This window comes from Streptomyces sp. BPTC-684, assembly GCF_030028635.1.
Taxonomy (GTDB): Bacteria; Actinomycetota; Actinomycetes; order Streptomycetales; family Streptomycetaceae; genus Streptomyces; species Streptomyces noboritoensis.
In genome coordinates this window covers 6,135,600-6,191,191 of sequence record NZ_CP124863.1, presented here as the reverse complement: position 1 = coordinate 6,191,191, position 55,592 = coordinate 6,135,600, and the positions used below count along the sequence as shown (strand labels likewise).

At 72.1% G+C, this 55,592-nt stretch carries 54 protein-coding genes and 3 pseudogenes (1 of these 57 only partly in view); 32 read left to right on the top strand and 25 right to left on the bottom strand.

The annotated features are described in order from the left end of the window. Together QIY60_RS27550 and QIY60_RS27545 are read left to right on the top strand one after the other, a co-directional pair. A protein-coding gene (locus tag QIY60_RS27550) for a ketopantoate reductase family protein (RefSeq protein ID WP_283144869.1) crosses the window boundary here: on the top strand, positions 1–199 show its 3' portion. 725 nt of this gene lie to the left of the window's left edge; only the last 199 of its 924 coding nucleotides appear in the window; its start codon lies beyond the left edge, outside the window; the stop codon is at positions 197–199. A 2-nt stretch (positions 200–201) separates the two neighbouring features. Further along, complete coding sequence (locus tag QIY60_RS27545; protein WP_283144868.1) at positions 202–945, top strand: alpha/beta fold hydrolase; 744 nt, start codon at positions 202–204, stop codon at positions 943–945. Between the two features lie 43 nt (positions 946–988). Here QIY60_RS27545 and QIY60_RS27540 read toward each other — a convergent pair whose 3' ends face one another. Together QIY60_RS27540 and QIY60_RS27535 are read right to left on the bottom strand one after the other, a co-directional pair. Further along, positions 989–1,705: a 4'-phosphopantetheinyl transferase superfamily protein gene (locus QIY60_RS27540; protein ID WP_283144867.1), complete on the bottom strand. Its 717-nt coding sequence runs from the start codon at positions 1,703–1,705 to the stop codon at positions 989–991. Then, positions 1,699–2,541 carry a metallophosphoesterase gene (locus QIY60_RS27535; protein WP_283144866.1) on the bottom strand — a complete coding sequence of 281 codons (843 nt, stop codon included), beginning with the start codon at positions 2,539–2,541 and terminating at the stop codon, positions 1,699–1,701. The genes QIY60_RS27540 and QIY60_RS27535 overlap by 7 nt, the downstream gene beginning before the upstream one ends. Positions 2,542–2,683: 142 nt before the next feature. On the opposite strand from QIY60_RS27535, the gene QIY60_RS27530 reads away from it, so the two are divergent. Then, the gene (locus QIY60_RS27530; RefSeq protein WP_283144865.1) at positions 2,684–3,505 is read left to right on the top strand and encodes a hypothetical protein; all 822 of its coding nucleotides are present in this window, start codon (positions 2,684–2,686) and stop codon (positions 3,503–3,505) included. Here the strand turns inward: QIY60_RS27530 and QIY60_RS27525 are convergent. Continuing rightward, entirely contained in the window at positions 3,487–5,607 is a 2,121-nt protein-coding gene (locus QIY60_RS27525; protein WP_283144864.1) for a BTAD domain-containing putative transcriptional regulator, read from the bottom strand. The two genes, QIY60_RS27530 and QIY60_RS27525, sit on opposite strands and share 19 nt — an antisense overlap. Before the next feature lie 258 nt (positions 5,608–5,865). Between QIY60_RS27525 and QIY60_RS27520 the strand changes: the two genes are divergently transcribed. Both QIY60_RS27520 and QIY60_RS27515 read left to right on the top strand, forming a co-directional pair. Then, positions 5,866–7,920: a GAF domain-containing sensor histidine kinase gene (locus QIY60_RS27520; protein ID WP_283144863.1), complete on the top strand. Its 2,055-nt coding sequence runs from the start codon at positions 5,866–5,868 to the stop codon at positions 7,918–7,920. After that, entirely contained in the window at positions 7,913–8,605 is a 693-nt protein-coding gene (locus tag QIY60_RS27515; protein WP_283144862.1) for a response regulator transcription factor, read from the top strand. Before QIY60_RS27520 ends, QIY60_RS27515 begins: the two co-directional genes overlap by 8 nt. 73 nt (positions 8,606–8,678) lie before the next feature. Here QIY60_RS27515 and QIY60_RS27510 read toward each other — a convergent pair whose 3' ends face one another. Together QIY60_RS27510 and lanL are read right to left on the bottom strand one after the other, a co-directional pair. Then, the gene (locus tag QIY60_RS27510; protein ID WP_257582137.1) at positions 8,679–8,786 is read right to left on the bottom strand and encodes an ALQxL family class IV lanthipeptide; all 108 of its coding nucleotides are present in this window, start codon (positions 8,784–8,786) and stop codon (positions 8,679–8,681) included. A gap of 5 nt (positions 8,787–8,791) precedes the next feature. Continuing rightward, complete coding sequence (gene lanL, locus QIY60_RS27505) at positions 8,792–11,587, bottom strand: class IV lanthionine synthetase LanL (RefSeq protein ID WP_283144861.1); 2,796 nt, start codon at positions 11,585–11,587, stop codon at positions 8,792–8,794. Between the two features lie 143 nt (positions 11,588–11,730). Here lanL and QIY60_RS27500 point away from each other — a divergent pair, with 143 nt between their 5' ends. Then, positions 11,731–12,573, top strand: coding sequence for a helix-turn-helix transcriptional regulator (locus QIY60_RS27500; protein WP_283146096.1), 843 nt, complete (start codon positions 11,731–11,733; stop codon positions 12,571–12,573). 30 nt (positions 12,574–12,603) lie between these two features. Here QIY60_RS27500 and QIY60_RS27495 read toward each other — a convergent pair whose 3' ends face one another. From QIY60_RS27495 to QIY60_RS27485, 3 genes are all read right to left on the bottom strand, one after another. After that, positions 12,604–12,996, bottom strand: coding sequence for an SsgA family sporulation/cell division regulator (locus QIY60_RS27495; RefSeq protein WP_283144860.1), 393 nt, complete (start codon positions 12,994–12,996; stop codon positions 12,604–12,606). A gap of 494 nt (positions 12,997–13,490) precedes the next feature. Further along, positions 13,491–13,739, bottom strand: a complete 249-nt coding sequence (locus QIY60_RS27490) for a DUF397 domain-containing protein (RefSeq protein ID WP_283144859.1) — start codon at positions 13,737–13,739, stop codon at positions 13,491–13,493. 249 nt (positions 13,740–13,988) lie between these two features. Then, a complete protein-coding gene (locus QIY60_RS27485; RefSeq protein ID WP_283144858.1) occupies positions 13,989–14,447 on the bottom strand; it encodes a nuclear transport factor 2 family protein in 459 nt (152 codons plus the stop codon). A gap of 121 nt (positions 14,448–14,568) precedes the next feature. Here QIY60_RS27485 and QIY60_RS27480 point away from each other — a divergent pair, with 121 nt between their 5' ends. The 3 genes and pseudogenes from QIY60_RS27480 to QIY60_RS27470 form a co-directional block, all read left to right on the top strand. After that, positions 14,569–15,126 (top strand): TetR/AcrR family transcriptional regulator, encoded by a 558-nt coding sequence (locus QIY60_RS27480; protein WP_283144857.1) that lies wholly within the window; start codon positions 14,569–14,571, stop codon positions 15,124–15,126. Between the two features lie 60 nt (positions 15,127–15,186). Continuing rightward, positions 15,187–15,601, top strand: a pseudogene (locus tag QIY60_RS27475) (glycoside hydrolase family 16 protein); the annotation flags it as partial. 213 nt (positions 15,602–15,814) lie between these two features. Continuing rightward, positions 15,815–15,981 (top strand): annotated as a pseudogene (locus tag QIY60_RS27470) (phospholipase); the annotation flags it as partial. A gap of 115 nt (positions 15,982–16,096) precedes the next feature. Here the strand turns inward: QIY60_RS27470 and QIY60_RS27465 are convergent. The 3 genes from QIY60_RS27465 to QIY60_RS27455 all read right to left on the bottom strand — a co-directional run bounded on the left by QIY60_RS27465 (position 16,097) and on the right by QIY60_RS27455 (position 17,916). Continuing rightward, positions 16,097–17,278 (bottom strand): methyltransferase domain-containing protein, encoded by a 1,182-nt coding sequence (locus QIY60_RS27465; RefSeq protein ID WP_283146095.1) that lies wholly within the window; start codon positions 17,276–17,278, stop codon positions 16,097–16,099. After that, positions 17,278–17,415 (bottom strand): hypothetical protein, encoded by a 138-nt coding sequence (locus QIY60_RS27460; RefSeq protein WP_283144856.1) that lies wholly within the window; start codon positions 17,413–17,415, stop codon positions 17,278–17,280. Before QIY60_RS27460 ends, QIY60_RS27465 begins: the two co-directional genes overlap by 1 nt. 351 nt (positions 17,416–17,766) lie before the next feature. Further along, a complete protein-coding gene (locus tag QIY60_RS27455) occupies positions 17,767–17,916 on the bottom strand; it encodes a hypothetical protein (RefSeq protein ID WP_283144855.1) in 150 nt (49 codons plus the stop codon). Between the two features lie 626 nt (positions 17,917–18,542). Between QIY60_RS27455 and QIY60_RS27450 the strand changes: the two genes are divergently transcribed. The 3 genes from QIY60_RS27450 to QIY60_RS27440 are packed head-to-tail and all read left to right on the top strand — an operon-like array spanning position 18,543 to position 19,605. After that, on the top strand, positions 18,543–19,004 hold the full coding sequence (locus QIY60_RS27450; protein WP_283144854.1) for a Scr1 family TA system antitoxin-like transcriptional regulator: 462 nt from the start codon (positions 18,543–18,545) through the stop codon (positions 19,002–19,004). Next, a complete protein-coding gene (locus tag QIY60_RS27445; RefSeq protein WP_283146094.1) occupies positions 18,977–19,393 on the top strand; it encodes a DUF5753 domain-containing protein in 417 nt (138 codons plus the stop codon). Before QIY60_RS27450 ends, QIY60_RS27445 begins: the two co-directional genes overlap by 28 nt. After that, positions 19,390–19,605 carry a DUF397 domain-containing protein gene (locus QIY60_RS27440; RefSeq protein ID WP_283144853.1) on the top strand — a complete coding sequence of 72 codons (216 nt, stop codon included), beginning with the start codon at positions 19,390–19,392 and terminating at the stop codon, positions 19,603–19,605. Before QIY60_RS27445 ends, QIY60_RS27440 begins: the two co-directional genes overlap by 4 nt. Positions 19,606–20,687: 1,082 nt before the next feature. On the opposite strand, the gene QIY60_RS27435 is transcribed toward QIY60_RS27440, so the two are convergent. Continuing rightward, the gene (locus QIY60_RS27435; protein ID WP_283144852.1) at positions 20,688–20,957 is read right to left on the bottom strand and encodes a phage major capsid protein; all 270 of its coding nucleotides are present in this window, start codon (positions 20,955–20,957) and stop codon (positions 20,688–20,690) included. 27 nt (positions 20,958–20,984) lie between these two features. Here QIY60_RS27435 and QIY60_RS27430 point away from each other — a divergent pair. The 5 genes and pseudogenes from QIY60_RS27430 to QIY60_RS27410 all read left to right on the top strand — a co-directional run. After that, positions 20,985–21,663, top strand: a pseudogene (locus tag QIY60_RS27430) (alkaline phosphatase family protein); the annotation flags it as partial. Positions 21,664–21,826: 163 nt separating this feature from the next. After that, a complete protein-coding gene (locus tag QIY60_RS27425; RefSeq protein ID WP_283144851.1) occupies positions 21,827–25,273 on the top strand; it encodes a sialidase family protein in 3,447 nt (1,148 codons plus the stop codon). Positions 25,274–25,357: 84 nt separating this feature from the next. Beyond that, positions 25,358–26,512, top strand: coding sequence for a serine hydrolase domain-containing protein (locus QIY60_RS27420; protein WP_283144850.1), 1,155 nt, complete (start codon positions 25,358–25,360; stop codon positions 26,510–26,512). A gap of 48 nt (positions 26,513–26,560) precedes the next feature. Next, positions 26,561–27,001 (top strand): DUF6234 family protein, encoded by a 441-nt coding sequence (locus QIY60_RS27415; protein WP_283144849.1) that lies wholly within the window; start codon positions 26,561–26,563, stop codon positions 26,999–27,001. Between the two features lie 142 nt (positions 27,002–27,143). Continuing rightward, entirely contained in the window at positions 27,144–27,758 is a 615-nt protein-coding gene (locus tag QIY60_RS27410; protein ID WP_283144848.1) for a class I SAM-dependent methyltransferase, read from the top strand. 534 nt (positions 27,759–28,292) lie between these two features. Here the strand turns inward: QIY60_RS27410 and QIY60_RS27405 are convergent. The 4 genes from QIY60_RS27405 to QIY60_RS27390 form a co-directional block, all read right to left on the bottom strand. Beyond that, the gene (locus QIY60_RS27405) at positions 28,293–28,730 is read right to left on the bottom strand and encodes a hypothetical protein (protein ID WP_283144847.1); all 438 of its coding nucleotides are present in this window, start codon (positions 28,728–28,730) and stop codon (positions 28,293–28,295) included. After that, entirely contained in the window at positions 28,720–29,424 is a 705-nt protein-coding gene (locus QIY60_RS27400) for a tetratricopeptide repeat protein (protein ID WP_283144846.1), read from the bottom strand. Before QIY60_RS27400 ends, QIY60_RS27405 begins: the two co-directional genes overlap by 11 nt. Further along, on the bottom strand, positions 29,387–29,599 hold the full coding sequence (locus tag QIY60_RS27395) for a hypothetical protein (RefSeq protein ID WP_283144845.1): 213 nt from the start codon (positions 29,597–29,599) through the stop codon (positions 29,387–29,389). Before QIY60_RS27395 ends, QIY60_RS27400 begins: the two co-directional genes overlap by 38 nt. A gap of 132 nt (positions 29,600–29,731) precedes the next feature. Further along, on the bottom strand, positions 29,732–30,478 hold the full coding sequence (locus tag QIY60_RS27390) for a TNT domain-containing protein (RefSeq protein WP_283144844.1): 747 nt from the start codon (positions 30,476–30,478) through the stop codon (positions 29,732–29,734). 364 nt (positions 30,479–30,842) lie between these two features. Here QIY60_RS27390 and QIY60_RS27385 point away from each other — a divergent pair, with 364 nt between their 5' ends. The 5 genes from QIY60_RS27385 (at position 30,843) to QIY60_RS27365 (ending at position 36,549) form a co-directional block, all read left to right on the top strand. Beyond that, complete coding sequence (locus QIY60_RS27385) at positions 30,843–32,195, top strand: ABC transporter substrate-binding protein (protein ID WP_283144843.1); 1,353 nt, start codon at positions 30,843–30,845, stop codon at positions 32,193–32,195. 53 nt (positions 32,196–32,248) lie between these two features. Then, complete coding sequence (locus QIY60_RS27380) at positions 32,249–33,211, top strand: sugar ABC transporter permease (protein WP_283146093.1); 963 nt, start codon at positions 32,249–32,251, stop codon at positions 33,209–33,211. Between the two features lie 11 nt (positions 33,212–33,222). After that, the gene (locus QIY60_RS27375; protein ID WP_283146092.1) at positions 33,223–34,095 is read left to right on the top strand and encodes a carbohydrate ABC transporter permease; all 873 of its coding nucleotides are present in this window, start codon (positions 33,223–33,225) and stop codon (positions 34,093–34,095) included. Between the two features lie 127 nt (positions 34,096–34,222). Further along, complete coding sequence (locus tag QIY60_RS27370) at positions 34,223–35,194, top strand: carbohydrate kinase family protein (protein ID WP_283144842.1); 972 nt, start codon at positions 34,223–34,225, stop codon at positions 35,192–35,194. Then, positions 35,191–36,549, top strand: a complete 1,359-nt coding sequence (locus tag QIY60_RS27365) for an alpha-glucosidase/alpha-galactosidase (protein WP_283144841.1) — start codon at positions 35,191–35,193, stop codon at positions 36,547–36,549. The genes QIY60_RS27370 and QIY60_RS27365 overlap by 4 nt, the downstream gene beginning before the upstream one ends. Positions 36,550–36,560: 11 nt before the next feature. Here QIY60_RS27365 and QIY60_RS27360 read toward each other — a convergent pair whose 3' ends face one another. Further along, positions 36,561–37,199: an NAD(P)H-binding protein gene (locus QIY60_RS27360; RefSeq protein ID WP_283144840.1), complete on the bottom strand. Its 639-nt coding sequence runs from the start codon at positions 37,197–37,199 to the stop codon at positions 36,561–36,563. A gap of 100 nt (positions 37,200–37,299) precedes the next feature. Between QIY60_RS27360 and QIY60_RS27355 the strand changes: the two genes are divergently transcribed. After that, a complete protein-coding gene (locus QIY60_RS27355; protein ID WP_283144839.1) occupies positions 37,300–37,797 on the top strand; it encodes a MarR family transcriptional regulator in 498 nt (165 codons plus the stop codon). 410 nt (positions 37,798–38,207) lie between these two features. Here QIY60_RS27355 and QIY60_RS27350 read toward each other — a convergent pair whose 3' ends face one another. Beyond that, positions 38,208–38,939 carry an SDR family oxidoreductase gene (locus tag QIY60_RS27350; RefSeq protein ID WP_283144838.1) on the bottom strand — a complete coding sequence of 244 codons (732 nt, stop codon included), beginning with the start codon at positions 38,937–38,939 and terminating at the stop codon, positions 38,208–38,210. A gap of 250 nt (positions 38,940–39,189) precedes the next feature. On the opposite strand from QIY60_RS27350, the gene QIY60_RS27345 reads away from it, so the two are divergent. Then, positions 39,190–39,681, top strand: coding sequence for a DUF2269 family protein (locus QIY60_RS27345; protein ID WP_283144837.1), 492 nt, complete (start codon positions 39,190–39,192; stop codon positions 39,679–39,681). 113 nt (positions 39,682–39,794) lie between these two features. Beyond that, a complete protein-coding gene (locus tag QIY60_RS27340) occupies positions 39,795–40,247 on the top strand; it encodes a nitroreductase family deazaflavin-dependent oxidoreductase (protein WP_283144836.1) in 453 nt (150 codons plus the stop codon). A 57-nt stretch (positions 40,248–40,304) separates the two neighbouring features. On the opposite strand, the gene QIY60_RS27335 is transcribed toward QIY60_RS27340, so the two are convergent. Together QIY60_RS27335 and QIY60_RS27330 are read right to left on the bottom strand one after the other, a co-directional pair. Continuing rightward, on the bottom strand, positions 40,305–40,496 hold the full coding sequence (locus QIY60_RS27335; RefSeq protein WP_283144835.1) for a ferredoxin: 192 nt from the start codon (positions 40,494–40,496) through the stop codon (positions 40,305–40,307). 12 nt (positions 40,497–40,508) lie between these two features. Then, positions 40,509–41,696, bottom strand: a complete 1,188-nt coding sequence (locus QIY60_RS27330; protein WP_283144834.1) for a cytochrome P450 — start codon at positions 41,694–41,696, stop codon at positions 40,509–40,511. Between the two features lie 202 nt (positions 41,697–41,898). Here QIY60_RS27330 and QIY60_RS27325 point away from each other — a divergent pair, with 202 nt between their 5' ends. The 4 genes from QIY60_RS27325 to QIY60_RS27310 all read left to right on the top strand — a co-directional run bounded on the left by QIY60_RS27325 (position 41,899) and on the right by QIY60_RS27310 (position 45,814). After that, a complete protein-coding gene (locus QIY60_RS27325) occupies positions 41,899–42,561 on the top strand; it encodes a transcriptional regulator (RefSeq protein ID WP_283144833.1) in 663 nt (220 codons plus the stop codon). A gap of 115 nt (positions 42,562–42,676) precedes the next feature. Next, positions 42,677–44,257, top strand: coding sequence for an alpha/beta hydrolase (locus QIY60_RS27320; protein ID WP_283144832.1), 1,581 nt, complete (start codon positions 42,677–42,679; stop codon positions 44,255–44,257). A gap of 132 nt (positions 44,258–44,389) precedes the next feature. Beyond that, entirely contained in the window at positions 44,390–45,073 is a 684-nt protein-coding gene (locus QIY60_RS27315; protein WP_283144831.1) for a triacylglycerol lipase, read from the top strand. A 120-nt stretch (positions 45,074–45,193) separates the two neighbouring features. Next, on the top strand, positions 45,194–45,814 hold the full coding sequence (locus QIY60_RS27310) for a histidine phosphatase family protein (protein WP_283144830.1): 621 nt from the start codon (positions 45,194–45,196) through the stop codon (positions 45,812–45,814). On the opposite strand, the gene QIY60_RS27305 is transcribed toward QIY60_RS27310, so the two are convergent. Together QIY60_RS27305 and QIY60_RS27300 are read right to left on the bottom strand one after the other, a co-directional pair. After that, positions 45,762–46,598: an alpha-L-glutamate ligase gene (locus QIY60_RS27305; RefSeq protein ID WP_283144829.1), complete on the bottom strand. Its 837-nt coding sequence runs from the start codon at positions 46,596–46,598 to the stop codon at positions 45,762–45,764. The two genes, QIY60_RS27310 and QIY60_RS27305, sit on opposite strands and share 53 nt — an antisense overlap. Next, on the bottom strand, positions 46,595–47,473 hold the full coding sequence (locus QIY60_RS27300; RefSeq protein ID WP_283144828.1) for a hypothetical protein: 879 nt from the start codon (positions 47,471–47,473) through the stop codon (positions 46,595–46,597). The genes QIY60_RS27305 and QIY60_RS27300 overlap by 4 nt, the downstream gene beginning before the upstream one ends. Positions 47,474–47,658: 185 nt before the next feature. Here QIY60_RS27300 and QIY60_RS27295 point away from each other — a divergent pair, with 185 nt between their 5' ends. Both QIY60_RS27295 and QIY60_RS27290 read left to right on the top strand, forming a co-directional pair. Further along, entirely contained in the window at positions 47,659–48,870 is a 1,212-nt protein-coding gene (locus tag QIY60_RS27295) for an MFS transporter (RefSeq protein WP_283144827.1), read from the top strand. A 146-nt stretch (positions 48,871–49,016) separates the two neighbouring features. Continuing rightward, the gene (locus QIY60_RS27290) at positions 49,017–50,456 is read left to right on the top strand and encodes a SpoIIE family protein phosphatase (RefSeq protein ID WP_283144826.1); all 1,440 of its coding nucleotides are present in this window, start codon (positions 49,017–49,019) and stop codon (positions 50,454–50,456) included. Between the two features lie 110 nt (positions 50,457–50,566). Here QIY60_RS27290 and QIY60_RS27285 read toward each other — a convergent pair whose 3' ends face one another. Further along, positions 50,567–52,060: a hypothetical protein gene (locus QIY60_RS27285; RefSeq protein WP_283144825.1), complete on the bottom strand. Its 1,494-nt coding sequence runs from the start codon at positions 52,058–52,060 to the stop codon at positions 50,567–50,569. A gap of 234 nt (positions 52,061–52,294) precedes the next feature. On the opposite strand from QIY60_RS27285, the gene QIY60_RS27280 reads away from it, so the two are divergent. Beyond that, positions 52,295–53,434 carry an aminoglycoside phosphotransferase family protein gene (locus tag QIY60_RS27280; protein ID WP_283144824.1) on the top strand — a complete coding sequence of 380 codons (1,140 nt, stop codon included), beginning with the start codon at positions 52,295–52,297 and terminating at the stop codon, positions 53,432–53,434. Between the two features lie 123 nt (positions 53,435–53,557). Here QIY60_RS27280 and QIY60_RS27275 read toward each other — a convergent pair whose 3' ends face one another. Then, positions 53,558–54,889: a peptidoglycan recognition family protein gene (locus QIY60_RS27275; protein ID WP_283144823.1), complete on the bottom strand. Its 1,332-nt coding sequence runs from the start codon at positions 54,887–54,889 to the stop codon at positions 53,558–53,560. 148 nt (positions 54,890–55,037) lie between these two features. Continuing rightward, positions 55,038–55,538, bottom strand: a complete 501-nt coding sequence (locus QIY60_RS27270; RefSeq protein WP_283144822.1) for a hypothetical protein — start codon at positions 55,536–55,538, stop codon at positions 55,038–55,040. Between the last annotated feature and the right edge of the window lie 54 nt (positions 55,539–55,592).

The window sequence follows — 55,592 nt, the reverse complement described above, 5'->3', positions numbered from 1 at the left end:
CACGTCCCTGGTCACCCAGACCCCCTCCACCTTCGCGTCCTCCATGTACCGCGACGTGGTCTCCGGCTTCCCGACCGAGGTGGAGCACATCTTCGGCGACCTGACCGAGCGCGCCCGCGCGCTGTCGGTGCCCACGCCGCTGCTCGACCTGGCCACCCTGCACCTGCGGGTGCACCAGCACCGGGTGGGGGCGAAGTAGTAGTGGACAGCCCCTGGATCAAGCGGTACCACCCCGCCCCACAGGCCCCGACCCGCGCCGTCTTCTTCCCGCACGCGGGCGGCTCGGCCACGTCCTTCTTCGCCGCCGCCAAGGCGCTGTCGCCGGACGTGGACGTGCTGGCGATGCAGTACCCCGGACGGCAGGACCGGCTGGCCGAGCGTCCCATCGAGGACATGGGCACCCTCGTCGACCGCATCACCGACGAGCTGATGCCGTGGACCGACCGCCCGCTCACCCTCTTCGGCCACAGCATGGGCTCCTCCGTGGCCTACGAGGTCGCGCTGCGGCTGGAGGAGAAGGGCGTCCGGCCGCTCGGCCTGTTCGCGTCCGGCCGCGCGGCGCCCTCCGTCCCCATCTCCCGCCGGCTCCACCTGGCGGACGACGGCGCACTGGTCCGCCACCTCATGGAGCTCTCCGGGACGGACGCCCAACTGCTCGCGGAGGAGGGCCTGTTGCGCATGGTGCTGCCCGCGCTGCGCGGCGACTACCGCGCGCTTGAGACGCACTTCCCCGAGCCCGGCCGGTCGCTTACCTGTCCGGTCGTGGCCCTGTGCGGGGACGCCGACCCGGTGGTCGACCCCGACGACGTGGCCCTCTGGGAGCGGCACACCTCGGCGGCGTTCCGGATGCGGGTCTTCACCGGCGGCCACTTCTTCCTGGACGCCCATCTGCCCGCCGTGACACAGGAGATCCGCGACCACATCGAGGCGATGACCGGAGACTAAGGGGCGAGCGCGCGGGGCGTACGCGCACGGCCCGCCCCCGCGCTCATCCCCCGGTGCCCTCGCGCCCCACCACCACACCGGTGGCAACAAGCCCCCCGTTCTCCCCCTCCACCGCACGCCACCGCCCCCTGAACACGTCCACCCGGACGCCGTCCACCACCGGGCCGGGCACCTGCAGCGCACCCGTGAAGGTGCCGCTCTCGGGGTCGGGGGTGATCACGCAGTCGCCGAAGTCCAGCCAGCGGCCGGTCAGCGGGAACCACGCCTTGAAGACGCTCTCCTTGGCGCTGAACAGCATGCGGTCCCAGGCCACGGCCGGATGCGAGGCGGCGAGCCGGTCCAGCATGGCGCGCTCCTCGGGCAGGGTGACCATCTCCCGTACCCCGTCGGGCACCGGCGCGTTGGGCTCGGCGTCCACGCCGACCGAGGCGATGGCCGAGGTGGGGGCGACGGCCGCCGCGCGGTAGCCGTCGCAGTGCGTCATGCTGCCGACGACGCCGTCCGGCCAGCGCGGGGCGCGCTGGGCCCAGGCCGGGCCCTCCCGCGAGGGCAGGATCGGGCCGGGCGCGTGCCCGAGCTGGGCGAGCGCGGTGCGCGCGCACAGCCGTACGGTGGCGAACTCGCGCCGCCGCTTGTCGACGGCCTTGGCCACCACCTCGGCCTCCTGCGGGAACAGCTCGACCGACGGCGGGTCCGCGAACAGCTCCGCCACCACCACCTGTGCCGGGAGCAGCCCTTCGAGCAGCGCGCGGGTCACCATCGGGGCACCGAGTGCGGTCCGGGCAGGATGCGGCGGAGCCCCTGCGGCGGCGCCGACCGTTTGCTCCACTCCCGTGGATAGCCGAGCGACACCTCCAGGTGCGGCACCCCGTCGACGTCGATGGCACGCGGGATGTGCAGATGCCCGTAGACGACCGCGGCGGCCCGGTGACGCACGTGCCAGTCGGCGGTGGCCTCGGTGCCGCACCACTGGGCGAACTCCGGATGGCGCAGGACCCGGGTGGGTTGGCGCACCAGCGGGAAGTGGTTGACCAGCACGGTCGGCAGCGCCGGGTCGACGGCGTCAAGCCGCGAGCGGGTGTACGCCAGCCGCGCCCGGCACCACGCGTCGCGGGTGGGGTACGGGTCGGGGTGCAGCAGGTACTCGTCCATGCACACCACGCCGGTGTCATGGGCGACGGCCAGCGCCTCCTCCTTGGTGTGCGTGCCCTCGGGGCGGAACGTGTAGTCGTACAGCACGAACAGGGGCGCGACGACGACCGGCCCGTCCGGGCCCGGCCACTGGAGGTAGGGGTCCTCGGGCGTGGCCACGCCGAAGTCGCGCAGCCGCTCGACCAGATACGTGTAGCGGGCCTCGCCGCGCAGTTGCACGGGATCGGCGGGCGGTGTCCACAGCTCGTGGTTGCCGGGCGCCCAGACGACGGTGGAGAACCGGCCCGCGAGCTGCTCCATCGCCCGGAGCACGTCGTCCGCCTTCTCCCCCACGTCCCCGGCGACGATCAGCCAGTCCTCGGACGATTCCGGCCGCAACGCGTCCACGATCGCGCGGTTCTCCGCATGGCCGACGTGCAGGTCACTGATGGCAAAGAGACTCATGGTGATCACAGCCTACGTCGGCCCTCTCATCGCCCGGTCACCGATGGCCGGTTCGGGTCGGGCGGCCTACCGGCGTACTCCAGGAGTCCGATAGAGGTTCATCCGCGCAACACCCGCCCCCCTGCCCGCGGAGGTACGCCCCATGAGCCGAGGACTGACCCATGCGTCGCCGGGCAAGACCCGCTTCGACGAGATCTACGACGCACCCGACCCCCGCGCCTACTTCCGCCGGCTCGCCCCTCTGGAGTACGAGATTCCGCATCATGCGCAGGAGGTCTTCCGGCATGATCGGGCCGCCCGGGCCGCGGCCTGCGGCCCGGGCGGCCCGGTCACGGTGCTCGACCTGTGCTGCTCGTACGGGATCAACGCGGCGCTCCTCAACCACCACCTCACCCTCGCCGAGCTGTACGCGCACTACACCGGCCCCGCGGTGGCCGACCTCTCGACGGCCGAGCTCATCGCGTACGACCGGGCGTTCTACGCCTCCCGGCGCCGGGCCGACGCGAGCCCGGTCGTCGGTCTGGACGCGGCGCGGCGCGCCGTCGGCTACGCGCTGGCGGTCGGGCTGCTCGACGAGGCGTACGCCGAGAACCTGGAGCACGCCCCGCCGAGCGAACCGCTGCGCCGGGCCGTCGCGCGCACCGGCCTGATCACGGTCACCGGAGGCATCGGCTACATCACCCACCGCACCTTCGAGGCGCTGCTCGGGTGTGCGCGGCTGCCGGTGTGGGTGAGCGCGTTCGCCCTGCGCACCGTCTCGTACGCGCCGGTGGGTGCGGCGCTCGCCGCGCACGGCCTGGTCACCGTGTCGGACGCCTCGCGGGCCTATCGGCAGCGGCTGTTCACCGGCCCGGCCGAGCGCGACTCCGCGATCGGGCAGGTCCTGCTCGCGGGCCACGACCCGGCCGGTCTGGAGGGCGCGGGCCGCTACCACGCCCGGCTGTATCAGTCCCGGCCGCGCTGAGCCGGGTGGGCCGGGCCCCGGGCGTGCCGGTCCGGGCGCGGGAACGGGGAGGGCTCCACGTCGATCTCCAGCATCCGCTCGACATAGAGGACATGGCGGCGCCGGGCCTCGCCGTGCCGGCCCGCCGCCGCGAGGAGGGCGATCAGGGCGAGATGGGTCTCCTCGTCGTACGGGTCGCGCTCCAGCAGGCGCAGCCGGAAGTGGACCTCGGCGTGGTGGTCCCCCCGCTCGGCCGCCGCCGTGGCGAGCCGGGCCAGCAGCTCCGCGTGGACCGCCTGGGCCTCCTCGCGCAGGGCGACCGCCCACTCCGCGTACGGCTCGTCCTCCAGCACGTCGCCCCGGTAGAGCCGTTCGGCGTCCGCCAGCGCCGCGTAGGCGTGGCCGCCGGAGCGGGCGGCGAGCGCCAGGGCGTGCCGGGCGGCGGCCAGGAAGTCGCGGACGTCGACGCGGAGCCGGGCGATGCCGATGACGTGCTTGTCCGCCGCGATGAAGTGGTCCTGCGCGAGGCGGCGTTCCGGGTCGAGCACCAGGCGCAGGATCGACAGCGCCACCGAGAGCCGGTTGGCGCACCGGGCCGGGTCCTCCTCGGGCCACAGCGCCTCCACCACGACCTCCCTCGGCGTGGGCAACCCGCGCCGGGCGACCAGGAGTTTGAGCAGGTCGCGGGCCTTCTTGGACTGCCACTCCTCGGGTCCCACCGGGACGCCGTCGCGCAGCACCTGGAAGCCGCCGAGGACCCGTACGGCCGCCGAGGGCCGCAGCGGCGCGGTCGCCCGGTTGAGCAGCCCCGCCGCGTCCGCCGCGCGCTCGCGCACGCCCGACCGCCGCAGCCTGCCGACCGCTTCGCGCAGTTCCGGACCGCCCGCTCCGGACAGCAGCGCGCGGGCGGCGGCCACCCGGGCCACCGCCACGGGCCGGCGCGCGGCGGTCCACATCGCCTGGGCGTCCTCCAGGAGCCGCTCCCGTACGCGGGGTTCGCGGGTGCACATCGCCTCCAGCTCCAGGAGCTCGGCGAAGACCGGGCGGCAGGCCTGGGCGCCGGGTTCGCCCGCCGCCTGGCGGGCCGCCTCGGCCGCGATTTCCGGCCGTTCGTCCGCGAGCGCCACCCAGCCCGCCGCGACCAGCGCCCGGATCCGGGTCCGGCCCGCGCACTGGCCGACCGCGCGCCGGGCCAGCAGGGCCGCGGCGCGCGGCTCCTCCGCGCCGCGTGCCAGGGCGAGCCCGGTGAGCGCCGCCGCGAGGACCTGGCGGTCGCCGCACTGCTCGCTGCGCACCACCGCCTCCTGGTAGGCGGCCCGCGCGGGGCCGAGCGCCCCGCGCTCGCGGTGGACGTCGCCGAGCCCGAGCAGCGCCCGGGCGCCGAGCGCCGCGTGCCCGGTGGCCTCGCCGAGGCGCTGGTAGCCCGCCAGCACCCGGCCGAACTCGGCGGCCGCGTAGTCGAGTTCACCGAGCGCCAGATGGGCGCAGCCGCGCAGACACCCGGCGGCCAGCAGGAGCTCCGGCAGCTCGGCCCCTTCGTCGTCCGGGCCGAGCGCGGTGAGCGCCGTGTCGAGCCCGGCGAGGACGCGGCGGGCCTCGCCCTGCTCGATCCGCTCCTGCGCCGCGCACGTGCGCACCAGCAGGACGAGCGCGGGGTCCCCCGCCCCGCACGCCGCCTCCCCCGCCAGCTCCCGGTGGTGCTCGGCCACCGCCCCCCGTCCGTCGCAGGCCGCCACCACGGCGGCCACCGCGTGGGTGACCGCCTGCGCGCCCGGGTCGCCGCAGTGGGTGAGCGCCGCGACCGCGCGGCGCACCGACGCCTGTGCCCGGCGGAGTTCACCGTGCGCGCAGTACGCGGCGGCGGCCCACGCCAGGGCCGTGATCTCGTCCGGGGTCGCGGCGCCGGTGAGCTCGGTGCGCCGGTGGACCTCCAGCGCCCGCGCGGGCTCCCCGAGGAGCTGGTGCGCCATCGTCAGACGCCGCCCCTCGGCCGCGTCCAGGATGCCGGTGCGCGGCTCCCCGACCGCCGCGCCGGCCGGACCCGGCAGATGGGCGGAGCGGGCCGGCTCGCCCCGCACCGCGAGGGACTCCCGCTTGTGGTCCTCCAGTTGAGCCGTACTCATCGTTCCCCCCTTGCCCGTCCCGTCGGACGGGTCGCATCCGTTCGTACGCTCACGGGTGGGTCCGCCGGGCCGCGCTGGTCAGACGCGGTGAGCGGGAGTGTCCGCCTCCCGCGCCGCCGGACTCCACCGCTTCAGTGTGCGCACTCGCGCCGATTCGCAGAATCCGGGCCGCCTCGCTCCCTTATGGAGGCTGTCCGCCATACGGGCGGTGAGGCAGGCTTTCTGTACAGCGCTCGCGCGGCCCGGGAAAATGGGGGAATGGCGGAGCCTGAGGGACGGCCGATGCGCGTTCTCGCGATCGGCGGCGGGGTGGCATTGCTCTACGGGGTACCGACAGGTGTGGGGATCTCCGCGGCCCAGACGCTTCCGTGGACCATGGCCTGCATCCTGCCCTGCTATGTGGCCGGGCTCTCGCTGTCCTGGCACAGCCCGCAGCACCCGGTCGCCCGACGGCTGCTCGCGGCCGGGTCGTTCGCCGCGATCGGCATGGCCGTACGGCTCTCCATGGGCAAGCCCCCGGCGACCGGATGGCACGCCGACACGCCCCGCGCCTGGGCGTTCCTGGGCGTCGCCCGGACCTTCGACGTCCTCGCCGCGATCACGCTCTGCCGACTGGTGGCGCTGCTGCCCGACGGGCTCGTGCGCCGCGGCTACGAGCGGGTCGTGCTGCGGGCACTCTGGCTCCTTGCGCCCTATCCCGTACTGCTGATGGCGCTGCCCCTCTCGGACCGGACCCGGCCGTGGCTGCTCGTCGTGCCGGAGTCGTGGGCGCCGGGACTCGGCGCGGGGCTGCTCCTGGTCCGCTCGCTCCTGGACGCGCGCGAGCGGCGGGCCGGGCCGGCGGCACGGACGGACCGGCTGTGGATGATCGCCCTGATCGCCTTCGTGGTGTTCGCCGGACGCGGCTCGGCCCGGCTGTTCCGGCTCTGGCTGGCCGGCAAGGGCCTCGACTACTTCATCGGCTCCGCCCTGGGGGCGCTGCCGTACATCACGATCTCGGCCGGTCTGGTGTACGCCGCGTTCCGCCACCGGCTGCCCGGCATGGACTTCGCGATCCGGCGCTCGCTGGTCTACGGCGTGCTGTGGACCATCATCGGCGCCTGGTACCTGGGCATGACCACGGCGCTCGGGCTGACCGCGGGCCAGTACCTGCCGATCGGTCTCGCGGTCCTGGTGGCGGTGAGCGCGACCATGCTGTTCCAGCCGGTGCACCGCCAGCTCAACCGGCTCGCCGCGCGGCGCGTGTTCGGGGCCCGGCCGACCAACTTCGAGCTCCTGGTGCAGTGCGGCACCACCCTGGAGCACGCCTACGACCTGAAACGGCTCGGCCCGCAGCTGGCGGTCACCCTGCGCGAGGGGCTCGATCTGCGCTGGGTGCGCGTACGGCTCGGACCCGCGGGGCCGGGGCGGGCGCCGTTCGGGTCCGGCTCCGCCGGGGCCGAGGCGGACACCGGGCAGAGCCCGTGGGGCGAGGTGCGGTTGCGGTACGGGGACGAGGTGCTCGGCTCCATCGAGTACGGGCCCAAGGAGGAGGGCCGGTTCACCCCCGAGGACCAGGACGTGATCGAGACGCTGGCCCGGCAGGCCGCGCTCGCCGTCCACAACGCGCTGCTGACCGCCGAGTTGTCCACCCGGGTCGACGAGGTGCAGCGGCAGGCGTGCGAGCTCAACGCGTCGCGCACCCGGATCGTGCAGGCCCAGGACACCGAACGGCGGCGCATCGAGCGGCAGTTGCACGACGGGATCCAGCAGGAGATGGTCGCCCTGGTGGCCAAACTGGCGCTCGCCCGCAACCAGCTGTGCCGCAACGGCGACACCGTGCACACCACGCTCACCGAGCTCCAGGACGACGCCTGCCGGGTCATCGACGAGCTGCGCGAGGTCGCCCACGGCATCCATCCGCCCGTCCTCACCGACCAGGGGCTCGCGGCCGCCGTGCTGTCCAAGGCCCGCCGGCTGCCCCTTCCCGTCGTCGTCGAGGTCGACCCCTCGGTGTCCTCGGCGCGGTTCGCGCCGGAGATCGAGGAGGCGGCGTTCTTCCTGGTCTCCGAAGCACTGACCAATGTGCTCAAACACGCCCGGGCCGACGGGGTGACCATCCGGATCGGCCGCGCCGACGGCTCGCTCCTCCTCGACGTCAGCGACGACGGCGTGGGCCTGCCCGCGGCCTCCCGGCTGGGGTCGGGACTCACCGGGATGCGCGACCGTATCGAGGCGGTCGGCGGCCGGCTGTCCATCGCCAGCCGGCCCGGCGGCGGCACCACGCTCTGTGCCCAGCTCACCGAACGCTCAAGAGAGACGGCCCATGCCTGACGCCTCGGACCGGATGCGCATCGTGATAGCGGAGGACCACTATCTCGTACGGGAAGGAACACGACGGCTCCTGGAGGACACCGGCGAGGTCGACGTGATCGCGGCGGTGGGCACGGCGGAGGAGCTCCTGGACGCGGTCGAGCGGTTCCGCCCGGACGCGGTGATCGCGGACATCAGGATGCCGCCGAACCACCACACCGAGGGCATCACCGCCGCGCACACCATCCGGGCCGCGCATCCGGGCATCGGCGTGGTGGTGCTGTCCCAGCACGCCAACGAGCAGTACGCCTTCGACCTGTTCCAGCAGGGCACCAACGGCCTGGCCTATCTGCTCAAGGAGCGCATCGGGGAGCTGGAGGAGCTGCTGCGCGCCCTGCGCGAGGTGGCGGCCGGGCGGTCGGTGATCGACCCGCGCATCGTGGAGGTGCTGGTCGGCAGCCACATCCGTACCGTCGACGCACCCCTGGCCCAGCTGACCCGCCGGGAGCTGGACGTGCTGCGGCAGATGGCCCAGGGCAAGAACAACCGCAACATCGCCGATTCGCTCTCGCTCTCCGAGTCGACCATCGAGAAGCACGTCAACTCGACCTTCGCCAAGCTCGGCCTGGTCGAGGAGTCCCAGCTGCACCGGAGGGTCACGGCGGTGCTCACGTATCTGCGGTACGGGCCCAACAGAGCGCCCTGACAGGCGGATTGAAGCAGCGGGGTCACCGTCGCCGCGCGGGGAGGCGGTGGCGACGGTGACCGGGGACGGCGGGTCAGAACGTGCTGCAGCAGGAGCCGGCGGTGGGCGGCGGCCAGGACTCGGAGTCGGGCGTCTCCTCCTCTTCGAGCATCTGGAGAGCGGTCACATCGGATTCCCTCACGGTGTTCACCCCCTCTGCGCGATGTCAGGGTCGGTGAGCGAGCGCGGGAGCCAGAGGCGCGGGCCCCCGCGGGCGGACCTCAGCAGGAAGGCGATCACTCCGGACAGGCCCGTGCCGTAGTCGGCCCACACCTGGGTGCCGGTGTCGTCGGGGACCAGGGTGCGGCCGTCGCGGACGACGTTGCGGGCGTACAGGCCCGCCGCGAGTTCCGCCGCCCAGCCCCGGTACGCCGGTTCGCCGCAGACGTCCGCCAGGTCGAGCAGGAACTCCCCGTCCCCGGCGAGGCCGTGGCACTGGGACGTGCCGATGTGCCGGCGGGAGCGGCGCACGGCCACGGCCGCCCGGCGCGCGGCCACCAGGAAGTCGTCCTCGCCGGTCTCCCGCCGGACCCGCAGCAGGAACGTGCCGACCCCCGACGAGCCACTGCACCAGTGCGTCTTGCGCGGGCCGCCCCGCTCGCCGGAGCGCCAGTACGCGGCCCCGTCCGCCACTTCGGCGACGGCGAGCAGCGTCCGGGCGCCCTCGACGGCAAGGTCGGCGGGCGCGGTGTCGCCGGTGGTGCGGGCGAGGGCGAGCAGGAACGCGCCGATGCCCGCGACGCCGTGGGCGAAGCCGTAGTGGACGACGTCGGCGGGGGTGGACAGGATCGCGCGCGGCACCGGCCACAGCAGCCGCCCGTCGCGCCGCCGGGCCATGGCGGCGAGCTCGGCGCCCGCTTCCTCGGCCCGGTCGAGGTAGCGCCGCTCCCCGGTGGCCTCCCAGAACCGCAGCTGGGTCAGCCCGGCACCGGCCACCCCGTGGCAGACGTCGGGGCCGTGCCAGCGGACCGGGACGCGGGCCGCCAGCTCCATGGCGTGCCCCAGCAGCCTTTCGTCGCCCAGGAGTTGGGCGGCGTCGAGCAGCGCCCAGGCGGTGCCGGAGCGCCCGTAGTAGAGGCCTGGCAGGGTGCGGGGCTCGCGGCCGACGCGGTCGGCGATCCAGGTGGCCGTGTTCCGTACGGCGTCGAGCACCGCCGGGTGCTCACCCACCTCGTAGGCACGCACCAGCACTCCGAGGACACCGGCCGCGCCGTGCTGGACGTTGAACGCGTCGGTGGCGCTGCCCACCGGCCCCGACGGCCAGAGCCGGTCCGCCGCCTCCGGGTCGGCGGTGGCCAGCAGATGGTCGATCCCGTCGGCCACCAGCTCCTTGAGCTCGGGCTCGGCCAGACCGCGCGGCCCGGCGGCCGGGGCGGGATCGGCCTCGGTGACGGCGAGGCCGATCACCCCCGCCGCCGTGGCGGCGGCACTGGGCCCGGCGGTGGCGCGGGCTGTCTCGGCCAGCCGGTCGAGCACCTCGTCGAGGCCGGGGCGCCGGGCCGGGTCGTCGTCGAGCAGGGCCACGATCAGCGGGGCGAGCAGGCGGGCGGCCTCGTTGCCGTGGGCGATCCGGCCGAGCCAGGCGGCGAGCCGCCCGGCGTTGCCGCGTATGCCGGGGTCGTCGGCGGCGAGCAGCGGGTCGACCCCGGTGACGAGGTGGAAGAAGGTCGCGCCGAGGCTGTAGAGATCGGCGGCCGAGCCGGGGGCGGGGCCGTAGCGCGGCGCGTTGACCTGTTCCGGCGCCGCGTATCCGGGGGTGTGGATGCGGATGGCGGGCTCGCCCGGGCGGGCCAGCATCTCCAGGTCGATCAGGCACACTTCGCCGTCGTCGGTGACCATGACGTTGTTGGGGTTGAAGTCCCGCAGGACCCATCCCTCGTCGTGGACGAGCCGCATCAGACAGGCCAGGGAGCGCGCCCGGCGCAGGGCGTCGACGGCGGGTACGCCCCACTGCTCGCCCAACTCCGTTCTGTCCAGCGCCCATTGACGGAGCGTCACCCCGTCGACGGCCTCCTGGACCAGGAACAGATCGCCCTGCTGCTCGAAGAGGGCGACCGGGGCCGGGGTGAAGCCGCTCCCGGCGAACGCCTCCAGCATCGCCGCCTCGTGGCGCCGCAGGTCCCGCGCGTCCCGGCCGGTCAGGGTGGCGGCGGTGTGCGGGCGCGCCTGCTTGATGATCACGGGCGTGCCGGTGGACTCGTCGACACCCCGGAAGACGCCGCCCCCGAAGGCGTGCCGGATCACCCCCCGTACCAGGAAGCGCCCGTCGAGCAGCACCTCGGCCGGGGCGGCCCGGCCCCCCGCTGCGCTGGACCCGCCCTGGGCGAACGGGTCGCGCGGGGCCCACTCGGGCGGCGCGAACCAGGCCCGGCGCCGGTCGGGGACCAGCCGACCGTCGGGCGCGACCAGCATGGCGGCGCGGATGCCGTCGTCGCCGAGCGCGGGCACTCCGCTGAACACCCCGTACCGGTAGTGGACCAGGCTGCCGGGAAAGCAGGGCCGGTCGGAGAGGATCGCGGGGCCGGGCAGGCCCAGGGTCGCGCGGTGCAGCTCGGCGGCCAGCTCCCGCAGCCGGGCGTCGTCCAACTCCGGGTAGGCGGTGAGGAACTTCCCGCCGCCGCCCCGGTCGTAGCGGTGCGAGACGAGGTCGCCGGCCCGGCCGATCGTCCCGGCGAACTTGAAGCGGCACCCGTGGCGCACCAGGATCTCCGCGGCCCGCGCCAGGACCAGGGGCGCGGCCAGCGGGGTCGCGGCGACGTGCAGCTTCCAGCCCTGCGGGCGCCCGGCCTCGCCCGGCGGCGAGACGTGGCACCAGAAGTCCCCCTCGCGCAGCCGCCACGGCCCGCCGGTGACTGGCCCGACCCCCGTGCGGGCCAGCACCGCTTCCACGATCTCCACGAGCAGCCGTTCGGCCGGTTCGCGGATCCCCCTCGCAGACTCCATGCCCCCATCGTGGCCGCGGCTCTGTCGGTTGCCTTACACCAGCCTTGCGGGCCGGGAAGTAACGCTCTCGCGCCGGGTCGAGCGCGGGTCCAGCGGACCCTGGTACCGACGGTCCCTGGTTCCGGCGGCCCACTTCCGCCATGATGATGATCATGACGACTGACCGCCGCCAGCTCGCTGATTTCCTGCGCCGCTGCCGTGACCGGGTCACCCCGCAGGACGCCGGACTGCCCGCGGGGCCGCGCCGCCGCACCCCGGGCCTGCGGCGCGAGGAGGTCGCGCAGCTCGCCGGGATGTCCGCCGACTACTACATCCGGCTGGAACAGGCCCGGGGACCGCAGCCCTCGCCCCAGATGCTGACCGCGCTGGCCCGCGCCCTGCGGCTGAACGACGACGAGCGCGACCATCTGTATCTGCTCGCCGGGCACCGGCCGCCCGTCGCGCACTCGTCCGACGGCGAGGTGAGCCCGGGTCTGCTGCATCTGCTCGAACAACTCACCAACACCCCGGCCGTGGTGCTGAGCGACCTCGGTGACGTGCTCGTCCAGAACCCCATGGCGCGGGAGCTCCTGGGTGAGGTGTGCACGGTCACCGAGCACGGCCGCAACGTCGTCTGGCGCTGGTTCACCGAACCGTCCGCCCGTGCCCCCTACCCGGAGGAGGAGCACAGCTACTACAGCCACCTGCACGTGGCGGATCTGCGCGCGGCCGCGGCGCGCCGCTTCGGCGACGCGGAGTCGGCACGGCTGATCTCCCGGCTGCAGAGCGTCAGTCCCGAGTTCACGGCGCTGTGGGAGCTGCACGAGGTCGCCGTGCGCCGACGCGACCGGGTCCGGGTGCTCCACCCGGAGCTCGGCCCGTTCGACCTGTTCTGCCAGGTGCTGCTCGCCCCCGAGGGCGACCACCGCCTGGTGCTCTTCACCCCTCCGCCGGGGAGCACGACCGCGGACCGGCTGGCGCGGTTCGGCGCCTCGCAGCTGGGCTGAGGCGCTGTCGGGCGGCGGGGGCGGCGGGGCTCACTCGGCGCCGTGGTCCAGACACGGGTACTCGTGGCCGCACCAGCAGCGCCCCTGCACCGGTGTGGTGGCGAGCAGCAGCCGGATCACCTCGTCGACGTCGAAGCCCTCCAACTCGCTGCCTTCGGGGACGAGTTGATACGTACGGGACAGGAAGTCGGCGACGTCCTCGATCTCGGCGAGGAGGTCCGCGCTGCCCTCGTCCGAGTGCAGCCGGATCCGCAGTCCGTCCTCGCCGTACTGCCAGACCCGCACGTCACCGAGGCCGACCGGGCAGCGGGACGTCAGCCCCTCCGCGACGAGATCGCGACCCATGGTCCATGTCGTATGCATGCCATTGCCGCAGACGAATTCCACCGAAACGGCGAGCGGGTCGGCGGGGTCGTAAGCCATCAAGGCCTCCACGGGGGTCATGGCATCACCCTCGTGCAGTAGTTCGACATACAACGGAACGCAGATCTCTTCCATGTCGCCCCCCTCGTCGGGACAGTCACCGGCGGCCGGTCGCCGGGCGTTGTTCGGCATACGCATCTATGACGTACTCAACGGCCGCGATAGTGACCGACTTCGCGAACAAATTCGCCCGGGGATGTGGAAACTGTGCGTACGGTGTCGCAAATTCGTATGCCCGCACGGATCACTTACCCCGTACGGCGACGGCCGATCCTCCTTCGAACGGCCTGGCAACCCTGCTCCTACCGCCGACAACAGCGGTGGGACGGCCTCCGGGGCTGGTCGTGCGGCTTGTGTCGAAGGCTTCACAATCCCCGTCGCGGCGGCGCCGATTCGGCCGGAACATTGCGTTCACCTGAACGTCGTGATCACGACAGCGCGCCGCCCGCGGCCGCGTCGGTGGCGGCCGCGGGCGGCTGGGGGAAGGCACGGGCTCAGCAGAACTTGTCCAGCTGTCCCGCTTTCGCCGCGCGGACCATGGCGGCGATCTCGGACCGGGTGTACCGGAGCACCGGTGCTTCGGCGTCCTTCGTATGCGTCACGGCGATCCGCTCGCCGTCCACGGCGAATCCGACGCAATCCTTGGAGTAGTCGAGGTCGCTGAAAGACGACTTCTCGAATGCGAGGTGAGGGGCATTGCGGTTGACGTATTCGGTGACCTCGACAAGGCGCGAGTGGTCCACGGAAGAGCTCCTTCGTGCAGCAGGGGGACTGTTCAGCACGCTACGAGCCCGAGTCCGCGCATTTCTAGTGCCCTTGACAGATGGATGCGTGATGCGCTAGCGACTCCTGGGAGGCGGGCCGGGGGGCGCCCGGCACGGAAGGCCTTACAGGAGGCCGAGGTCGGCGGCGGGCGAGCAGTCCGGCCCGGGGCTCGCCGAGCGTCCAGACCTGCCGGCGGAACCGCGACGGGTACGGACGCATTCCCCTGTTCAGCGGAGCGGAAAGGGAACTCCCCGCTCGGAATCGGGGCGTGTTCCGAAGATCCGGCGTTCCGATTCGTCGATCGGAACATCGTTGATGCTCGCTTCACGGCGGGCCATCAGACCGTTCCCGTCGAACTCCCAGAGCTCGTTCCCGTAACTGCGCCACCACTGCCCCGCGGCGTCCCGGCTCTCGTACTGGAAGCGCACCGCGATGCGGTTGCCGTCGAAGGCCCACAACTCCTTGCGCAGCGCGTAGTCGAGCTCACGCGCCCACTTGGCGGTGAGCAGTTCGACGATCTCGGCGCGCCCGGTGACGAAGGTGTCCCGATTGCGCCAGCGGGAGTCCTCGGTGTACGCGAGCGAGACCTTCTCGGGGTCGCGGGTGTTCCAGGCGTCCTCGGCGGCCTGGACCTTCTGCCGGGCGGTGTGCAGGCCGAAGGGGGGCAGGGGCGGGCGAGCGGTCATGGCTGGGACCTCCGGTCGGACAACGGGAACGGACATGACGAGCAAAGGAGAACGAGCGTTCTCCCCGTCGTGCCGCTACTCTAGAGAACGATCGTTCTCAGTTCAAGGAGTGGTGAGGAACATGGACAGCGCAGTCGCACGGGAGCGGGTGCTCGACGCCGCCGGGACGCTGTTCTACGGGCGGGGCATCCAGAGCGTCGGCATGGACGAGATCCGCGGCGCCTCCGGCGTCTCGCTCAAGCGCCTCTACGCCCTCTTCCCCGCCAAGGACCAGCTGGTGGAGGCGTATCTGGAGCGCCGGGACACGGTGTGGCGCGGGCGCCTGGCGGAGTACGTCGAGCAGCGCGCGGAGCCGGAGGAGCGGATCCTCGCGGTCTTCGACCACCTGCACCGCTGGTTCGGCGAGCCCGACTTCCGCGGTTGCGCATGGATCAACGCGTACGGCGAACTCGGCGCCTCCTCGGACCGCGTCGCCGCCCAGGCGCGCGCCCACAAGAGCGCGTTCCGGGAGTACGTGGGCTCGCTCGTCGCGGACGCGGGACTGCCCGAGCGCCTGGCCGACCACCTGACGCTCCTCGCCGAGGGCGCGATGGTGACCGCCGGAATCTTCCACAGCCCGGAGCCCGCACTCCAGGCCCGCGAGGCGGCGGCCGCGCTGCTGGCGACGGCGCGGGGCTGACGCCACACGCCTCCAAGTCCTGAAGAAAGCAGTGCGCCGCTGCGCACAGCATTGACATGCGCCTCGGCCGCCTATCCCGCGCTCCCCGGCAAGCAGGGCGGGGCCTACCGCACGGTGTTCCAGGACGACTTCGACGGGAGCGCGCTGGACCGCGCCAAGTGGCGTACGGTCACCACGGGTTCCGCTTCCACGATGGGCTCCGTCAACGGCGAGGCCCAGGCGTACACCAACTCACCGTCCTCGATCGCCGTCGGCGGCGGCACGCTCAAGCTGAAATCCGCCTACTGCAAGGGCTGTACGGTCACACCCACCGGCCGGCGGTTCGACTTCTCCTCGGGCCGCGTCGACACCGCGACCAAGCTGGACTTCACCTACGGCAGGGTGAGCGCCCGGCTGCAGCTGCCGGTGCGACGGCTTCTGGCCCGCCTTCTGGCTGTTGGGCTCCAACGTCGACGACCCGGCGGTCTCCTGGCCCGCCAGCCGGTGGCGTCCAGTTGGAGGCCGACTGGGTGAAGGTCGAGCAGAAGGGCTGAAACGCGCCGCCGCCGGTCCGTACGCTCGACCTCACGCTCGCTGCTCGTTGGCCACTTGTTCGCTGGTTGCCCCACTACCCTCCCCCCGCGCCGGGAAGCCTTCGGTCGGGTCCACGACAAACGGACCCGCACCGACAGCTCAGGAGGCAATCCTCATGGCCGAGCTGACGCGACGCAGACTCCTCGGATCGGCGGCGCGGCGGCGCTCTCCCTGGTTCCGCCCAGCGTGCAGAAGGCGGTCGCGGCCGGGCCGCCGCGCTGGGGCTCCATCCGCGACATCGAGCACGTCGTCATGCTGATGCAGGAGAACCGTTCGTTGGATGGTTGAAGACTCCTGTAGCAGTCTACGGGGGCCTTTTGAGCAACGGGAAGCCCCGCCCGCGCGGCCGTGGAGTGCGCGCAGACGGGACAGTCAGCGGAGCCGGTAGCCGCTCCTGTCAGAGGGGACGGATCGGTACCGGGTTGTCGGGAAAGTCGAGCCACGCCCGCTCGCCGTCGCTGTCCACGGTGAGACCGAAGCGATCGAATCCGGGGCGGCCTTGCTCGTCCCACCACCGGCAGGCCGACTCCACTTCGTCCCAGAGGCGGCGTGGGCCCGATTGCCAGACACGCGTGTGATTGCCGTCGCGGAACTGCACGCACGCCCACGAGCGGTCGGTGAGCCCGTAGAACCACACGGGTCGTGCCCCATCGTGCTTTGCGGCGGCGACGTGCACGCAGTTGCGCACGTATAGGCCCAGCGCGAATTCCTGCGGCCGGAACCGTCCGCCCACGAACTGGCTTTCCGTGATCGTCGTGGACGACTCGTCCCCGTCGGCAACGCCTCCCTTGACGTAGTCGGCGTGGACGACGGCGGGCAGTCGCTGCGCCCGGAGCTTCATGAACTCCACCGGGCCCGTAAATGCTCCCGACGCGCTCTTGCCGTCGTCGGCCACGGTCAGCCGGGCCACAGCGTCGCCGTTACCGTAGTGCGTCCCCCACGGCGCCATGATGACCCCGCCAGGTCGGCTCTGCTTCACCCACCCGAAGGGGATGGAGCGGAGTCCGCACGTGGCAATGATCCGGTCGTACGGTGCCCCTTCCCGGTGACCCTTGAAGCCGTCGCCGTGGACTACTTGAACGGGCAGACCAAACCGGTTGAGAGCCGCCCGTGCCACAGAAGCTACGGATTCGTCGACCTCGACGGTGATGACGTTCTCGGGGCCGAGCCGGTAAGCGAGCAGGGCGGCGTTCCAGCCCGTGCCCGTGCCGATCTCCAGGACCCGGTTTCCGGGCTGCACGTCCAGGTCGCGGAGCATGGAAAACACGACGCTCGGCATGGATGCAGAGCTAGTGGAGACCTCCCCCGGTTCGGGGCCTGTATGCCTTCCGTCGTCCCACTGCGTGACGATCGGCGTGTCCGCCTCCGCATAGCTGCGCCACGCGTCGGCGTCGCGCCGCTTGTCCACGGCGACACTGCCACCCGCTGCCATGTGGAAGGGCCACACGAGGTCAGGCAGGAAGGCAGACCGAGGCACGGCGGCAAATGCGGGGGCCCAGCCGGAAGGCAGGATGCCGCCCGCCGTGAGCACGCGCCCCAACTCCTCCCACTCCGAGGGCTCCTCGTGCACGTCAACCATCACGGGATGACGCTCGGCTTGGGCGGATTCGGTACGCCAGGGCCCCCGTCCGGGGTCGGCGGCTGGTGCGGTCCGGGGTAGGGCTCGCCCGGGAGCTTGTCGCCGCCGTTCCTCAGCATTTCCAGACTGATGCGCATGATGCCTACCTTCTCGTCCTGCCGACATTCGGTTGAAGTCGGCGCCTGACCGCCCTTGCCGTGGTCCGAAGAAAATTTTGGTTCGGCGTTGGCCGGGGCGGAGTCTGTGGGACAACGGGTCCCCAACTGTCCGGGGTCAGGCACAGCCGGGGCCCGTTGCTGGCCCGACAGCGCCGGAATGGAGGCGACGCCATAGGATCGGGCCATACCGCGCCGAGATCGATCAAGAGGCGCGGGGGTTCGGATGTCAGCGCATGCCTACGGCTAGGCCGACGTACAAGCCGGTGGAACCGCTGATGAAGATGATCAGGAGTGCTCCGCTGTGCCGCAGCAGTAGACCGCGTAACGGGCTCACGGGGCCACCAGCCGCACGCACTCGGCCAGCCGCTCCACCACGTCGGCGGGCAGGTGACCGACGTACACCAGCGCCTCGCCCTTGTGGCTGGCAGCGCCCCGGACGCTGTTGATCGTCCGGTCCGGCGCGTCCGCCAGTCTCAGCAAGTCGCGGAACGCGTTGTCGGCGTTGTCGGCGGTGGCGGTGCTGTCCCGCCATTGCTGCTGTCCATGGGCATGGGTCAGTTCCCCTTGGTGTGGTGAGAGTGGGGACGGAGGGGCCGGCTGTACGCCCACCACTCCGTGCCCCCTTGAGTGGGCGGAGTACGATGCGCGGCGTCCACGGGAGATCCATCACGCGCCCCGTCCGGCCCGTAGCTGTGTCGTAGACGGCGGTACCGACCTTGAGCAGGGTCACACGCGGTGCAGCCGTCACGCGGGCGCTCACAGCTTCCGCCTGAGTCCGGCCTTAACGGCCCGGAGTACTCCGTGGTTTGGCGGGGTGTACCCGCCGTGTGAAACCCATGGCGGAGCGAGCCGCCAGGCTCCGCCCGCCTGTATCAGAGCGACCAGCACCGCTACGTCGTCTGGCGAGCGGGGGGCCTGGTGGTCCTGGTGAGGTCGCTGGTCATGGTCGGGTGCGTCGCCCTTCGCGGTCGCAGTCAACTTCCTTGCGAGCCACCAGGGTTGTACGGAGCGAGTAACATCAGAAGGGGTTCAGCGTCCAACCAGGGATTTGGTCACGGCGGCATATGCGCGCACAGCAGACCTGCGACTTCCGTGAGGTACTGAGCGTGACCAACCTCATGGGAATGGTGGGTGTGGTGGACTTAGAACAGGCATCCGGGGAGCCCCGAAAGCGCTTTGCTGAAGAGCTCAAGAGCGCCCGCGAGCTACACCCTGACCGGCCAACGCAGACGGCGGTTGCCCGGTGGGCTCGAACATCCAAGAGCACCATCAGCCGTGTGGAGTCCGGAACGGGGCACATCCCGCCGGACCTACCTACGACCCTTGACCAGATCTTCAACACTGATGGGCTCTTCAAGGGCCTGTACGAAGAGATCGTGGCTCACAGCTTTCCGGCGCTCTACCAGCGCCGAATGACCTTGGAGCGGAACGCGATAGCCATCAGTGAGTGGGCGCAGACGGTTGTTCCCGGTTTGCTCCAGACTCATGACTACGCCCAGGCGATCCTTCGCAAAGGAGACCCCGCGCGAGTGACGACGAGATCGCAAAGGCTGTTCGGCTCCGGCTAGCCCGACAAGAGGTTCTACGGGCTGCGTCGCCACCTGATGTTCGCGTGGTGCTCTGTGAGTCCGTTCTGCGTCGCCACCTAGCGCCGCGTGCGGTCATGCAGGCGCAACTTGCTGCACTGTTGGCGCACAGCACCCACCCCACCACAAGCATCCGTGTCCTTCCGCTTGATGCTGAAGCACACTTGTTACTGGAAGGTTCAGCCAGCCTTCTGACGGCTCCAAATCACGTGACCGTGGTCTGCGTTGAGGCATACCGTACGGCCGGGATCCTCGATGATCCGGAGCACGTGCGGGCCGCCGAACGTGCCTACGATGAGCTGACGGGCGAAGCGTTGTCCATCTGGCGGAGCGCGGACCTCATCACTGAGCAGATGGAGAACTTGACGTGAACAGCTATCCGCCAGCCCCGCAGGAGCACGAGTGGGTTGTGTCCACCTACAGCGGCCCCGAAGGGGGAAACTGCCTGCAATGGGCCCCGGCCCACGCCGTATCGCATGGCGTTGTCCCCGTCCGCGACAGCAAGCGCCCCATCGGCCCGGTCCTCAACCTCTCGCCCAGTGCCTTCGCCGGTCTGGTGGCGTACGCCAAGCAGTCCCGCTAGCCCAGCCTGTTGAGCCCTGCCCCTTCAGGCTCTTGGAGCGGCAGGGCTCACCTGTACCCAGACATGCCAGTGGCCCCGCCCCCGTATCCGGAAAGAACACGAGGGCGGGGCCGTAGTGATGAAACCGCCGTTAGGGCCGCCTACACAATCGGTTCACACCCGCCCCGACAGGAGTTTCCGCAGGTCACGGTGTTGCTCGGAGTATTGTGGCGGGCGTGGCGGACCCTGGAACCCGTACAGGGGCCGGACTGCTATCACGCTTCGATGGTTCTCAAGATCCCGAAGGGGGTCACCCCCACCCAATTCGGACGTTGCAGTCAAGATGATCAGATCAGGCACTGATCACTGACTGTGATCGAACCCGATTCGGTGACCATCAAGCCAGGTCGCCTGGATGGCGACGCTCCGGGCGGGTACGCCGTGGCCCCTGCCTCCGCGTCCTGGCCACCGCAGCCTCGCGCGCTGTCTTGCGCAAGTGGTGCCAGACACAGAGCGTCTGAAGGTTCGTCACGTCGTGGTTGTCGCCAGGCTCGATGTGATCCACATCCGTCCCCGGCTCGGGGCACCGTGGACCGTCCACCAGGAGGGCCGCGCACTGGTAGCCATCACGCTTCAGGACGATCGCACGCCGCCTGGCCCAGTCGCTGGGCAGGCGTGAACGCCGGTCACTGGTGTCCCAGGCCATGCTTTTCCATAAAGGTTGACAAAGTTTACAGTTGCAGACAAATAGGATATGCGGCACACTCCGGGCTAGACGCCAACACGCCTACAAACTAAGGGAGTTGCCGTGCCCCCGTCTCGATCACACCCGTTTGCCGAGCTACGAATCGGAGGGGTGCGCCTGACCGTCCAACACCGCCCAACCCGATTACTGGTGACGCTCTCTACCCTCACAGGGTTCGGGGCCAGCTCCTGGTGGCTGCTGAGTCGGTAGCGACGGCCAAATCAACCCCCGGTCACCGGACGCGACTCCGGGCCGGGGTCCGCGTGGACGACCGCTCAGCGTCTCTCGGGGCAGTGTTCCCACGGCCCCGCCGGGCCGGGGCATGTGAAGGCCCGGCGGGGGCGCGAATGGCGTGACGTCAGGACGCGCCCACGGTGATCTTCTGAATAGCCGCCGGGTGAGGGAACGCTCCGGCCGCCCGCATCGTGGCCTTCACCGCAACTTGATCGCTCGTGAACTTGGCGTCCGTGGACACGTCCAGGCGTACGTCCCGCCGCATGACCACCATGACCCGGTCCTTGGGCAGGCCCCAGATCGTTCCGGGCTTCACCGCGCTGCACACGTGGAGCGGAACGCCCAGGACCGTACGGCGAGTAGGAAGAGTCGGGTCGTTCCCCAGCAAAGGCACGTTGGAGTCCTTGGCCTGCTTCAGCTCGCCGCCTTCCGTCCCGCGCGGCCCGGTTCGGACCTGTACGAGCGCGGGGTGCGCCCGCAGCCCGAGGGCACGTTCGAGGACGACGCCCGGGCCGACCGGCTGCCGACGGTCTCGTGGATCATGCCGACGAGCTTCAGTCGGAGCACCCGGACTATCTGCCGGCGGCGGGCGCGGACTTCGTGGCCCGCAAGATCGAGGCCATCGCGTCCAACCCGAAGGTGTGGGCGAAGACCGCGTTCATCCTGAACTACGACGAGAACGACGGTCTGTTCGACCATGTGCCGCCGCCGACGCCGAAGGCGGGCACGGCCGACGAGTTCGTGCAGGGGCTGCCGATCGGGGGTGGCTTCCGGGTCCCGGCGATCGTCGTGTCGCCCTGGACCGTGGGCGGCTGGGAGGCGAGCGAGGCGTTCGACCGCACCTCGGCGCTCCAGTTCCTGGAGGAGTTCACCGGGGTCGAGGAGCCCAACATCAGCCAGTGGCGGCGCCGTACGTTCGGCGACCTCACGTCGGCGTTCCGCTTCGCCCAGGCCCGGCCGCGCCCGCCGCGCCCGCCGCAGGACACGGCGGAGCAGCTGGAGGAGGCGAAGAAGGAGGTGGCGACGCTGCCGAAGCCGACGCTGCCCGGCGCCACCAGTCCTTCCCGCGCCAGGAGAAGGGCCACCGGCCGCACACGTAGACCCGTAGCCCCGTACGGTCAGAAGTTGTCTTGCGCGAGGCCGTCCGGGACCGGTCGCTTCCGGTTTCGGACGGCTCTTGCTCGGGAGTGAACAGGCTTTCACACGGCGTTCAACAGTTGGTCATCAGATGTTGGTCGAATCCGGTACCTGACGATCATCACCATGATCCCCATGTCGTTCACCCCGTACACCTCACCGGCACCAGGCGGCGCTCGCGTCGCGCGGTGCAGACCGTCGCCCGCCGGGGCCGTCGCAGGGCTCGTCGCCCTCGCGGTCGCGGCCGTCTCCCTCCTCCTCGCCGCTCCCGTGTCGTACGCGAGCGGCCCGCTGGCGTCCTCGCGCGCCCTAGTGGGCGCCGAGCAGGTGCTGTTCCGCTCCGGTGTGGGCGGTTACGGCTGCTACCGCATTCCGGCCCTGGTGAAGACGAAGGCGGGCAGCCTGCTCGCGTTCGCGGAGGGGCGCAAGTCCCCGACCTGCGCCGATCGCGGTGACATCGATCTGGTGATGCGCCGCTCCACCAATGACGGCCGCACCTGGGGCCCGGCTCATGTGGTCCTGGAGGGCAGCCCCACCGACGGCACCGAGCCCTTCACCCGGGGCAATCCGGCGCCCGTGGTGGACCGCGAGACCGGTTCGGTGTTCCTCCTGACCACGTCCAACGAGGAGACGCCCACCGGCCCGCGGCTGCCCTGGGTGCAGCGGAGTGACGACGACGGGGTGAGCTGGAGCGCGCCCAAGGCGCTGCCCACGTTTACCGGCGCCAACAACGGCTGGTTCGCCACCGGCCCCTCGCACGGCGTCCAACTGACCGAGGGCGCGCACGCCGGACGCCTGGTGGTCGGCGCCCATCAGAACCCGGATGCGACGACGCGTTACGCGGGCGTCCTCTACAGCGACGACCACGGCGCCACCTGGCAGGCGAGCTCCACCGCCAACTCGTACGTGGCGGGCGCGGTCAAGCCGGGCGAGGTCTCGGTGACCGAGCTGCCGGGCGGCAGCGTGCATCTGGCGGCCCGCAACGAGATAGGCGGCAGCGCCAACCACCGCACCCGCGCGGTGAGCACCGACGGCGGCACCACGGTCCCCGCCTCCACGGTCGTCCCCGGTCTGATCACCCCGGAGGTCCAGGGCTCGGCGCTCACGCTGCGCCAGACGTATCAGCGCACGCCCGGCGACACCATGGTCTTCTCGGCTCCGTCGGACTCCACCGACCGCAAGCTGATGAAGATCCGTTACTCCACCGACCAGGGCACCACGTGGACGGCGGCTTCCAACGGCCTGATCAGCAACGACCGGGCCTCCTACTCCGACCTCGCCGAGCTCGACACGGGTGAGCTCGGTCTGATCTACGAGGGCGGCCCGAGCAACTCGGCCGACGAGATCCGCTTCAACGTGACCACGCCGGGCGCGCTGGGGATACCGGGTACGTTCGCGGGCAAGGGCTCCCCGCAGAAGAGCCCGACGGCCGGGCGCACCAGCCCGGACTCCGGCCCTGACGCCAACGACGCCTACCTCCAGGGCAACGCGGCCCTCGGCAGCGGCCGGTTCGGGCAGGGCCTGGTCCTGGACGGCACGGGCGACTACGCCGACGTGCCGTACGCGAAGACGATCGACCCGGGTGCGGGCGACTTCACGTACTCGATGTGGTTCAAGTACGCGGCGACGACCGCGAGCAAGCAGCAGGCGCTGTTCTGGGCGTACGGGCAGGGCAGCACCAAGCCGCAGGTGTGGCTGCGCTCCCAGCCCGCCGACGACCGGTTGTACGCCTGGGTGCAGGGCGCGGGCGGCGGCGCGTGGCTGACGCTGACGGACCCGTCGTCGGCGGTGGCGTTCGGCGACGACCAGTGGCACCACGTGGCGCTGATCCGCTCGGGCGCGCAGATCCGGCTGACCGTCGACGGCACGGTCACCGGGACGGCGACGGGCGTGTCCGGCTCGGTGACGGACGCGCCGCAGAACGGCGTGGAGGGGATCCGGATCGGCGCCAAGTCGGACACCGGGGTGAGCGACGCGTTCGGCGGTGCGATCGACGAATTCCGCGTCTACCGCTCGGCGTTGACGGATACGGCGCTGACTCAGGTGCGCGCCAACGCGACGGAGTTGGACACGGACGCGGCCACGCGTTCGATGGGGGCGCGGCTGCCGTTCCAGGTGATCGACACGGCGGTCGTCCCGGACCGGCGCCGCATCACGATCGAGGACGACGTCTCGGGCCACTGCGCCAGCGGCACCCTGCTGGGCGGTGTGCCGACCCTGCCGACGGGCCGGATCGGGTCGTTGGCGGCGACCGTCGACAGCACCCACCCGGGCACGGAGACCGGGTTCTCGCCGACGCTGGACGTCGGCGCGGGCGACTTCACGTACAGCCTCTGGTTCCGGTACGCGGCGGGCTCGACCACGCCGGACCAGGCGCTGGTGTGGGCGTACGGGACGGGGAGCGGCAGTCCGCAGCTGTGGGTGCGCGCCCAGCCGGCGCAGGACCGGCTCTACGCCTGGGTGCAGTCGGACGCGGGCACGGCGGCTGTCGCGCTGCCGGACACGACGTCGACGAGGTCGTTCGGCGACGGCGCCTGGCATCTGATGACGCTGACCCGCTCGGCGGACAAGGTCTCGCTGGGTGTGGACGCCCGTACGCCGGTGACGGTGAGCGGTCTGACCGGCTCGCTCACGCCCGCGCAGGGAAGCGGCCAGCAGGGGGTGCGGGTCGGCTCGAAGCTGGACGGCACCAGTGTGTTCGACGGTGACGTGGACGAGTTCCGGATCTATCACCGGGCGCTGACGACGGCCGAGGTGTCGACGGTGGCGGGTTCCACGGCGGGTTCTTCCGGTTCCTATCCGGCCGATCTTCCGGCGCTGTGGTGGTCGTTCGAGAACCAGTACACGGGCGCGAAGGACGTGGTGCGGCCGGTGGCGGGTCCGGCGACGCCGGACTCCACGGTCCACTGCGGCCACGGTTTCGTGCGCGGCGGTGCGGCGACGGTGCCCGGTCGGTTCGGCAACGCGCTCGCCTTCGACGGCTCGAACGACGCCGTCGACCTGCCGTACGGCGCGGCCACCGCGCTCGGCTCGGCCGACTTCACCATCAGCACCTGGCTCAAGTACTCGGCCACCACCAGCAGTCCGGACCAGGTACTGGTGTGGGCGTACGGGACGGGTGCCTCGGAGCGGCAGATCTGGCTGCGGGCGCAGCCCGCGCAGGACCGGCTGTACGCCGCGTTCGAGACGGACACGGCGACCACGGTGGTGGCGGCGGTGGACGACTCGGCGGCAGCCGGTTTCGGCGACGGGGCCTGGCACCACGTGGCGCTAGAACGGGCGGACGGCCGGCTCCTGTTGATCGTCGACGGTCAGACGCTGGGCAGTGCGGCGGCCCCGGCGGGCTCGGTGACGACGGGTGACACGTACGCGGTGGACGGCTTCCGACTCGGCGCCAAGCAGGACGGGACGAATCCGCTGACGGGCTCGCTGGACGAGTTCCGGATCACCCGCAAGGCGCTGTCGGCGGACGAGCTGACGACGCTGCGCACGCAGAACAGCCTGCCGGGTACGGCGACTTCGACGTGGTTGCCGTTCCAGGTGATCACGGGATCGGAGTTCGCACGTATGTAGCTATGTAGCCTGCAGGTACGACTGTGGTGGCCGTCCGTCGCACTGCGCGGCGGGCGGCCACCGGCGTGAGTGGGGAGCGGCGGGATGGCCGATGGACGACTGCGTAACGCTGCGCAGACCCGGGTCGAGGAGATCCTGGACGAGGTGACCGCGTCCGGCGAGGAGACCGGCGTCCAGGTGGCGGCCTACCTCGACGGCGAACTCGTGGTGGACGCGTGGGCGGGCCTGGCCGATGTGGAGCGCGGCCGCCCGATGGAGCCGGAGACGCTGGTGCCGTCGTGGTCGACGGGGAAGGGGATCGCGGCGGCACTGGTGGCGGTGTTGGTGGACCGGGGAATGGTGGGTTACGACACCCCGATCGCCGCGCATTGGCCGGAGTTCGCGGCGCGGGGTAAGTCGGAGATCACGCTGGGCCAGGTGCTGTCGCACTCGGCGGGTCTGCCGCAGCTGCGCCCGGAGGTGACTCCGGAGGAGTTGTTCGACGTGGCGTCGGTCGGGGACTGGCTGGCCGGGCAGGCGCCGCTGTGGGAGCCGGGCACGGCGAACGGGTACCACGGCTGGACGTACGGCGTACTGCTCGCGGAGACACTGCGTCGGGCCACGGGCCGCACGTGCGACGAACTACTGCGGGAGGAGTTGGCGGGGCCGCTGGGGGTGGCGGAGTCGCTGCTGTTCTCGGTCCCGGACGATCTGGTCGGCCGGGTGGCGACGTGCTACGACGGCGGCTGGTCGGCGTACCTGGATCGTATGCCGCCGGACTCCCCGTTCTTCACCTTCGCGCCCCGTCCGGTGCTTCCGGTGGCCGCGCTCGCGAACCGGGCCGACTTCCGCAGGGCGGCGCTCCCGGCCAACGGGACGATGACGGCCCGGGCGGCGGCCCGGGTGTACGCGGCGCTGGTCTGCGGCGAGTTGGACGGCATACGCCTGGTGTCGGATACCACGCTGAAGGAGGCGACGACCGCGAGGACGAGTGGCGAGGACCGTTCCCTGGGCTTCCTGTTGGTGAAGGGCTACGGCTTCATGCTGGGCGGCGCGGGCTCGGTGGTGCGCTCCCCCGACGGCGGCTTCGGCACGAACGGCTCGGGCGGCAGCGCGGCTTCGGCCGACCCGGCCCACCGGTTCTCCTTCGCGGTGACGAAGAACCGGATGAGCGTGAACGGGTTGGACAGGCGGTTGTTTCGGGAGGTGCGGGGTGCGTTGGGTATCGGCGGGGCGCCCACGAGCACTCCACTGAGCTGAGTACCAGTACTCATGCGCCCATCTCCCCCGCCGGGCAGGGTGACGCGCATGGATCTGCCCAAGGCCCCGCCGGCGTTCGACGCCACCACCGGCCCCGAGGAGCGCCACCGTGCTGACCGCGGCGCCGATATCGGCATCGGCTGCGGGCTGGTGTTCGTGGAGCTGACCGCGTTGGTGCTGATCTTCGGGCTCTGGTTCCTGTCCGGTTTCACCCTCGACCCGGTCGAGACCGTCGGCACCGACTCTTTGTGGAACTATCTGGCCGCAGCGGGTGGAGTCGGCGTCCTCGCCGTCGTGGCGGCCGGGTTCGCCGCCCGCGCCAGGGCCATCGCGACCGTCATCAGCCAGGGCGTGATGGCCGCCCTGGTCTGCACCCTCGTCTTCGGCGGAGCCGCGCTGCAATCCCACGAGGACACGTTGTGCCGTGACATGCCCTCTGCGGCTGGCTGCAAGGGCGTAAGGAGTGGCGCCGGGGTCAGCGGCCCGTAAACCCCCGCAGGGCCGCCGTGAGCCGGTCCGCGTGGGTGACGAACAGGCCCTCGCTCGGCGGTGCGTTGCGTGATCAATAGCGCGGGGGCGGCGCCGGTAGTACCCGGCCGCCCGATCAACGCTGATCGTTTAGCCTGACCGTGTGAACGACACCGTCGCGGGGACCCAGGGGTACGGCGCGGACGCCGACGCGCTGGCCGAGCAGTACGAGAGCGTGACCTTCGAGGAGGTCCACGGCGGTCTGCTGCACCTGTATCCGACCACGCCCGTACGGGCGCTGGACCTGGGCGCCGGGACCGGCCGGGACGCGGCGGCGCTGGCCCGCCTCGGCCACACGGTCACGGCGGTCGAGCCGACCCCCGAACTCCGCCTCCACGGCGAACGGTTGCATCCGGACCCCGCCCTGACCTGGCTCGACGACGCGCTGCCGGACGTGCCGGTGCTGACCGAGCGCGGCGAGCGGTTCGACCTCATCCTGCTCACGGCGGTGTGGATGCACCTGGATCCCGCCGAGCGCGCCCGGGGCATGCGGGCGGTCGCCGCTCTGCTCGCGCCCGGCGGCATGCTGGCGATGACGGTACGCAGTGGCCCGGTGCCGTCCGGGCGGCGGATGTTCGACGTGCCGGAGGCGGAGACGGTCGCGCTGGCCGAGGCGGCGGGGTTGCGCGTCGCGCACCGGGGTGGCCGGGCGGATCTGCATGGACGGGCCGGGGTGCGGTGGTCGGAGCTGGTGTTCACCGCGCCCCGGCGGGCGTGAAGATCGAGTCCGTCACGCTCTGCCTTTACGTTGGAGGCGAGTTACGCAAAGCGACTCTCCTGCTGCCGAGACCTGTACCAGGTAGGTTCCGCCAACTCCCCTCCCAGCGCGGAACGTTGCCGTACGCTCAGATGGTGCCAAGCACACGAACACCTTCTCTACTCGTCATGCCCGAGCACCGGGCTCGGGTGGAACACAGGAGGCGATTCGCATGCAAGGGCACTGCGGGAAGTTCGTCCACTGGTTAGGTGTACGTGACCTGACGCTCGTCATGACCGGAGCAATCACGTCCGGACTGGTGACGAGAGTGATGGACGTACTCCTGTAGCTGACGATCACGATGATGCTGACACCGTGATCGCCAGCCGATCAGGGGTACAGCCCCATGGCCCCGGGGAGGCGTCGCAACCAGGCGCCCCTCGGGGTCTACGCGCGCGGGGCCTGCGCGAACGACGCGCGCTGTACCATTCCGCGCTCTCTTCGAGAGTGTCACATCCCAACCTGTCACGCCGCCAGTTCTTCAACTCTTATGTGTCAGATCGTGGGCGTCGTCGACGAGGAGGACGCCGGATCGGACGGTGGCGGGGCCGCCGCGGCCACGGCCCTGACCCGGCGGGCCGACCGTGCCACGGCACCCTCCAGCGCACGGCCCGGCATCCGGGCCAAGCCGAAGATCACGGCGAGCGAGACGGACGGGGCGCCCACGGCGAACGTCGCCACCAACGGCTCGCCCCGGTCAAGGGCGTACCTGGCGAACAGAAGCATCCCGCCGACCGAGGCGAGAGCGAAGAGCTGACCCACGGCACGCTGGACGAGACCGGCCCAGGAGAGCAGCCGGCGATGGCGCTCATCGGCGCGGAACTCCTCCCAGATCTCCTGGGCGAGCCCGGGTTTGACCGCCTCCCACTCCTGGCCACCTGCGCGTCCCAGCGCGGTCCCGGCCCCGAGTCGCGTGCCGCCATCACGTCTCACCGCCAAGGAAGGGATTGGTGCCGCCCAGCACGGAGCCGGTCGCCTCGCCTCCCATGGACGGGGCCGCGGCCGCGGACCTACGGAGGTTCTCCGCGAGCAGCCGCCGCAGCCACGACAGCCCTTCGGGGGCCCGAGCATGGCCTTGGTCATCCGCCTTGCGCAGCCACATCACCGCTTCCATGAGAGCGCCCTGCTCCCCGAGCAGCAGCCCCAGGTTGAAGGCGGCGTCCGCGCTCCCCCGCCGAGCCGACCTGCGCCACCACTGCGCCGCCTTGGACGTGTCTCCGCGCTCCTGCCACAGAAAGCCCAGCAGCAGGTCCGCTTCCGCGACGCCCCGCTCGGACGCCTCCCGCCAGACCGCCTGGGCCTCGTCGGCCCTTCCCATCCGCGACAGTACGAGCCCGAGATCCTTGCCCGCCGCTGCCCGGCCGTGCCGGACGGAACGCCTCAGTTCCTCGACAGCCTCGGCGTGGTGACCGGTTTCCACGAGGGCGACACCCAGATAGTGCATGGCCGTCGGGTCTCCCCGGTCGGCCGCACGACGCCAGTACTGCCGGGCCTGGTCCGCGACACCAACCCGGTAGAAAAGGACTCCCAGATCGGTGAGAGCGCGCAGGTCACCGGCTTCCACCAGCTCACGCAGCAGCAGCTCGCCCTCAGCCGTGGACCCGTCCCGCACGCGCTGCAGGGCCATCCGGTGCGCTTGCGCCGGTGAGCTCGGGTGGTACGCCGAGCTGGTCGTAGGCATTGGCCCAGTGCCGGTCCAGGCGCGCGAAGAAGTCCTCGCCGGCACCGGCGGGCGCGCTCGACTCCGGGTGCCCCGGCGCGATGACGTCCAAGGCACCGCCCAGGAGGGCTCTCCACGTCATCCGATTCACCCCCTGACGCCAACTCAGCCCAACTCTACGTCGGACAGGGTGAGTTCGGCAGGCAACCGGACGTCCGCCGAAGGCTTCGGGGTCCGGCCCGGAAGGGGCCGGGACCCGGCGTCAAACCCTCACTCAGCCCTCCGCCATCCCCGCCAGCGCACTCCTGGCCGCCGCCACATTCGTCTCCGCCTTCAGATACCCGTGGTCGAGCAGCCACTTCACATTGAGCTTCTGGCCCTCGCCCGGGTTGACGAACGCCGGGTCCAGCTTGACCTGTTCGCCGCCGCCGCGCTGCTCGAACCAGGGCGCGATCCGGCCCTCCCAGACCGTGAAGCTCTTGGTCACCTCGTACGCGTGGTACGCACACGGGTACGCCGCCTCACGCGTGATCAGGCTCTGCGGGGGCAGCGCCCGGCGAGCGTAGCTCGCCCCAGCAGGGGCGAGGAACGCGCCGTACTCGGAGCCGAAGCGGTCCAGGTCCTGGCCCACCCGCAGCCGTACCGCCCGCTTGTCGAGGCTGCCGTCGGGGCGGTTGGCGAAGCCGTCGTTGGGCGGGTACTTCCAACTGCCCGCCGTGGGGTCCCAGTACGTGGCCAGGAACGCCGTCGGGCTGAGGTGGCCCGTGCGGTGGTAGCCGAGGACCAGCGGACCGACCGGGGCCTGCCAGGGCTTCGGCAGGTACTGCGGGCCGAGGCGCTCGTCGCCCTCGTACGTGCCCGAGCAGGCCGCCGGCGCGGTCGGGCCAACCGTGGCAGCGGTGGCACTCGCGGGCTCCGCCGCCCCCGCCGGCGCGGCGCCGAACAGCACCGTCGCGACCAGCGCGACCCCCGACGTGCCCGCGCCTATGAGAACCCGCAGCCTGCTGAAACGTTTCGCCATGGACGCCTCCTCAGATGTGACAACAGATGTGACAACGCCTCACATCTAGTGGCGCCGCGACCGGTTGGGCATCCCGTACGCGCAAGTAGGCTGAAAGATCGCTCGGCGCGGCCAGAAGCGCACTGTTGTGCCCTGACGTGGCGCACGGCGCCCGGCGGCACGCGGACCGCAAGCCCTCTCGGGTACTTGACGCCCGCCCCCCGAGGCGCTTTCATCCAGCCAGTGCGGGGCCCACACGGCCCGGCGCTTCGAGAGGTGCTCCCAGCCGGTGGCGGATCCCGACCCGATCCGGAGTCCGGCCCGAGTCGCCAGGACGTGTGTCCCGCGTCCGAGGCGGGGCGCATCCGCGAAGGGATGGACGACCATGCCCGCCGGTCAGGACCGCACCAGCAAGCCCCACCCCGCCCCGGGCCTCCCGCGCCGCCGGGTCCTGCGCACCGGGGCGGGCGTCGTCGCCGGGGCCGCGACCCTCCCCCTGCTCGACGCCTGCGCCGCGACCACCTCCGACGGCGTCGGCGCCGACGGCCGCGTCAACATCGAGATGTGGCACGGCCAGAACGAGATCGGCGGCAAAGTGATCGAAGGGCTCGCCGCCGACTTCAACCGCTCGCAGTCCCGCATCCGGGTGAACGCGAGCGGCGGCGGAGTGGTCGCCGACGCCATGCTCCAGAAGGTGACGGCCGCACTGGCGGCCGGCGCCTACCCCGACATCGCGTACATCTTCGGCTCAGACCTCGCCAGCATCGCCCGCAGCCCCAAAGTCGTCGATCTGACCGGCGTGATGCACGACGGCGACCCGCCGTGGAACGGCTTCTGGCCCTCCGTCAGAGAAGCCGTCACCCTGCACGGCAAGGTACGGGCCGCGCCCTCGCTGCTCGACTCGCTCGCCGTCGCCTGCAACACCAAGCTCTTCCAGCGCGCCGGAATCCCGCTGCCCAAGCCCGGCTGGACCTGGCCCGAGTTCGTGGCCACCGCCAAGAAACTCACCGACGCCGGACACGGCGTCTTCGGCACCGCCTGGCCCGGCGCGGGCGACGAGGACACCGTGTGGCGGCTGTGGCCGATGATCTGGGACCTCGGCGGCGACGTGATCGCCCCCGACGGCAAGAGCATCGGCTTCGCCGACACCGGGAAACGGGCCCTGGAAACCGTGGCCCAACTGGTCGCCGACAAGAGCGTCTACATCGACCCCAAACCCGGCAGCGAGCAGATGTACCAGGTGTTCACCTCCGGCCGGATGGGCATGGTGATCACCGGCCCCTGGCAGCTCCCCAACATCGTCGAGTCCAAGCTGCCGTATGACGTCGTTCCCATGCCCACCTACAGCGGAAAGCCGCTGACCATCTCCGGGCCCGACACCTGGACCGTCTTCGACAACGGCAAGGCGCGCTCCCGGGCGGCCGTCGAGTTCGTCCGCTGGCTGATCACTCCCGCCCAGGACGTGCGGTGGGACATAGGGGGCGGCAGTCTGCCGCTGAGCAGACAGACCGAGGCCGAGAGCGCCTGGCGGCGGCACTCCGCCGACACCGTCGGCCTCCCCGTGTTCACCAAGGCCCTGGAGACCGCCCGCGTGCGGCCCATCCACCCCGCCTATCCGCAGATCTCCCAGGCCACCGGCCAGGCCGTGGTGTCCGTGCTGCTCGGCCGCGCCTCGCCCGCCAAGGCGGTGCGCCGGTGCGCCGACAAGGCGGACGCCGCCCTGCTGATTCCCCGATGAGGAGGGTCGTCGTGGACCGAGGATCCCGTACGGGCGCACCCCGCCCGCTCACCCTGGCCCCCGCCGACCGGGAGCCCGCCGAACGGCGCCGCGCCCGGCGCCGACGAGCCCGCGGCGAGCAGGCCACCGCCTGGGCGTTCATCACCCCGTCGGTCCTGGTCATCCTGGGGCTGAGCGTGGTGCCCGTCATCTGGTCGCTGCTGCTGTCGTTCCGCGCCGACGACCTGGTCACCCCCGGCCGCTGGGTCGGCCTCGACAACTACCGGGCCCTGTCGAAGGACCCCGGCTTCCGCAACGCCGTCGAGAACACCCTCACGTACGCGGGCCTGTTCGTGCCGCTGAGCCTGGCCGGCGGGCTCGCCCTTGCCCTCGCGCTCAACCGGCGGATCCGCTTCGTCGGCGTCTACCGCACCCTCGTCTTCATACCGTTCGTCGTCTCGGCCGCCGCACAGGGCGTGCTGTTCTCCTTCATCTTCGACCCGCAGTTCGGCGCGGCCAACTCGATCCTGCACAAGCTGGGCGTCTCGCCGCAGGGCTTCCTGACCGACCCCGGCCAGTCGCTGTACGTCCTGCTCGCGATCTCGCTGTGGAGCGGCATCGGCTTCTGCGTCGTCGTCTTCCTCGCCGCCCTCCAGGACGTCCCCACCGAACTCGTCGAGTCGGCGCGCCTGGACGGGGCGAACCGGGCGCAGGTCCTGCGGTACGTGACGCTGCCGACGCTCGCCCCGGTCACCGCGTTCCTGGTGCTGTGGCAGCTCATCACCGCGCTCCAGGTCTTCGACCTCGTGTACGTGACGACCAAGGGCGGGCCGTTGGAGTCGACCACGGTCATCGTGTACTTCGTCTGGGAGCAGGCGTTCCGCACGTTCACCGCGGGCTACGGCGCCGCCGCCGCGTACGTCCTCGCCGTCGCCCTGCTGCTCGCGGGCACGGCGGTGACCCTCTACCGCCGCCACCGGGAGCGCACCACCGGCACCACGTCCGGACTGCGGCGCGCGGAAGGAGTGGCCCGATGACCGCCTCCACCATGGTCACCGAAGGCACGGCGCCCACGGCGGCGCCCGCGCCCCGCACCGCAAGCCGGCGCCGACTGCCGTTCAGCGCCTGGCACTTGCTGCTCGCACCGCTGTCGCTGTGCTTCGCGCTGCCGCTGATCTGGCTGGTGCTCAGCTCGTTCATGACCAACGCCGAGATCAACCGGTTCCCACCGGCGCTGTGGCCCAAGGGGGTCGACTTCGGCGGGTACCGCTATGTGCTGGGCAACGCGATGTTCCCGCGCTGGTTCGCCAACTCGTGCATCGTCTCGACCGTCGCCGTCGGCTCCAACCTGGTGCTCGGCGCGCTCGGCGGCTACGCCTTCGCCCGGATGCGGTTCCGGGGCTCGCGGGCGCTGCTCGCGCTGATGCTGGCGACGATGGTGATCCCGTTCCAGCTGACGATGATCCCGACGTTCCTGGTGATGAAGTGGCTGGGGCTGATCGATACCCTCGGCGCGCTGATCGTGCCGTCGCTCGTCACCCCGTTCGCGGTGTTCCTCTTCCGGCAGTTCTTCCTCGGGCTGCCCAGGGAAATGGAGGAGGCCGCCTGGATCGACGGGTGCTCACGGCTGCGGGTGCTCTTCTCGATCGTGGCGCCGCTGGCCAGGCCCGCGCTCGCCACGGTCGCGGTGCTCACCTTCCTCGCCACCTGGAACGACCTCTCCTGGCCGCTGATCGCCATCAACCACGACACCCAGTACACCCTCCAGCTGGGACTGACCACCTTCCAGGGGCAGCACCACACCCAGTGGGCGGCGGTGATGGCGGGCAACGTCATCACGGTGCTGCCGGTGCTGCTCGCCTTCCTGTTCGCCCAGCGGACCTTCATCCAGTCGTTGACGTCGAGCGGGCTCAAGGGCTGAGGCGGGCTCAGGGCCGAGGCGGGTCGAGCACCCGCCCGGCCGACGCCACCGGAAGCCACCGCTCCCCTGACACCCCGTCACTCGACTTCCCCGGACCAGAAAGCCCTTCGCCATGCCTTCACCACCCGTGCCTCCGCCCTCTTCCCGCCCCTTCGACCTGCTCGTCGTCGGTGACGCCAACCCGGACGTGGTCCTCGGCCCGGTGCCGCGCGACCTCGCCTACGGCCAGCGCGAGCAGCTGGTCGAGCGGGCCGACCTCGTCCTCGGCGGGTCCGCCGCGATCATGGCGTGCGGCGCGGCCCGGCTCGGCCTTCGCGTGGCGTTCGCGGGCCGCGTCGGCGACGACCCGGCGGGCGCCTTCGTCCGTACGGCCCTGACCGCGCGCGGAGTCGACACCTCCGCCCTGACCACCGACCACGAACGGGCCACCCCGCTCACCGCCGTCCTCACCCGGGGCGCCGACCGGGCGATCCTCACCGCGCCGGGATGTCTGACCGCGACCGGGCCCGGCGACGTCCCCGAGGAACTGCTCGCCGCGACCCGGCACGTCCACGCGGCCTCGTTCTTCCTGATGCCGCGGCTCGCCGGGGCGCTCGCCGAGGTGTTCGCACGGGCGCGCGAGCTCGGCGCGACCACCTCGCTCGACACCAACGACGACCCGTCCGGCCGCTGGGACCCGGAACTGCTCGACCCCGTCCTGAAGGTGACCGACCAGGTGCTGCCCAACGCGGCCGAGGCACGCGCCCTGACCGGGGTCGCCAAGGGCGTGGCCGAGGCGGCGGCCGCGCTGGCCCGGCGCGGCCCGCTCGTCGTGGTCAAGAACGGCACCGAGGGCGCCCTCGCCCACGACGGGACGCGGATCACCACGGCTCCCGCCCTGCCCGTCGAGCCGCTCGACACGGTCGGCGCCGGGGACAGCTTCGACGCCGGATTCGTCGCCGCGATGCTGCGCGGGCTCGGCCTCGCCGACGCGCTGGCCGTCGCCGCGGCCTGCGGCTCGCTGTCGACCCGCGGCCGAGGCGGCACCGCGGCCCAGCCCACCTGGGACGAGGCCGTCGCCCGCGTTCCGAGCACCGGCCTCACCGGAGTTACCGCATGACCGAGACGACGACCGAGACGACTGGAGTCACCGAGATGGCCGAACCGGCCGAAGTGAAGATCGCCTTCATGGGCGCGGGCAGCGTGGTGTTCACCCAGGGGCTGCTGGCCGACCTGTTCGCCTTCCCCGAGTTCACCCGGCTGCGGATCGCGCTGCACGACATCGACTCCGAGCGGCTGGCGACCAGCGAGGCGGCGGCCCGGCACATCGCGGGGGCGCTGAAGGTCGCCCCCGTCATCACCGCGCACCCCGACCGGCGCGGCGCGCTCGACGGCGCGCACTTCGTCATCAACACCGTCCAGGTCGGCATGAACGCGGCGACCCGCACCGACTTCGCCGTCCCCGCCCGCTACGGGCTGCGCCAGACCATCGGGGACACGCTCGGCGTCGGCGGCATCTTCCGCGCCCTGCGCACCTTCCCGGTGCTGCGCGGGATCGCCGAGGACATGGCCGAACTCTGCCCGGACGCCTGGCTGCTGAACTACACCAACCCGATGGCGATGAACCTCCTCTACCTCCACCGGGTCGCCCCCCGGCTGAAGGCGGTGGGCCTGTGCCACTCGGTGTACTGGACGATGCACGACCTGTCCGAGCTGGTCGGCGTGGACTTCTCCGACGTGTCGTACCTGGCCGCCGGGATGAACCACCAGGCATGGGTGCTGCGCTTCGAGCGCGACGGCCGGGATCTGCACCCGCTCCTGGACGCCGCCATCGAGAAGGACCGCGAACTGCTGCGCCGCGTCCGCGTGGACATGTACCGCAGGCTCGGCCACTACCCCACCGAGACGAGCGAGCACTCCTCCGAGTACGTGCCGTGGTACCTGCACCACGACAGCGAGGTGGAGCGGCTGCGGCTGCCGATCGGCGCGTACCTCGACATCATCGAGGACAACACGGTCAGCTACGAGCGCACCCGCAACGCCCTGGCGGCGGGCCGCCCGCTGCCCGTCGAGGGCACCATGGAGTACGCCCCGCAGATCATCCACAGCGTGGTGACGGGCAGCCCCCGCACGATCTACGGCAATGTGCCCAACCACGGCCTGATCACCAACCTGCCGGACGACTGCGTCGTCGAGGTCCCGTGCCTGGTCGACTCGCAGGGCGTGCAGCCGACCAGGGTCGGCGCGCTCCCGCCGCAGTGCGCGGCGCTGAACCGTACGTACGCGAGCGTCACCGATCTGGTGGTGCGGGCCGCCACCGAGGGCGAGCCCCGGCACGTGCGGCACGCCGCGATGACCGACGCGGCGACCGCCGCCACGCTGCCGGTGGAGCGGATCTGGGACCTGTGCGACGACCTCGTACAGGCCCACGGGGAGCTGCTCCAGCCCGAGTTGAGGGTGCTGCTCGGGCACTGAGGGCGGCCGCCTCAGTACGCCACGGTGAACCTCGTGCGGTGGTGGCGGGGCTGCTCGGCCTCGTCCAGGAGCGCCACCGCGAGGTCCTCCATCGAGATCGCGGACTCACCCCGGTCGTCCACCAGGAGCTCGTCGGCGCCGAGCCGGTAGCTGCCGGTGCGCTCGCCCGGCTCCAGGAGGGCGGCCGGGCTGAGGTAGGCCCAGTCGACCTCGCTCTCGCCGCGCCAGACGGCGAGCTGCTCGGTGCACGCCTGCGCGATGGGCCGCCAGTCGGCCGGGAAGTCCGGGTCGTCGACGACGGTGGCGCCGTCGCCGCCGGGCAGGGTCAGGGTGGCGGCGCCGCCGACGACCAGCACCCGCACGCCGGTCCCGGTGAGTCCGGCCAGGAGCGCCTTGGTCACCGTGACGAGGTCGCCCTCGCTGCCGGGCGCGGGCCGGGTGGCGCTGATGACCAGGTCCTGTCCGGCGCTCAGCGCGGCTATGTCCTCGACGTCCCCCGCGTCGCCGGTACGGGCGGCGGCGGCCGGGTGGAGTTCGGGGAAGCGGGCCCGGTCACGTACGACGGCGGTGACCTCGTGCCCCCGGGCGACGGCCTCGGCCACGACGCGGCTGCCGACGTTTCCCGCGGCTCCGAAGACGGTGATGCGCATGGGTGTCCGCTCCTTCTGGTCCGTCCGGCCGTGCCGGAAGGTTTCTCTTAGCACTAAGAGAAAAGTATCTCACCACTAAGAGATTGGCTAGTCTGGATCCGTGACCGACCATGTGGACCTCCTGCTCGCGCAGTGGGGCGAGCGCCGCCCCGACCTCGACGTGTCGCCGATGGCGGTGATCGGGCGGCTGAAACGGCTCTCCCGGCTGATCGAGACCGAGCTGCGCCGCACCTTCGCCGAGCACGGCCTCGACCCCGCCTCCTTCGACGTGCTCGCGACCCTGCGCCGCAGCGCCCCGCCCCATCTGCTCACGCCCGCCGAGCTGATGCGCTCCGCGATGGTCACCTCGGGCGCCGTCTCGCAGCGCCTCGACCGGCTTGAGTCACGCGGCCTGGTGACCCGCTCCCCCAGCCCGACCGACGGCCGCGTCGTCGAGGTCGCCCTCACCGCCGAGGGCCGCGCGCTCACCGACCGGGCACTGCCCGACCACCTCGCCACGGAGGAACGGCTGCTCGCGGCCCTCGGCCCGGACCGGCGGGACGCGCTCGCGGACACCCTGCGCGAACTCCTCGAATCCCTCGGGGACGGCGTCGACTGACCCGGCGGACGCCGACCCTGGGGGCAGCGGATGGAGTACGGCCGACGGGCGTGGGCACGCGCTGGAGGAGACAGTGGAGACGGCGTCGGCCCGCACGGGCACAGCTCCCGGGCGCGGAGCCGACGCCCCGCCCACCGGCCCGGACCAGGGCCGGAGCACCCCAGGAGGTCCCGATGACCCAGCCCCCGTACCCCGATCCGAACCCGCCGACGCCGGGGCCCACCCCGGGGCCGCCGGATCCGGTGCCGCCGTCGCCGACGCCGGGGCCGACTCCGGGCCCGCCCCCGCCCGGACCCGGACCGCTGCCGGGGCCCCTGCCCGTACCGGAGCCGGATCCCGTACCCCACCCGCCGGGGCCCGACCCCGTACCGGAACCGATGCCCTCGCCCGGTCCCCTCACCTGAGCGCGGCTACATCCCGCCCGCCACCCGCATGACCGTCCCCGTCGCGTACGAGGCGTCGTCCGAGAGCAGCCACGCGACCGCCCCGGCTATCTCGTCCGGGCGCCCGGCCCGGCCCATCGGGATGGTGCCGGCGAGCTTCGCGGGGCGCTCGGGGTCCTCGTGGAAGCCGGTCCAGACGATGCCCGGCGCCACGCAGTTGACCCGGATGCCGTCGGCCGCGACCTCCTTGGAGAGACCGACCGTCATGGCGTCGACGGCGGCCTTGGTGGCGGCGTAGTGCACGTACTGCCCGGGGCTGCCCAGGGTGGCCGCGGCCGAGGAGATGTTGACTATGGACCCGCCGCCGCGCGCCGCCATGTCGCGCACGGCCCGGCGGGCGCAGAGCAGATAGCCCAGCACATTGACGTCGATGGCCCGGCGCATCCCCTCCGCGTCGGCGTCGGCGAGACGGCCGTTGGGGCCGCTGACCCCCGCGTTGTTGACAAGGCCGGTGACCGGGCCGAGCGCGGCGGCGGCGTCGAAGAGCCGGTCCACGGAGGCCTCGTCCGCCGTGTCGACCGCCACCGCCAGGCCCTTGCGGCCCGCCGCGCGCACCTCCTCGGCGACGGCCTCGGCAGCCTCGGCGTCCGAGCGGTAGCCCACGACCACGTCGTGGCCGTCGGCGGCCAGACGGGCGCAGACCGCGGCGCCGATACCGCGGCTGCCGCCGGTGACGACGGTGACGAACCTCTGCTCCACAACGAACCTCCGACGCCGGGCGGACGACCGCTCCAAGACGACCACTCCAAATGGAAGTGATCTTCCGCCATCGTAGGATCCGGCACTGACAACGCCGCAGGAGCCCTGTGCACGAAGGCCGAGCAGCCCGCCTGGCGGGAATCCGTTGGATGCTGGCACTCCCGCCACTTCTCCGACGCCCGAGCACGCCATATCGTCGGCCGGGGCTCCCGTCCGGGCGCCCTCATACCCGTACGAAAGTGCTCAGCCCGTGACGAAGTTCCTGCTCACCGTGCACATCCTGGCCGCGATCCTCGCCGTCGGACCGGTCGCCGTGGCCGCCAGCATGTTCCCGCCCACCGTCCGGCGGGCGCTGGCCGCGCCCGGCGACCCGCAGGCGCTGGCATCGGTGCGGCTGCTGCACCGGATCTGCCGGGTCTACGCCGCCGTGGGCGTCGCGGTGCCCGTCTTCGGGTTCGCCACGGCGAGCACCATGCACATCCTCGGCGACACCTGGCTGATCGTCTCGATCGTCCTGACGACGCTCGCGGCGGCCCTGCTCATCGCGCTCGTCCTGCCCAGCCAGGACGCGCTGCTCACCGAGCTCGACGCGGCCGCCTCGGGTGCGCCGACCGGGCCGGTGACCACCGTCGACGCACGCCGGACCGTCCGACTGGCCATGTCCACCGGGGTGTTCAACCTCCTGTGGGCGGCGGTGACCGTCCTCATGATCCTTCGGCCCGGCTCCACCACCGGAGGCTGACGGCCGCGCGTCCGCGAAGGAACGTTTCCGGCCGCCCGGGTGCGCACCGACGACGCACCCCCGCCGAGTGGGGCAGGCTGGAGGGCGAATCACCCTCGGCGAAGGAGGACGCAGTGGCTCTGAAACCCGGAGACGGCGGCGCGGTGGAGATCAGCCCGACCGGCTGGGTGGCCCAACAGGCCCAGCTGTACGAGGAGTCGGGCGGCACCGAGGGAACGACCCTGCACGGCGCGCCCTGTCTGCTCCTGGACTACGTCGGCCGCCGCACCGGCGCGGTGCGCCGCACCGTACTGATCTACGGGCGCGACGGCGACGACTACCTGATCGTGGCCTCCAAGGGCGGATCCGACGACCACCCGCTCTGGTACCTCAACCTCGTGGACCAGCCGGACGTCAGCGTCCGGGTCGGCACCGAGCGGTTCCCGGCCCGCGCCGAGCCCCTCTCCCCCGAGGAGAAGGCCCGGGTGTGGCCGCACTTGGTGGAGGTGTTCCCGCCCTACGCGGACTACCAGAAGAAGACCGACCGGGACATTCCCGTCGTACGGCTGCGGCACACCGACCGCTGACGTCCGCGGTCATCGGCGGTACGGCACGGGGATCCGTGCCGTACCACCTGCGCGGCGTCAGTCCTCCAGCGAGATGGCCTGCACCGGGCAGGCGCGGGCCGCCTCGCGGACCATGGGGTCTCCCCCGCCGTCCGCGCGCCCCGGCAGCAACTCGCTGAACCCGTCGTCGTCCTGGGTGAACACGCCCGGCGCCGTCAGGACGCACTGCCCCGAGCCGATGCAGACGTCGCCGTCGATGCTGATCTTCATGAGCTCACTCCACTACCAAGTGACGGGGAGTTCCAGCATTCCCTGGAGGGTGTCGCCCGGTTTGAACGGAATCCGGTCGGCGGGCGCCGCGAGCCGCAGCCCCGGCAGCCGCGTGATGAGGGCGCCCAGGGCGATCTCCATCTCGGCCCGCGCCAGGTTCTGCCCCAGGCACTGGTGGATGCCGAACCCGAAGCCCATGTGGTGGCGGGCGGAGCGGTGCCAGTCGAGCACATCGGCGTCCGGGTAGACCGAGCCGTCCCGGTTGATCAGGGAGGTGGCGAGCACGACCCCCTCCTCGGCGCGGATCACCGTCCCGGCCACCTCGATGTCCTCGGTGGCCACCCGCAGCATGCCGTCGGCGATGGAGAGGAACCGCATCAGCTCCTCGACCGCCACCGGCATCAGCGACGCGTCCGCCCGCAGCTCCGCGAGCCGCTCGGGGTGCTCCAGGAGCGTGAAGGTGCCGAGCGACAGCATGTTCGCGGTGGTCTCGTGCCCGGCGACGAGCAGCAGCACCGCCATCCTGACCAGCTCCGTGCGGTCCATGCCGCCGGTGCGCAACTGGTCCTCGACGAGCTCGTCGAGCAGCCCGTCACCCGGCTCGCGGACCTTGTGGTCGATCAACTTGCCCAGGTAGCCGTCCAGTTGGTCGCGGGCGTCCTGCGTGTCGGCCGGATCCGGCCCGCGCAGCAGCCGCCGGGACTGCTCCTCGAAGAAGTCGTGGTCGTCGTAGGGGACGCCGAGCAGTGCGCAGATCACCATGGACGGCACCGGCAGCGCGAACGCGGTGACCAGGTCGACCGGCGGCCCCTTCTCGACCATGGCGTCGAGGAGGCCGTCCACGGTCCGCCGGATCATCGGCCGCAGGGCGGCGATGCGTTTGAGGGTGAAGCCGGGGATGACCTTGCGGCGCTGGATGTTGTGCTCGGGGTCGTCCACGCCGAGGAGTTCGATGCGGCGTTCGCTGAGCGCGGCGAACCGCTCGGTGGTCGCCGGGAAGGACGAGTGGAGCCGGTCGGAGGAGAGCCGCGGGTCGGCGAGCAGCGCCCGCGCCTCGGCGTGGCCGGTCACGAACCACGCGGTGCTGCCGTCGAAGAGCGTCACGCGCGACAGCGGGCTCGCTTCCCGCAGCGGCTCGTACGCGGTGGGCGGCTGATAGGGGCAGGTGCGGTCCTGGGGGAAGAAGACAGATTCGGTCATGGTGAACCTCGCAAGCGAAGAGTCCGTCTTGCCGATCCCCATTACATGCCCAAGGCAGCTAAGTACTCTACGCAGAGTTCGGCCGAATCGTCCGTGCCGGACGATCCGGCTGATTTCTGCCGCATTGGGCCGTCTCGCCCCGAGTGTGCATGAGAGCCTGGGGAGCCCAGCACCACGAGCGCAGGCGGAAGGGGGGTCCCGCATGGCAGTCACGGCCCGGGAACTGGTGGAGAGAATCACGGCGGAACTGGCTCCCGCGAAGGACGCCAACCGGCTGGTGCCGCAGATCGCGAGCGGGTCGGCCACGGTGTCCGCACTGGCCGCGCTGGCCCTTGAGCAGCACCACGTCATCGCCTCCGACCTGCGCGCCTTCGCCTTCCTCGGCGACCGGGCGGCGGGCGCGGGCAACTCCGCCTGCGCGGAGTTCTTCGGCTCGCTCGCGACCGGCGAGACGCTCGCCCAGGAGCGGCTCGGCGCGTACGCGGCCGCCTGCGGACTCGACACGGACGACGTCGAGCGGTACGAGCCGCTGGCCGGCTGCCAGACGTATCCGGCCTATGCGGCGTGGCTGGCACTGAACGGCGAGCCGCCCCTGGTGGCCCTCGCACTCACCGCCAACTTCGCGGCGTGGGGCGGCTATTGCGCCACCGTGGCCGAAGCGCTGCGCGGCCGCTACGGATTCTCCGACGAGGCGTGCGGCTTCTTCGACTTCTTCGCCGAGCCCTCGCCCGACCTGGAGCGCCAGGCCCTCGCGGCCGTCGCCTCGGGCGTGCACACGGAGGCCGAGACCGCCCTGGCCCGCCGCTACGGCAGGCTGCTGCAGACGTACGAGGCGATGTTCTGGAACACGCTGGCCGACCGGTGACCGGGCGGCCGGTGGCACCAGTACCACCGGCGATCCGGGTACCAGCGGGATCGATCGGGCCCCGCCCTCGACGGGAGGATCGCAGACGACCGATCCACCCCGACGGGGAGTACCCATGAGCACGTTGAGCACGTCCCGGAACGCGAGCCGGTGGTCGAACGCGACACGCTGGTCGGTCGCCGCCGCGGCCGGGCTCCTCGTGGCCGCCGCACTGCCGGCCGCCACGGCCCACGCCTCCACCGCACCTGAGGGAAGCGCCGCCCGCGTGCCCGACCGCTATCTCCAGCAGCACCTGGACTGGCGGCCCTGCGACTCGGGCGCGCTGGAGTGCGCGGTCATGGCGGTCCCGCGCGACTGGCGCCACCCCGGCGCGGGCCCGGACCTCACCGTCGCGGTCTCCCGCCACCGGGCGACCGGACCCGGGCCGCGCAAGGGCGTCCTGATGACGGCGGCGGGCGGCCCGGGCGCCTCGGGCCTCACCCGGCCCACCGGCCTGGCCAAGGACGCGCCGAAGGTGGCGGCCGCGTACGACATCGTCGGCTTCGACCAGCGCGGCGTCGGCAGCAGCACGCGCGTGGTCTGCTCGGACCAGCCCACCGTCGACTCCTTCTTCACCAGCGGCGACCTGCGGGACCGCACCTCCCCGGCGATCCGGCAGACCTTCGCCCGGGCCCGTGCGTTCGTACGGGACTGTCAGCGCAACTCCGGCGAGCTGCTGCCGTACATCACCACCGACCAGGCCGTCCACGACATGGACCTGTACCGCGCGCTGCTCGGCGTGGACAGGATCTCGTACTATGGGCCGTCCTACGCCACCTTCCTCGGCGCGTACTACGCCACCGAGTTCCCCGGCCGGGTCGAGCGGATGGTCCTGGACAGCAACGTCGACTTCAGCGGGTCCTGGCAGTCGTTCCTGACGGGGCAGCCGCTCAGCTTCCAGCGCCGGTTCGAGCAGGACTTCCTGCCGTGGCTGGCCCGGAACGACGCCGTCTACCACCGGGGCCGCACCCCGGCCGAGGCGAAGGCGAGCTACGAACGGCTGCGCCGGGCCCTGCACGAGCACCCGCTGGAGCTCGAAGGCACCACCGTCACCGCCAACAGCCTCGACGTCGCCGCGACCGACGCGATGTACAACACGGGGCGCTTCGGCGGGTTCGCCGCCGCGCTCGGCGTCCTCGAACACCCCGACACGGCCGCGCCCGCCGCCCGCAAAGCCCTCGCCCAGCGCCTCCAGCACGCCATGGGCGCGGACTTCTTCGCCGACTTCTTCGCCGTGACCTGCGCCGACACCCCGTGGAACCGGGACAGCGGCCACTGGGTCCGCGAGAGCGCCGAAGCCACCCGCGCCTACCCGCTCGCGGGCGCCCGGGAGTTGACGTTCGCCTCGATCTGCGCCTCCTGGCCGCGCTCGAAGGCGCCGCACGTGGAGGTCACCGGCAAGGGCCTGCCGCCCGTCCTGATGCTCAACTCCGTGCACGACCCGGCCACCCACTACGAGGGCGCCCTGCGCGCCCACCGCGCCCTGCCCACCTCGCGCCTGGTGACGGTGACCGGCGGCGGCGACCACGGCCAGTACCTCGACGGCAACGCGTGCGTGGACGGGCTCGTCGAGGGCTATCTCCTCGACGACCGGATCCCGGCGGGCGACACCAGCTGCCCGGTCGCTCCCCTGCCGGTGCCCGCGGGGCGGCAGTAGAGACGTCCGCGACGGGTTGACGCACGCATCTGGCCATCACCGGCCCCAGGGCCCACCATGCTCCCAGCTACCCGCTCGTAACAACCGTGTTCCGCAGCGCCGTTGCGGAGTGAGGGGGACATCGTGCTGTCCATGCGCCGTAGAGCAGTGTCTGTGGGGGTGACACTGGCGGTCGCGATCGCCGGGCTGGGGCTCGCCCCCGGACCGGCGGCGGCCGCCCCCGCCCACACCCCGGTGATCTTCGTGCACGGCTACAACGCCGACCCCGGGGTCTGGGGCGGGATGCGCGACGACTTCAAGGCGTCCGGGTACACCGACGCCGAGCTGTTCTCCTGGGGCTACGACACCGGCCAGTCGGTCAACGAGGTGCTGTCCGGCCGGTTCGCCGCCTATGTGGACCGGGTCCGCGCGCAGACCCGCGCGGCCAAGGTGGACGTCGTGGCCCACTCCTTCGGAAGCCTGGTGACGCGCTGGTACGTCAAGTTCGGCGGCGGCACCGCCACCGTCGGCCACTGGGTCTCGCTCGCCGGGCCCAACCACGGCACGTCCACCGCCTGGGCCTGCGCGCTGTGGTCCCAGGCCTGCCGCGACATGACCCCGGGCTCGTACGTGCAGAAGCACCTGGCCGACGGCGACGAGACGCCCGGCGCCGTCCGGTACGCCACCTGGTGGTCGAACTGCGACGAGGTGATCAACCCGGACAGCAGCGTGCCGCTGACCGGCGCGGTCAACAACCCGGCGGGCTGCCTCAAGCACAGCGACCTGCTCGGCGACGACGCCGTCTCACAGGGCGTGCGCGCCTTCCTGGCCCGCTGAAGCGTGACCTCCGCCACCGGCCCCCGCCTGCCGGAATGCCACCGGTCGCGAGATGGTTGCACCATACACGGTCCGGCGGGACGAGCCCGGCGGCCCGGTCGCGGAGAACGGGAACGATCCATGGGCGAGTTGATCCTGATACGGCACGGCGAGACGGCGTGGACCCTGACCGGGCAGCACACCAGCCACACCGACCTGCCGCTCACCGAACACGGCGAGGCCCAGGCCCGCGCGGTGGCGCCACTGCTCGCCGGACACCGGATCGGACTCACCCTGGTCAGCCCGGCGGCCCGGGCCCGGCGCACCGCCGAACTCGCCGGACTCACCGCCCCGCAGGTGCGACCCGATCTGAGCGAGTGGGACTACGGCGGGTACGAGGGCGTCACCACCCCCGAGATCCAGCACGAGCGCCCCGACTGGAACCTGTGGACGGACGGGGTCGCCGCCGGGCCCGCCGCGCACCCCGGTGAGAGCGCCGAACAGGTCGGCGAGCGCGCCGACCGGGTGCTCGCGGAGGCCCGGGCCGCGTCCGAGGGTTCCGGCAGTGATGTCGCCCTCGTCGCCCACTCGCACTTCCTGCGCGTCCTGACGGCCCGCTATCTGGGGCTGCCCGCCTCGGCCGGATCGCTGTTCCTGCTCGGCACCGGGGCCGTGTCACGGCTGGGCACCGAGCACGGCCGGCCCGTGATCACGGCGTGGAACACGACTCTTCCGCGGAGCGTGCCCGCGCCCGTGGGATGAGGCGGCCGCCGCCTGCCGCCACGGCGAGCTCCGCGAGCGCCTCGGGTGCGCCGCGCTGACCCCGTATCCCGGGAAAGGCGTTGACGTCCACGATGAGCGGGCCGCCGCCCGCGTCGATGAGGTCCACCCCGTACACGTCCAGGGCGAAGACCTGCCCCACCCGGAGCGCCAGGTCGGCCCAGCCGGGCGGCAGGTCGTCGAGCGGGAGCGAGCGGGTGGGGCCGCGGCCCCCGGGCGCGAGCTCGGAGCGGCGCAGGGCGGCGAAGACCCGGTCGCCGATCACCCACAGCTTGTGGTCCCAGCCGCTGTTGGCGGTGAACTCCTGCACCACCACCGGCTCCCGCGCCCACACCCCGGCCAGCGCCCGCAGCCCCGCCGCGTCGTCGGCGCGGGCGACCAGGTCGTCGCGGCGGCTGTGGCGGCTCTTCACCACCAGCGGATACGTCAGGTCGGGGTCGTCCGGCAGCGGGGCGAGGGCGGCGAAGGTGCGGGTGGCCGCGAACGGCAGCCCGGCCGCGTCGGCCAGCTCCGCCATCGCCGTGCGGTCCTGGCAGAGGGCGGTCGCCGACGCGGAGTTCAACACCGCGGCGCCGCGCAGCTCCAGCTCCCGGGCGAGCGCGAGGGCGCGCGGCGTACGGGACTTGAGCAGGTAGACGTCGGCCACGCGGTCCGGGGGCGCCGAAGCCGGGTCCACCGGCTCCACCACGTGCTCGCGGGCGAGCAGGGCCGTGGTGGCGGCGAGCAGCGGATGGCCGGGCTCCGGGGTGATCAGCCCGATCCTCATACCGCCGCCCCCGGCTGCTGTTCCGGGACGAGGGCGGCCGGGAAGGCGTCCGGGCCGCTCCCCCGGCCCGTGCGGGCCAGTTCGAGCACGGCGCGCGCCACCCGCGCCGCCGCTTGAGGGACCTGACGGAAGCTCGGGAAGTCGTTCACGTCGACCACCACCGGCCCGTCGGGGCCGAGCAGCACGTCCACCCCGTACAGGTCCAGGCCGTAGACGGCGCCGACCTGCGCGACGGTCGCGGCCACCTCGGCGGGCAGCGCCACCTGCCGCTCGCGGACCGCGCGGTCGGGGTGGAGCGGGGAGCAGCGCTCGGTGGCGTAGAGCTCGCCGCCCACGCAGTACACCTTGAGGTCCACGCCCGAGTTGGGCACGTACGGCTGGGCCACCAGCATGCCCTGGCCCGCCAGTTGCCCCGTCATCGCGGCGAGCCGGTCCGGCGACGGAACCAGGCACACTCCGCGCCCGGCGCTGCCGTCGGCGGGCTTGACCACCAGCGGGAACTCGGAGTCGGGTATCTCCGCGAGCAGTTCGGGGACGGCCGCCGCGTACGTCGTCGGCATCGGCAGGCCCCGGCTGCGGCCGATGGCCGCAGCGAGCGCCTTGTCCCGTACGCCCCTTATCGACCGGGCGTCGTTGACGGTGGTCAGACCGACCGCGGCGGCGGCCTCCAGGAGCGTGAGGCCCGGGCCGCCGGACACCGTCTTGAGCACCCAGGCGTCATGGCTGCCCGCGTTGACCGCCTCGGACATCCGCAGCAGGGAGCCGCCGGGGCGCAGCACGTCCACCCGATGACCCCAGGCGACGAGTTGGCTGATCACCTCCACCGGCATGCCGTCGTGGCGGTAGTGCTCCTCCACCAGAAAGCAGAGCCTCATCGACCTTCCCCTGTAACCCCCCGGACGTCCGCCGATCTGTCCGGCGAGCTGTGACGACACAGGATGTCATGAACAGCCACGCATCTCGCTCCCCGCCCCGGAACGGGTTCCGGCGCAGGTCAGCGCGGTCGCCGGGGAAAGGGGACTTGCCCTTCACACTAATGTGAGGGTTCGACCATGGCCGTATGCCGACCGCACCACTGGCGCGCACCGCCGCGCCGACCGCCACCGGACCCGCCGCACTGCCGCTGGGCGGCCTGCTCACGCTCGCCGCGACGGCCTTCACCGCCGTGCTGACCGAGCTGCTGCCCGCGGGGCTGCTCCCGCGCATGGGCGGCGGTCTCGGCGTGTCGGAGGGCCGGGTGGGATTCCTGGTGACCCTGTACGCGGCCGCCTCCTTCCTCTCCGCGATACCGCTCACCGCGCTGCTGCGCGGGCTGCCCCGGCGCACGGTCCTCATCGGCGCGCTCACCGGCCTCGCGCTCGCCGACGCCGTCACCGCGCTCTCCTCCTCCTACCTCCTGACGTGTGCGGCCCGGCTGCTCGCCGGAGCGATGGGCGGGACCCTCTGGGCGATGCTCGCGGGCTACGGCGCCCGTATGGTCCCCGCCGAACGCCGGGGCCGCGCCATCGCGATCGTCCTCGCGGGCATCACGGTCGCGCTCTCGCTCGGCGTGCCGCTGGGCACCGCGCTCGCGGGCACCGCGGGCTGGCGCGCGGGCTTCGCGGCGCTCGCCGCCCTCGCCGCGCTCCTGATCCTGAGTGCGCTGCGGTACGTGCCCGACTTCCCCGGCGAGCCGAGCGCCGGGCGGACCCCGCTGCGGCGCATCGCGGTCCTGCCGGGCCTGCGGACCGTCCTGTCCGTCACCCTGCTGCTCCTCCTCGGCCACCAGGCGATGTACACCTTCCTGGTGCCGTTCGCCGAGCACGCCGGGTTCGGGCGCGCGGGTCTGGTCCTCTTCGTCTTCGGGGCGGCGACCGTCGGCGGCATCTGGCTCGCGGGCGCCCTGGCCGACCGCAGGCTACGAGCCGCGCTGCTGGGCACCCTGGGCCTGATCGCCCTCGTGATGGCGGCACTTGGCAGCCTGGGGCGGGTGCCCGCCGTCCTGGTGGTCGCGGTCGCGCTGTGGGGCGCGGCCTTCGGCGGGGCGCCGACGCTGATCCAGACGGCCCTGGTCGACGTCTCGGGACCGGAGCACGCGGACGTGGCCACCTCGCTCCAGGCGACCGTCTACAACGTCGGGATCGCCGCCGGATCGCTCACCGGAGGCGTGGTTCTGGAGAACGCGGGCCCCGGAGCGCTGCCCTGGACGGCCCTGCCGCTCGCCATCGGTGCCGTACTGGTGGTTTGGACCGCGCGCACCCGTGGTTTCCCTGTTCGGCGGCGGGTGCGCTGATCGCCCAAGGTCGGCCGCAGGCATATGCCAGAAGCACCACCGTATCGAGTGTTGCCAAATCCCTTACGGGGCATCGCTCCCTGTGCAACAGTCGTTACCGGTCCATCCTTCCGACATGCAGTGCCGCGCCTGTATCGGAGTACGTCATGCCGTCCCATCTGTTCGCGGACCGTCCCAGCCCGCAACCGCCGGAGCGGGAGACGGTCGACGCGCTGATCACGCAGACCCGTCGGCTGCGCGGCGGAGTGGACGCCGTACGGCGCGACGCGCTCGTGGACGACGACGACGCGCACGTGCGCTGGCAGCGCGCCCTGTGCGACCTGGCGGTCCATCACCTCGACGACCTCGGCACGCACCTGGACCAGCTGAAGGAAGGCCTTCTCCCCGAGCCCGCCCCGGAGGAGACCGGCGAAGAGGAGCCCCCGGCGGGGTACGAGCTCGACCCGATGCCCGGATCGCTGCTCAGCCGGGTCGGCAGCGCCGAGTGGAACCTGCTCACGGACGCGGTGGACTGGTCCGACGAGCTCTTCCAGATATTCGGACGGGCGCCCGAGAGCGGAGCGATGTCGCTCGACGAACTGCCGTCGATGGTGTTCGCCGAAGACCAGGCGCTGCTCACGGCCATGGTGACGGACTGTCTGGTCGACGGGAAGCCGATCGACGGCGAGTTCCGGATCGTCCGGACCGACGGGCGCGTGCGGACGCTGCACATGATGGGCGAGCCCGTGCTGGACGCCGACGGCTGCACCGCCTCGATGTGGGCCGTGCTGCGCGACGTCAGCGAGCTGCGCCGCAGCCAGCGCGCGGTGCGGGAGTCGCGCGACTCGCTGCGGCGCGAGCGGCACATCGCCCAGACCGAACACCGGCTCGCGGTCGAGCTGCAGGAGGCCGTGCTGCCGCCGTGGCGCGGCTCGCTGCGGCTCCCCCAGGGCAACCCGGCGGCGCTCGACGTGGCGGCGCACTATCTGCCGTCGGCCACCAGCGCGCTCATCGGCGGCGACTGGTACGACGCGCTCGAACTGCCCGACGGCAGGTCTTTACTGACCGTCGGAGACCTCACCGGCCATGGCGTCACCGCCACCGGTGCCATGGCCATGCTGCTCGGCGCGCTGCGCGGCATGGCGGTCGCGGGCATCCGCCCCGGCGACCTGATGGGCCACCTCAACCAGCTGCTCGACCACTCGGTCCAGCCGGCGCTCGGCAGCGCGGTCTGCTGCCAGTACGACCCGGCCACCCGCATCCTCTCCTGGGCACAAGCAGGACACCCCGCCCCGCTGCTGTTCCGCGGCGGGACGGGGTGCGCCCTGACGCCGCCGGACGGGGTGCTGCTCGGAGCGACGTCAGGAGCCGGGTACGGACAGGCCGAGGTACAGCTGAGGCCCGGCGATCTGCTGGTCCTGCACACCGACGGGCTGACCCGGCGGGGCACCTCGGACGAGCCGGGGTGCCGCAGGCTGCTTGAGCTCGCCGCCCGCCTCGAAACGGTCCGTACGGCCCAGGAGGGCGTGCGGACGGTGGTCGAGGAGTTCGGCGAGACGGACCGAGAAGATGACGCGTGCGTCCTTGTGGCCCGGATCGGTTCGTGATGGCTGATCGGATCTGTTGGCTGCGGATCGTGCGTGGCTGAGCGCGCCCACGCGGCGGAGCCGCAAGTGTCACCGCCCCGCGCCCCTAAAAGAAGCGGGTTGCGAGCAACCTAGAGATCCATACTGCGGCCCCGCCTCGTCGGTGCCTTCGGCAGGGCCAGTTGGATCTCCTCGCGCAGGTCCTGGATCTTCTGGTACCCGGCGTACTGCCCGGTCAGCCGGTACATCTCGCGCAGCCGGTCCCAGGTGCGGTGGGAGGAGGTCTCCCCCATCGACACCAGGGCCAACCGGGCGTAGCGGTCCGCCTGTTCGGGGTCGTCGGCGATGAAGCAGGCCGAGGCGAGCGAGATGTAGTCGAAGATCTTCGAGCGCTGGCGCCCGTTGACCCGGAGTTCGAGCGCCTGTTTGGCATGGCGGGCCGCGACGCCCGCCGCGCTCGCGTCGTGCTCGGCGAGCGTACGGAACGCCAGGGCCTGCATGCCGTGGAGGTCCGCCTCGTCGAACATCTGCATCCAGCTCGGCGGGGGCACGTCGCCCCGGTCCGAGACGAACAGCTCCTCGGCCTCGCCGAGGGTGCGCCGCATCGCCTGGCCCTGCCCCATCGACGCCTGCGCCCAGGCCTCGATGGTGTGCAGCATGGCCCGGGTGCGCGGCAGGGTCTCGTCGCCGGAACCGGACTTGGCGAGCTTCATGAGGTCGAGCGCGTCGTCGGGACGGCCCAGATGGACCATCTGCCGGGCGGCGCGGGAGAGTGCTTCGCCGGCGCGCGGGCGGTCGCCGCCCTCGCGGGCCGCGTGCGCGGCGATGACGAAGTACTTCTGGGCGGTCGGTTCGAGGCCGATGTCGTGGGACATCCAGCCGGCCAGGACGGCCAGGTTGGCCGCGACGCCCCACAGGCGCCGCTGGAGATGGTCGGGGTGACGGTAGGCGAGCATGCCGCCCACCTCGTTGAGCTGGCCCACCACGGCCTTGCGCTGAAGTCCGCCGCCCCGGGACGCGTCCCAGGCGCGGAAGACCTCGACCGAGCGCTCCAGCGCCCCGATCTCCTGCGACCCGATGGGGGCGGCCTCGTAGCGGTCGTACCCGGTGGGGTCGGCGTAGAGGGGATCGTCGAGGTGGGGGGCGTCGGCCGAGAGTACGGGGTCGGTGTGCAGCCAGTCGTGCATGGCGCTGCTGAGTGCGGAGCCTGCGGCGAGCGCGGCGCCCGCGCCCACCAGACCGCGTCGGTTGAGCATGAGGTCCATTCCCGTGAATTCGGTGAGGACCGCCGCCGTCCGTTCAGGCGCCCACGGTAGGCCGTCGGGGTTCTGCTTGGGTCCGACGTCCCGCCGCTTTCCGGCGCGCCCTTGCCGGTCGAAACCGAGGTCCTCGATGGTCACGACACGGCCGAGCCGCTCGGTGAACAGAGCCGCCAGCACCCTCGGCACCGGATCGCGCGGGGACTCCCCCATGTCGATCCAACGCCGCACCCGCGAGGTGTCGGTGGCCAGCTGGGGGTGGCCCATCGCGGCCGCCTGCCGGTTCACCAGCCTCGCGAGTTCGCCCTTGGACCAGCCGGCGAGGCCGAAGAGGTCGTTCAGGCGAGTGTTGGGTTGTCCGTTCACTTCAAGCCCCCAGGTTCTCGGCTGAGTTGACAGTAACCCCCTGTCAGATGCGGTGCGACTATTCGCCACGGTTCGCCAGGGTGCGCCAGATGGTGTGCCACCCGCGGTCGGGTGTCAGGTAAGAAGGCGCCACCCCGCCCCGGCAGGCGGACCCCATTCCCCAGGGTGGGATCAGGGCCACCGGGGCCGGGCTGGCCAGCAACTCGTCGGCGCACGAAGGGATCTGTCTCGCCCATGTACACAGCATCGTCCTCCGTGTCAGCCCCGCCCCGACCGCACCGTCACCTGGTGACGGGCGGCGGACCGTACCTCGACCCCTCGCACGCCGCTCCGGCGGCGCTCGGCGCCGGCCGGACCGCGCGCCGGCCCGGGGCGGGCGTCCAACCGCTCAGCGGGAGGATCGACTTGTCCGGCCCGCAGGGCGCGCAGCTGCGGATGGCCATCGCGTCGGTGCACCGCATCTGTCCGGAGTTCAATCCGGTACAGGTGCTGCGGCGCAGCGGCCGGTCCGTCCTGCTCGTCGGATCGACCGGGCGCACCACGGCGGTCGCCAAGTGCCTCCTGGACCACTCGCCGGTCTGGGCCGAGCGGTTCAGGCACGAAATAGCGGTCTACCGCGCGTTCGTCCGGCACCGCCCACCGGTGCGGGTGCCGCGGCTGATCGCCGCGGACCCCGACAACTGCACCCTGGTGATCGAGCGGATGCCCGGACGAGCCGCGGCCCTGTCCCGGCACCCGGTCGAGGCCCCGCCCCGGGCGGACGTCCGGGCGGCCCTCGGGGCGATCGGCCGGGTCAACGCCTGGCGGCCGCCGGCCGAGATGTTCAGCCGGCCGCTGGAGTACGCGCCGCGGATCGCCCGCTACCACGAGCTCGGGCTCTTCACCGACCGGGATCTGAGCGACCTTCAGAAGCTGCTGCGCGGTCTGGCCCACTCGGGCCGCCCGGTCGCGTGGCAGTTCTCGCACGGCGAGGCGCTGCTGACGAACATCCTGCTGTCGCCCGCGGGTCCGGTGCTCGTCGACTGGGAGCACGCCGGCTGGTACCTGCCGGGGTACGACCTGGCGACGCTGTGGGCGGTGCTCGGGGACGCCCCGGTGGCCCGGCGGCAGATCAGCCAGGCGGCCCAGGCGTCCGGCCCGGCCGCGCGGGACGCCTTCCTGGTGAACCTGATGCTCGTGCTGACGCGGGAGATCCGGACGTACGAGACGGCCGTGCAGCGCACCATGCGCGAGTCGGCGCCCTCGGGCGCGGCCTCGGCGCAGCAGCCGGGTGCGCCCTCGGCCGGGGAGCAGCAGCGGCTGCTGCTGCGCAGGCTGCACGACGACTGCGCCCTGGCGCGTCGGGCCGTGCGTGCGGCGGTCGGGACCCGCTGACCGCCGTGTGAGGGGCCCGTTCCGGCTACCTGCTCCGCCGGACGGGCCCCGGGAAAGGGGCGCGCCGCGCTCCGGTGCCGACACACCGGACGCGCGGCGCGCCGCCGTGTGCGCGTGCCGCGCTCAGCGCACCCGTACGACGTCGACGTCGGCGGCCCGCACCACGGCGATGCGGTGGCCGATCTGGACGGTGACGTACTTCGCCGTGCCGGGGAAGTACGTGTGGTCGTACGGGAGGGACGAGTCGATCGTCGGCGCGTAGTAGTAGCCGCCGGGCGCCTCGCCGCCGCCGGGGTAGGACTGGCCCGCCTTGATGGTGTACGAGAGCGGGGTGCCGACGCGCGGAGCGGTGAAGTCGGCCGGGTAGTCGGACTTCTCGGGGTAGGCGACGCCGTACACCGGCACCTCCGTCAGGCCCGCCCTCGGCCGTACGACGTAGCCGGCGGTCGGTGTGGTGGTGCGGGTGTGCTCGGGCGTCTGGAACCAGGCCTTCTGGCCGTACCACCAGATCGCCGTCCAGCCCGGCCTGCGCTCGGCCACCACGGCCTGCTGGGTGGCGCTGATCTTGCTGCCCCAGTCGTTGGCGCAGTCGGTGCCGGGCTCGCCGGGCGCGTGCAGGGCGGGGTCCGCGAACAGCGGGGCCGTGGTGGCGGGTTCGGTGTGCAGCGGGACGGCGCTGCTGCCCTGGGCGGGCAGGTCGGCGTTCTTCTCGCAGTCCCGGAACCCCTGCTGGTTGGCGGCGAACTCGGGGCTGATGGTGACCAGCTGGCTGCCGGGCCGGGCGGTGGGGTGGGTGGGTGCGCCGAGCGCGGCCATGAAGCGGTTCCAGTCCCAGTACGGGCCCGGGTCCCAGTGCATGTTCTTGGTGCCCCCGGCCGTCGTCGGCGGCACGTTCTCGTGGCCGATGATGTGCTGGCGGTCCAGGGGGATGTCGTACTTGGCGGCGAGGTAGCGCACCAGCGCGGCCGTGGAGCGGTACATCTGAGGCGTGTACCACTTGGCGCCCTCGACGGCGACGCCCTCCTGCTCGATGCCGATGGAGTGCGTGTTGACGTACCAGTTCCCGGCCTGCCAGGCCACGTCCTTGGTCTTCACCATCTGCGCCACGTGGCCGTCCGAGGAGCGCACGACGTAGTGGGCGGAGACGACTCTCTTGGGATCCTGGAAGATCCTGATCGTGCCGTCGTAGTCCTCTTCGGTGTCGTGCAGGACGATGTACTTGATCCGGTTGGTGGACGGCCGGTCGGCGGTGTCGTAGTTCCCGTACGCCTGTTTGTTGGCCGGATCGCCGTTCTGCTGGTAGGCCGCCGGGATCCAGTCGCACTTCAGTACGCGCGGGCACTCGGTGGCGCGCTCCTGCGCGCCGACCGGTGGCACGGGGGCGAGCAGGGCGAGGCCGAAGGCCCCGGTGGCGGTCAGCGCGCGTGCGAGCCTGGTCCTCTGGTGGGATGTCATGACAGCCCTTCTGCCGGGAGTTCACCTCGGGTGCGGTGCGCGCACACTGTGTGACCCCGGGTGAGGGCGCGTCAAGAGCGCCGCCAGAAGGGCGGGTTGTATCAGTGGACCAGACCGGTGGCAGGCCGCTGACCTGCCGGTGACGCCGTCAGCCCTGCTGGAAGAGCTCCGCGGGCAGCGGCTTCAGGAGCGCGTACAGGTCGTCGGTGATCGGCCGGTCCCAGCTGGCGATGGTGACAAGCACGTTGTCGCTGCGGTCGAACTGCACGCAGGAGACGCGGCTCTCGGAGAGCTTGAGGCGCCGCACGATCAGCAGGTTGTCGCCCTGCATCACGGGGATGTCCTCGGAGCCGACGACCTCGACGGGCTCGTCGTTCTCCAGCGCCAGCAGGAGCTGGGCGACCTCGAACGGCACCTGGCCCTCGTCGAGCTCCCGGGCCGGGGAGCCCTCGGGCAGATTGCCGATGACCATCGCGGGGCCGCGGCCGCCGAACAGGTCGTAGCGGAGGAAGACGCCCTGGCAGCTTCCGTCGGGTGCGGGCAGCAGCCCGGCACCGAGGTTTCCGGGCCAGTCGCCCGGGTCCATGGCCAGGACATCGAAGTCCGGGCCCGCGGGAGTGGCGGAGCTGCGGCGGCGGAGGAACGACATGCCGCCCATGGTACGTGGCCGGGGCACCTCGACGGGCCCCGGCCCACGTCCGGC

Bases quoted from the DNA above. Each gene is read 5' to 3' on its own strand.
- QIY60_RS27540 (WP_283144867.1), bottom strand. From the start codon at position 1,705: ATGGTGACCCGCGCGCTGCTCGAAGGGCTGCTCCCGGCACAGGTGGTG.
- QIY60_RS27535 (WP_283144866.1), bottom strand. From the start codon at position 2,541: ATGAGTCTCTTTGCCATCAGTGACCTGCACGTCGGCCATGCGGAGAAC.
- QIY60_RS27530 (WP_283144865.1), top strand. From the start codon at position 2,684: ATGAGCCGAGGACTGACCCATGCGTCGCCGGGCAAGACCCGCTTCGAC.
- QIY60_RS27525 (WP_283144864.1), bottom strand. From the start codon at position 5,607: ATGAGTACGGCTCAACTGGAGGACCACAAGCGGGAGTCCCTCGCGGTG.
- QIY60_RS27520 (WP_283144863.1), top strand. From the start codon at position 5,866: ATGGCGGAGCCTGAGGGACGGCCGATGCGCGTTCTCGCGATCGGCGGC.
- QIY60_RS27515 (WP_283144862.1), top strand. From the start codon at position 7,913: ATGCCTGACGCCTCGGACCGGATGCGCATCGTGATAGCGGAGGACCAC.
- lanL (WP_283144861.1), bottom strand. From the start codon at position 11,587: ATGGAGTCTGCGAGGGGGATCCGCGAACCGGCCGAACGGCTGCTCGTG.
- QIY60_RS27500 (WP_283146096.1), top strand. From the start codon at position 11,731: ATGATGATCATGACGACTGACCGCCGCCAGCTCGCTGATTTCCTGCGC.
- QIY60_RS27495 (WP_283144860.1), bottom strand. From the start codon at position 12,996: ATGGCTTACGACCCCGCCGACCCGCTCGCCGTTTCGGTGGAATTCGTC.
- QIY60_RS27485 (WP_283144858.1), bottom strand. From the start codon at position 14,447: ATGACCGCTCGCCCGCCCCTGCCCCCCTTCGGCCTGCACACCGCCCGG.
- QIY60_RS27480 (WP_283144857.1), top strand. From the start codon at position 14,569: ATGGACAGCGCAGTCGCACGGGAGCGGGTGCTCGACGCCGCCGGGACG.
- QIY60_RS27465 (WP_283146095.1), bottom strand. From the start codon at position 17,278: ATGGTTGACGTGCACGAGGAGCCCTCGGAGTGGGAGGAGTTGGGGCGC.
- QIY60_RS27460 (WP_283144856.1), bottom strand. From the start codon at position 17,415: ATGCGCATCAGTCTGGAAATGCTGAGGAACGGCGGCGACAAGCTCCCG.
- QIY60_RS27425 (WP_283144851.1), top strand. From the start codon at position 21,827: ATGATCCCCATGTCGTTCACCCCGTACACCTCACCGGCACCAGGCGGC.
- QIY60_RS27420 (WP_283144850.1), top strand. From the start codon at position 25,358: ATGGCCGATGGACGACTGCGTAACGCTGCGCAGACCCGGGTCGAGGAG.
- QIY60_RS27415 (WP_283144849.1), top strand. From the start codon at position 26,561: ATGGATCTGCCCAAGGCCCCGCCGGCGTTCGACGCCACCACCGGCCCC.
- QIY60_RS27400 (WP_283144846.1), bottom strand. From the start codon at position 29,424: ATGGCCCTGCAGCGCGTGCGGGACGGGTCCACGGCTGAGGGCGAGCTG.
- QIY60_RS27395 (WP_283144845.1), bottom strand. From the start codon at position 29,599: ATGACGTGGAGAGCCCTCCTGGGCGGTGCCTTGGACGTCATCGCGCCG.
- QIY60_RS27390 (WP_283144844.1), bottom strand. From the start codon at position 30,478: ATGGCGAAACGTTTCAGCAGGCTGCGGGTTCTCATAGGCGCGGGCACG.
- QIY60_RS27385 (WP_283144843.1), top strand. From the start codon at position 30,843: ATGCCCGCCGGTCAGGACCGCACCAGCAAGCCCCACCCCGCCCCGGGC.
- QIY60_RS27375 (WP_283146092.1), top strand. From the start codon at position 33,223: ATGGTCACCGAAGGCACGGCGCCCACGGCGGCGCCCGCGCCCCGCACC.
- QIY60_RS27365 (WP_283144841.1), top strand. From the start codon at position 35,191: ATGACCGAGACGACGACCGAGACGACTGGAGTCACCGAGATGGCCGAA.
- QIY60_RS27360 (WP_283144840.1), bottom strand. From the start codon at position 37,199: ATGCGCATCACCGTCTTCGGAGCCGCGGGAAACGTCGGCAGCCGCGTC.
- QIY60_RS27335 (WP_283144835.1), bottom strand. From the start codon at position 40,496: ATGAAGATCAGCATCGACGGCGACGTCTGCATCGGCTCGGGGCAGTGC.
- QIY60_RS27330 (WP_283144834.1), bottom strand. From the start codon at position 41,696: ATGACCGAATCTGTCTTCTTCCCCCAGGACCGCACCTGCCCCTATCAG.
- QIY60_RS27325 (WP_283144833.1), top strand. From the start codon at position 41,899: ATGGCAGTCACGGCCCGGGAACTGGTGGAGAGAATCACGGCGGAACTG.
- QIY60_RS27320 (WP_283144832.1), top strand. From the start codon at position 42,677: ATGAGCACGTTGAGCACGTCCCGGAACGCGAGCCGGTGGTCGAACGCG.
- QIY60_RS27315 (WP_283144831.1), top strand. From the start codon at position 44,390: ATGCGCCGTAGAGCAGTGTCTGTGGGGGTGACACTGGCGGTCGCGATC.
- QIY60_RS27310 (WP_283144830.1), top strand. From the start codon at position 45,194: ATGGGCGAGTTGATCCTGATACGGCACGGCGAGACGGCGTGGACCCTG.
- QIY60_RS27305 (WP_283144829.1), bottom strand. From the start codon at position 46,598: ATGAGGATCGGGCTGATCACCCCGGAGCCCGGCCATCCGCTGCTCGCC.
- QIY60_RS27300 (WP_283144828.1), bottom strand. From the start codon at position 47,473: ATGAGGCTCTGCTTTCTGGTGGAGGAGCACTACCGCCACGACGGCATG.
- QIY60_RS27295 (WP_283144827.1), top strand. From the start codon at position 47,659: ATGCCGACCGCACCACTGGCGCGCACCGCCGCGCCGACCGCCACCGGA.
- QIY60_RS27290 (WP_283144826.1), top strand. From the start codon at position 49,017: ATGCCGTCCCATCTGTTCGCGGACCGTCCCAGCCCGCAACCGCCGGAG.
- QIY60_RS27280 (WP_283144824.1), top strand. From the start codon at position 52,295: ATGTACACAGCATCGTCCTCCGTGTCAGCCCCGCCCCGACCGCACCGT.
- QIY60_RS27275 (WP_283144823.1), bottom strand. From the start codon at position 54,889: ATGACATCCCACCAGAGGACCAGGCTCGCACGCGCGCTGACCGCCACC.
- QIY60_RS27270 (WP_283144822.1), bottom strand. From the start codon at position 55,538: ATGTCGTTCCTCCGCCGCCGCAGCTCCGCCACTCCCGCGGGCCCGGAC.